The sequence below is a fragment of the Spirillospora albida genome (assembly GCF_000718255.1).
Lineage (GTDB): Bacteria > Actinomycetota > Actinomycetes > Streptosporangiales > Streptosporangiaceae > Spirillospora > Spirillospora albida.
Genome location: NZ_JOFJ01000011.1, coordinates 56,241 through 112,003, shown reverse-complemented (window position 1 = coordinate 112,003; position 55,763 = coordinate 56,241). Strand labels below are relative to the sequence as shown.

Annotated in this window: 54 protein-coding genes and 1 tRNA gene (2 of these 55 cut by a window edge); 31 read left to right on the top strand and 24 right to left on the bottom strand. The window is 72.5% G+C overall.

Annotation, left to right across the window (positions count from 1 at the left end; all coding sequences use genetic code 11):
• The 4 genes in view from IE99_RS0116025 to IE99_RS0116010 are tightly spaced (at most 58 nt apart) and all read right to left on the bottom strand, a layout consistent with a single transcriptional unit that may run on beyond the window.
• A protein-coding gene (locus tag IE99_RS0116025; RefSeq protein ID WP_245623226.1) for a hypothetical protein crosses the window boundary here: on the bottom strand, positions 1-265 show its 5' end (the start). 1,253 nt of this gene lie to the left of the window's left edge; 265 of the gene's 1,518 nt are visible here — the first part of the coding sequence; the start codon lies at positions 263-265; its stop codon lies beyond the left edge, outside the window.
• 58 nt (positions 266-323) lie between these two features.
• Positions 324-1,664: a VWA domain-containing protein gene (locus IE99_RS0116020; RefSeq protein WP_051712568.1), complete on the bottom strand. Its 1,341-nt coding sequence runs from the start codon at positions 1,662-1,664 to the stop codon at positions 324-326.
• Positions 1,665-1,700: 36 nt separating this feature from the next.
• The gene (locus tag IE99_RS0116015) at positions 1,701-3,977 is read right to left on the bottom strand and encodes a serine/threonine-protein kinase (RefSeq protein WP_030170611.1); all 2,277 of its coding nucleotides are present in this window, start codon (positions 3,975-3,977) and stop codon (positions 1,701-1,703) included.
• Positions 3,974-5,188, bottom strand: a complete 1,215-nt coding sequence (locus IE99_RS0116010; protein ID WP_030170602.1) for a hypothetical protein — start codon at positions 5,186-5,188, stop codon at positions 3,974-3,976. Before IE99_RS0116010 ends, IE99_RS0116015 begins: the two co-directional genes overlap by 4 nt.
• Positions 5,189-5,529: 341 nt before the next feature.
• Here IE99_RS0116010 and IE99_RS0116005 point away from each other — a divergent pair, with 341 nt between their 5' ends.
• The 3 genes from IE99_RS0116005 (at position 5,530) to IE99_RS29265 (ending at position 10,616) form a co-directional block, all read left to right on the top strand.
• A complete protein-coding gene (locus IE99_RS0116005; protein ID WP_157610341.1) occupies positions 5,530-6,852 on the top strand; it encodes a hemolysin family protein in 1,323 nt (440 codons plus the stop codon).
• Positions 6,849-7,856: a hemolysin family protein gene (locus IE99_RS0116000; RefSeq protein ID WP_030170596.1), complete on the top strand. Its 1,008-nt coding sequence runs from the start codon at positions 6,849-6,851 to the stop codon at positions 7,854-7,856. The genes IE99_RS0116005 and IE99_RS0116000 overlap by 4 nt, the downstream gene beginning before the upstream one ends.
• 90 nt (positions 7,857-7,946) lie before the next feature.
• Positions 7,947-10,616, top strand: coding sequence for a hypothetical protein (locus IE99_RS29265; RefSeq protein ID WP_157610340.1), 2,670 nt, complete (start codon positions 7,947-7,949; stop codon positions 10,614-10,616).
• Between the two features lie 4 nt (positions 10,617-10,620).
• On the opposite strand, the gene IE99_RS0115985 is transcribed toward IE99_RS29265, so the two are convergent.
• Positions 10,621-12,999, bottom strand: coding sequence for an ATP-binding cassette domain-containing protein (locus IE99_RS0115985; RefSeq protein ID WP_030170590.1), 2,379 nt, complete (start codon positions 12,997-12,999; stop codon positions 10,621-10,623).
• A 151-nt stretch (positions 13,000-13,150) separates the two neighbouring features.
• Entirely contained in the window at positions 13,151-13,594 is a 444-nt protein-coding gene (locus IE99_RS0115980) for a hypothetical protein (RefSeq protein WP_051712567.1), read from the bottom strand.
• Between the two features lie 169 nt (positions 13,595-13,763).
• On the opposite strand from IE99_RS0115980, the gene IE99_RS0115975 reads away from it, so the two are divergent.
• From IE99_RS0115975 to IE99_RS0115950, 6 genes are all read left to right on the top strand, one after another.
• Entirely contained in the window at positions 13,764-14,438 is a 675-nt protein-coding gene (locus tag IE99_RS0115975) for an HAD family hydrolase (protein ID WP_030170585.1), read from the top strand.
• A gap of 9 nt (positions 14,439-14,447) precedes the next feature.
• Positions 14,448-16,256, top strand: a complete 1,809-nt coding sequence (gene recQ / locus IE99_RS0115970) for a DNA helicase RecQ (protein WP_030170582.1) — start codon at positions 14,448-14,450, stop codon at positions 16,254-16,256.
• Between the two features lie 72 nt (positions 16,257-16,328).
• A complete protein-coding gene (locus IE99_RS30370) occupies positions 16,329-16,811 on the top strand; it encodes a hypothetical protein (protein ID WP_157610339.1) in 483 nt (160 codons plus the stop codon).
• A gap of 264 nt (positions 16,812-17,075) precedes the next feature.
• Positions 17,076-18,599, top strand: a complete 1,524-nt coding sequence (locus IE99_RS0115960; RefSeq protein ID WP_030170576.1) for a DEAD/DEAH box helicase — start codon at positions 17,076-17,078, stop codon at positions 18,597-18,599.
• Between the two features lie 152 nt (positions 18,600-18,751).
• Positions 18,752-20,443 carry a PP2C family protein-serine/threonine phosphatase gene (locus IE99_RS33425; protein ID WP_051712565.1) on the top strand — a complete coding sequence of 564 codons (1,692 nt, stop codon included), beginning with the start codon at positions 18,752-18,754 and terminating at the stop codon, positions 20,441-20,443.
• Positions 20,440-21,549: a cobalamin B12-binding domain-containing protein gene (locus tag IE99_RS0115950; RefSeq protein WP_084219533.1), complete on the top strand. Its 1,110-nt coding sequence runs from the start codon at positions 20,440-20,442 to the stop codon at positions 21,547-21,549. The genes IE99_RS33425 and IE99_RS0115950 overlap by 4 nt, the downstream gene beginning before the upstream one ends.
• 3 nt (positions 21,550-21,552) lie before the next feature.
• Here the strand turns inward: IE99_RS0115950 and IE99_RS0115945 are convergent, their stop codons facing one another.
• Both IE99_RS0115945 and IE99_RS29255 read right to left on the bottom strand, forming a co-directional pair.
• Positions 21,553-22,335: an acyltransferase gene (locus IE99_RS0115945; RefSeq protein ID WP_037559491.1), complete on the bottom strand. Its 783-nt coding sequence runs from the start codon at positions 22,333-22,335 to the stop codon at positions 21,553-21,555.
• A 132-nt stretch (positions 22,336-22,467) separates the two neighbouring features.
• Entirely contained in the window at positions 22,468-22,926 is a 459-nt protein-coding gene (locus IE99_RS29255; protein WP_037559490.1) for a hypothetical protein, read from the bottom strand.
• A 163-nt stretch (positions 22,927-23,089) separates the two neighbouring features.
• Here IE99_RS29255 and IE99_RS0115935 point away from each other — a divergent pair, with 163 nt between their 5' ends.
• Entirely contained in the window at positions 23,090-23,614 is a 525-nt protein-coding gene (locus IE99_RS0115935; RefSeq protein ID WP_030170562.1) for a peptidylprolyl isomerase, read from the top strand.
• Positions 23,615-23,661: 47 nt separating this feature from the next.
• Complete coding sequence (locus IE99_RS0115930; protein WP_030170559.1) at positions 23,662-24,537, top strand: rhomboid family intramembrane serine protease; 876 nt, start codon at positions 23,662-23,664, stop codon at positions 24,535-24,537.
• Between the two features lie 83 nt (positions 24,538-24,620).
• Here IE99_RS0115930 and IE99_RS0115925 read toward each other — a convergent pair whose 3' ends face one another.
• Entirely contained in the window at positions 24,621-24,929 is a 309-nt protein-coding gene (locus IE99_RS0115925; protein WP_084219532.1) for a cell division protein CrgA, read from the bottom strand.
• Between the two features lie 121 nt (positions 24,930-25,050).
• On the opposite strand from IE99_RS0115925, the gene IE99_RS0115920 reads away from it, so the two are divergent.
• Positions 25,051-25,683, top strand: coding sequence for a class E sortase (locus IE99_RS0115920; protein WP_037559488.1), 633 nt, complete (start codon positions 25,051-25,053; stop codon positions 25,681-25,683).
• Positions 25,684-25,691: 8 nt separating this feature from the next.
• A complete protein-coding gene (locus IE99_RS0115915; protein ID WP_030170549.1) occupies positions 25,692-25,877 on the top strand; it encodes a hypothetical protein in 186 nt (61 codons plus the stop codon).
• 210 nt (positions 25,878-26,087) lie between these two features.
• On the opposite strand, the gene pknB is transcribed toward IE99_RS0115915, so the two are convergent.
• The 7 genes from pknB to IE99_RS0115880 all read right to left on the bottom strand — a co-directional run bounded on the left by pknB (position 26,088) and on the right by IE99_RS0115880 (position 35,246).
• Positions 26,088-27,890, bottom strand: a complete 1,803-nt coding sequence (pknB, locus tag IE99_RS0115910; protein WP_030170546.1) for a Stk1 family PASTA domain-containing Ser/Thr kinase — start codon at positions 27,888-27,890, stop codon at positions 26,088-26,090.
• Positions 27,887-29,302 carry a serine/threonine-protein kinase gene (locus IE99_RS29250; RefSeq protein WP_051712564.1) on the bottom strand — a complete coding sequence of 472 codons (1,416 nt, stop codon included), beginning with the start codon at positions 29,300-29,302 and terminating at the stop codon, positions 27,887-27,889. Before IE99_RS29250 ends, pknB begins: the two co-directional genes overlap by 4 nt.
• Entirely contained in the window at positions 29,299-30,780 is a 1,482-nt protein-coding gene (locus IE99_RS0115900) for a peptidoglycan D,D-transpeptidase FtsI family protein (RefSeq protein ID WP_030170541.1), read from the bottom strand. The genes IE99_RS29250 and IE99_RS0115900 overlap by 4 nt, the downstream gene beginning before the upstream one ends.
• 67 nt (positions 30,781-30,847) lie before the next feature.
• The gene (locus IE99_RS0115895; RefSeq protein ID WP_030170538.1) at positions 30,848-32,437 is read right to left on the bottom strand and encodes an FtsW/RodA/SpoVE family cell cycle protein; all 1,590 of its coding nucleotides are present in this window, start codon (positions 32,435-32,437) and stop codon (positions 30,848-30,850) included.
• Entirely contained in the window at positions 32,438-33,991 is a 1,554-nt protein-coding gene (locus IE99_RS0115890) for a PP2C family protein-serine/threonine phosphatase (RefSeq protein ID WP_051712563.1), read from the bottom strand.
• Positions 33,988-34,479: an FHA domain-containing protein FhaB/FipA gene (locus tag IE99_RS0115885; RefSeq protein ID WP_030170532.1), complete on the bottom strand. Its 492-nt coding sequence runs from the start codon at positions 34,477-34,479 to the stop codon at positions 33,988-33,990. Before IE99_RS0115885 ends, IE99_RS0115890 begins: the two co-directional genes overlap by 4 nt.
• 11 nt (positions 34,480-34,490) lie before the next feature.
• Positions 34,491-35,246, bottom strand: a complete 756-nt coding sequence (locus IE99_RS0115880; RefSeq protein ID WP_030170529.1) for an FHA domain-containing protein — start codon at positions 35,244-35,246, stop codon at positions 34,491-34,493.
• A 128-nt stretch (positions 35,247-35,374) separates the two neighbouring features.
• Between IE99_RS0115880 and IE99_RS0115875 the strand changes: the two genes are divergently transcribed.
• From IE99_RS0115875 to IE99_RS0115855, 5 genes are all read left to right on the top strand, one after another.
• Positions 35,375-35,457 (top strand) — tRNA-Leu (locus tag IE99_RS0115875).
• 115 nt (positions 35,458-35,572) lie between these two features.
• Positions 35,573-36,307, top strand: coding sequence for a class I SAM-dependent methyltransferase (locus IE99_RS0115870; RefSeq protein WP_051712562.1), 735 nt, complete (start codon positions 35,573-35,575; stop codon positions 36,305-36,307).
• A 125-nt stretch (positions 36,308-36,432) separates the two neighbouring features.
• Positions 36,433-36,906 carry a hypothetical protein gene (locus IE99_RS31910; RefSeq protein WP_169744439.1) on the top strand — a complete coding sequence of 158 codons (474 nt, stop codon included), beginning with the start codon at positions 36,433-36,435 and terminating at the stop codon, positions 36,904-36,906.
• Positions 36,907-37,096: 190 nt separating this feature from the next.
• On the top strand, positions 37,097-38,329 hold the full coding sequence (locus IE99_RS0115860) for a PLP-dependent cysteine synthase family protein (protein ID WP_084219530.1): 1,233 nt from the start codon (positions 37,097-37,099) through the stop codon (positions 38,327-38,329).
• The gene (locus tag IE99_RS0115855; RefSeq protein ID WP_030170519.1) at positions 38,326-39,594 is read left to right on the top strand and encodes an MFS transporter; all 1,269 of its coding nucleotides are present in this window, start codon (positions 38,326-38,328) and stop codon (positions 39,592-39,594) included. The genes IE99_RS0115860 and IE99_RS0115855 overlap by 4 nt, the downstream gene beginning before the upstream one ends.
• A 174-nt stretch (positions 39,595-39,768) precedes the next feature.
• Here the strand turns inward: IE99_RS0115855 and IE99_RS0115850 are convergent, their stop codons facing one another.
• Positions 39,769-40,128, bottom strand: coding sequence for an ArsR/SmtB family transcription factor (locus IE99_RS0115850; protein ID WP_051712561.1), 360 nt, complete (start codon positions 40,126-40,128; stop codon positions 39,769-39,771).
• A gap of 46 nt (positions 40,129-40,174) precedes the next feature.
• On the opposite strand from IE99_RS0115850, the gene IE99_RS0115845 reads away from it, so the two are divergent.
• Entirely contained in the window at positions 40,175-41,242 is a 1,068-nt protein-coding gene (locus IE99_RS0115845; RefSeq protein ID WP_030170515.1) for a cation diffusion facilitator family transporter, read from the top strand.
• A gap of 199 nt (positions 41,243-41,441) precedes the next feature.
• Positions 41,442-42,359 (top strand): oxygenase MpaB family protein, encoded by a 918-nt coding sequence (locus IE99_RS0115840; protein ID WP_245623225.1) that lies wholly within the window; start codon positions 41,442-41,444, stop codon positions 42,357-42,359.
• A 14-nt stretch (positions 42,360-42,373) separates the two neighbouring features.
• On the opposite strand, the gene IE99_RS0115835 is transcribed toward IE99_RS0115840, so the two are convergent.
• The 3 genes from IE99_RS0115835 to IE99_RS0115825 all read right to left on the bottom strand — a co-directional run bounded on the left by IE99_RS0115835 (position 42,374) and on the right by IE99_RS0115825 (position 43,892).
• Positions 42,374-42,880 (bottom strand): DM13 domain-containing protein, encoded by a 507-nt coding sequence (locus IE99_RS0115835; RefSeq protein ID WP_030170511.1) that lies wholly within the window; start codon positions 42,878-42,880, stop codon positions 42,374-42,376.
• A 169-nt stretch (positions 42,881-43,049) separates the two neighbouring features.
• Complete coding sequence (locus IE99_RS32670; RefSeq protein WP_211258825.1) at positions 43,050-43,202, bottom strand: hypothetical protein; 153 nt, start codon at positions 43,200-43,202, stop codon at positions 43,050-43,052.
• A gap of 57 nt (positions 43,203-43,259) precedes the next feature.
• Complete coding sequence (locus IE99_RS0115825; protein WP_051712560.1) at positions 43,260-43,892, bottom strand: type 1 glutamine amidotransferase domain-containing protein; 633 nt, start codon at positions 43,890-43,892, stop codon at positions 43,260-43,262.
• A gap of 208 nt (positions 43,893-44,100) precedes the next feature.
• Between IE99_RS0115825 and IE99_RS30365 the strand changes: the two genes are divergently transcribed.
• Positions 44,101-45,069 (top strand): hypothetical protein, encoded by a 969-nt coding sequence (locus tag IE99_RS30365; RefSeq protein ID WP_051712559.1) that lies wholly within the window; start codon positions 44,101-44,103, stop codon positions 45,067-45,069.
• A 115-nt stretch (positions 45,070-45,184) separates the two neighbouring features.
• Entirely contained in the window at positions 45,185-46,498 is a 1,314-nt protein-coding gene (locus IE99_RS0115815; RefSeq protein WP_030170505.1) for an FAD-binding oxidoreductase, read from the top strand.
• Between the two features lie 83 nt (positions 46,499-46,581).
• Here the strand turns inward: IE99_RS0115815 and IE99_RS0115810 are convergent, their stop codons facing one another.
• A complete protein-coding gene (locus IE99_RS0115810) occupies positions 46,582-47,097 on the bottom strand; it encodes an NADPH-dependent FMN reductase (RefSeq protein WP_030170502.1) in 516 nt (171 codons plus the stop codon).
• A 208-nt stretch (positions 47,098-47,305) separates the two neighbouring features.
• Here IE99_RS0115810 and IE99_RS0115805 point away from each other — a divergent pair, with 208 nt between their 5' ends.
• The 3 genes from IE99_RS0115805 to IE99_RS0115795 all read left to right on the top strand — a co-directional run bounded on the left by IE99_RS0115805 (position 47,306) and on the right by IE99_RS0115795 (position 48,625).
• Positions 47,306-47,521: a helix-turn-helix domain-containing protein gene (locus IE99_RS0115805; protein WP_051712558.1), complete on the top strand. Its 216-nt coding sequence runs from the start codon at positions 47,306-47,308 to the stop codon at positions 47,519-47,521.
• Positions 47,522-47,534: 13 nt separating this feature from the next.
• A complete protein-coding gene (locus tag IE99_RS0115800) occupies positions 47,535-48,044 on the top strand; it encodes a Clp protease N-terminal domain-containing protein (protein ID WP_030170497.1) in 510 nt (169 codons plus the stop codon).
• Positions 48,045-48,166: 122 nt separating this feature from the next.
• The gene (locus tag IE99_RS0115795) at positions 48,167-48,625 is read left to right on the top strand and encodes a GNAT family N-acetyltransferase (protein ID WP_030170496.1); all 459 of its coding nucleotides are present in this window, start codon (positions 48,167-48,169) and stop codon (positions 48,623-48,625) included.
• A 222-nt stretch (positions 48,626-48,847) separates the two neighbouring features.
• On the opposite strand, the gene IE99_RS0115790 is transcribed toward IE99_RS0115795, so the two are convergent.
• Positions 48,848-49,231, bottom strand: a complete 384-nt coding sequence (locus IE99_RS0115790; RefSeq protein WP_030170494.1) for an ATP-binding protein — start codon at positions 49,229-49,231, stop codon at positions 48,848-48,850.
• A 184-nt stretch (positions 49,232-49,415) separates the two neighbouring features.
• On the opposite strand from IE99_RS0115790, the gene IE99_RS0115785 reads away from it, so the two are divergent.
• Genes IE99_RS0115785 through IE99_RS0115775 form a run of 3 tightly spaced genes read left to right on the top strand, consistent with a single transcriptional unit; the run spans position 49,416 to position 50,974 of the window.
• On the top strand, positions 49,416-50,351 hold the full coding sequence (locus tag IE99_RS0115785; RefSeq protein ID WP_084219527.1) for a Scr1 family TA system antitoxin-like transcriptional regulator: 936 nt from the start codon (positions 49,416-49,418) through the stop codon (positions 50,349-50,351).
• Positions 50,314-50,553 carry a DUF397 domain-containing protein gene (locus IE99_RS0115780; RefSeq protein ID WP_245623223.1) on the top strand — a complete coding sequence of 80 codons (240 nt, stop codon included), beginning with the start codon at positions 50,314-50,316 and terminating at the stop codon, positions 50,551-50,553. The genes IE99_RS0115785 and IE99_RS0115780 overlap by 38 nt, the downstream gene beginning before the upstream one ends.
• Positions 50,543-50,974: a hypothetical protein gene (locus IE99_RS0115775; protein ID WP_030170482.1), complete on the top strand. Its 432-nt coding sequence runs from the start codon at positions 50,543-50,545 to the stop codon at positions 50,972-50,974. The genes IE99_RS0115780 and IE99_RS0115775 overlap by 11 nt, the downstream gene beginning before the upstream one ends.
• A 141-nt stretch (positions 50,975-51,115) precedes the next feature.
• Here the strand turns inward: IE99_RS0115775 and IE99_RS30360 are convergent, their stop codons facing one another.
• A complete protein-coding gene (locus IE99_RS30360; RefSeq protein WP_051712557.1) occupies positions 51,116-51,730 on the bottom strand; it encodes a hypothetical protein in 615 nt (204 codons plus the stop codon).
• A gap of 96 nt (positions 51,731-51,826) precedes the next feature.
• Positions 51,827-52,459, bottom strand: a complete 633-nt coding sequence (locus IE99_RS29245) for an RNA polymerase sigma factor (protein WP_037559486.1) — start codon at positions 52,457-52,459, stop codon at positions 51,827-51,829.
• A 203-nt stretch (positions 52,460-52,662) separates the two neighbouring features.
• On the opposite strand from IE99_RS29245, the gene IE99_RS31900 reads away from it, so the two are divergent.
• The 3 genes from IE99_RS31900 to IE99_RS0115750 all read left to right on the top strand — a co-directional run.
• Positions 52,663-53,172, top strand: coding sequence for a hypothetical protein (locus IE99_RS31900; RefSeq protein WP_051712556.1), 510 nt, complete (start codon positions 52,663-52,665; stop codon positions 53,170-53,172).
• Positions 53,173-53,222: 50 nt separating this feature from the next.
• Positions 53,223-55,310 (top strand): bifunctional polysaccharide deacetylase/glycosyltransferase family 2 protein, encoded by a 2,088-nt coding sequence (locus tag IE99_RS0115755; protein WP_245623221.1) that lies wholly within the window; start codon positions 53,223-53,225, stop codon positions 55,308-55,310.
• A gap of 229 nt (positions 55,311-55,539) precedes the next feature.
• A protein-coding gene (locus IE99_RS0115750; RefSeq protein WP_030170469.1) for a TenA family protein crosses the window boundary here: on the top strand, positions 55,540-55,763 show its 5' portion. Its footprint extends 382 nt past the window's final position; the window shows 224 of its 606 coding nt (coding positions 1-224); it begins with the start codon at positions 55,540-55,542; its stop codon lies beyond the right edge, outside the window.

Here is a 55,763-nt window from a genome sequence, read left to right as displayed (position 1 = left end):
CCTGCGGCCCCGCGTCGTGCCCGATCGTCTGGACGGAATCGCGCGCGTTCCCGATCGCCACGGTCAGCACGGCCAGCAGGGCGAGCAGCGCGGCCAGCGTCAGCGCGACATGCGTCCGGATTCGCCCGGGAATGGTCAGGAGCCACCGCCCCCGGACGAACACCGAGAACCGCCCGGCCTTCCGGACTGGGGCGGCGTCCCCTCCGGAATCCGGAACCGCGGACGACGCGGCCACGGCCGCGTCGGGCGAACGCGTCGGCGTCATGCCGCCCCCTCCCGCGCCGGTACGGCGGGTGGGCGTGGTGCGGCGGGTGGGTGTGGGGTCATCGCGCACCGTCCTGGGTCCGGCCCGGTTCGAGGTCGTCGCGGGAACGGATCCGCACCGTCCGCTGGGAGCGGGTGTCGAGGGCCATCTCATCGGCCTTCGACACCGTGTGCTTCAGGCGCACCGTGCCGTGCTCCGCGTCGATGACCTCCACGACGTTGCCGAGGAGGTCCTTGATCTGGGCGTTCCCGACCCGGTCGGCGAGAACCACGGCGCGTCCCAGGCGAGCCGTCGCGGTGTCCTCGTCACCCGCGCGGCGCGCCTCCAGCCCCTCCCGGATGGCGTCGGCGAGCTCCGACTGCCCGGTGTGGTGGGCGACACGGCGGTCGATGCGGGTCGACCTCCCCTCGTCGTCCGTCCATTCGGCGACGACGTTGCCGGACGCGAGGACCCGCTCGCCCCGCTCGCCCCGCTCGCCCCGCTCGACGAGCTTCACCCCGGCGGCGCGCATCCGCCGCCCGATGCCGCTGTACTCGACCTCGACGCACAGGTGGTACTCGCGCTCCTCGGCACCCCACGCGCCGAGCGGGTAGTCGGCCGTCTGGCGGCCGGAGTCGACGCGCCTGCCGGTCAGGTCGGTGAGGTGCGGCGTCATCTGCTTGAGGAAGCGGACGCTCGACCGCTGCGGCGTCCAGAGCCGGAGCGCGACGTCCGCGACCTCCTTGCCCATCGAGGCGCGGGCCATCGCGACGAAGTCGTCCTTCAGGTCGGCCGGGTCGGGGATGTCGAGGAACCCGCCGAGCAGCGCCTCGGTGATCGTGCGGAGTTCGGCGACCTCCCAGTCGGTGCCGACGCCGCGCGCGTCACAGACGAAGTGTCCGGCGCAGCGGCGGAGCGCGCGGTCCAGCTCCGCCGGGGTCTCGTGCTGGTTCTTGCCGTCGGTCAGCAGGATGACGTGCCGGACGGCGTCAGTCCGCGCGCTGAGCAGCTGGTCCGCCAGCATCAGCCATGACCCGATCGCGGTGCCGCCCGCCGCCTCGAGGTGGCCGATGGCGCGCGCGGCGGCCCGCCGCGTTCGATCGTCCGCCACCGCCAGGCCGGACCGCGGGTACACCGGCGCCGGACGGTTCGCGCCCGCGATGATCGCGAAATGGACCCCGTCGCGCAGCTGCGCGACCGCCGCGCGGGCCGCGCGCTTCGCCGCGGCGAGCTTGCCGCCGTACGACATCGACCCGGACGTGTCGATGACGATCACCTCGGCGGCCGGCGTGCGGTCCGGCCGCTCCGGGGCGGCCGAACCGGACGCCCGGACCGTCACGATCGCGTGCATCTCCCGCCCGCCCGCCGGAAGGAACGGGTTCTGGTCGACCCGGAGCGAGAACTCGGGCAGGCCGCTCATCGGGGACTCCTCCTCGTCGGGACAGGGTCTGCGTCGTCAGAACAGGGTCCTTGGCCGGATCTCGTTGGCCCGCCTGACCATCGCGTGGCGCTGCGCGGGATCGTCCGCCAGCTTCGCGAGGACCCGGTAGGTCTCCTCCAGCCGCGCGCGCAGCGCCGGTTCGCGCATCGGGACGCCGAACAGCCGCGCGTCCGTCCCGGGGCCGCCGTGGGCGAGCGCCGCCTCCAGGACCTCGGCGGTGAACGCCGCCCGCCGCTGCGTGTCGATGCGCAGCGACTCCAGCCGGACGGCCGCGGCGACGAGCGTCCCGGCGTCGAGGTCGCGGGGGCTCCGGCCGCGGACGGACGCGGCCAGCGCCGCGAGCTGCGCGGCGACGTAGTGGCTCGAGATGCGCGGGACGGAGTCGAGGACGCGCTCGGCGGCCGGCCGGTCGGCGGCGGCGATCCGGGCGCGGGCCAGGCCGAACGCCGCGTTCACGTACGTGTGGTCGGTGCGCCACACCACCTCGTGGAAGCGGTCGGCGGCGCCCGGGTCGCCGCGCAGCTCGTGCGCGAAGGCGAGCGCGAGTTTCGGCGCGAGCTCCCCCGGCATGAGGTCGTACAGGTCGTCGAAGACGGCGGACGCGTCACCGGCCCGCCCCTCCGCGAGGGCGCGGACGCCCCGGTACCAGTCGACGCGCCAGTCGCCCGGGTCGGCGGCGGCGAGCCCGTCCAGCAGGCGGGCGGCCTCGCCGTACTCCCCCAGCTCGATCCGCACGCGGACGAGCGCGAGCCGCACCTCGCGCGACTTCAGCGGCGCCGCCTCCAGCGCGGACGCGTGGTCGCCCGGATCCTGGACGCGCAGCCCGGTGAGGAACGCGGCGGCCGGGTCGGAGCCCCGCACCAGCGGGACCGGCAGCGCCGCCGCGGCCGCCTGAGCGTCCAGCGGGGCCAGGACGGGCCGGACGCCGCACTCGATCTCCGTGCCGGCGGCGGACCGCTCCGGCCCGAACAGCGGCGACGGCGCCGGGCGCGGCCGGCCGTCCTCCGCGGACAGGACCTCGCGCAGCACCCCGGTGAGCTGCTCCGCCATCTCGGCGGCGGACTGGAACCGGCAGGCCGGGTCGGGGTGCGTCGCCCGGCGCAGCAGCCGGTGGTACGACTCGTGCCGCTGGAACAGCGGCACCTCCTCGGCGGGCGGCAGGCTCCGCAGGTGGCGGCGCGTGTAGCCGCGGAACGGGAAGCTGAGCACGGCGAGCGTCCGGCCCACCGTGTAGAGGTCGGACGTGACCGACGGGCCCTTCGAGCCGATCTCCGGGGCCTGGTAGCCGGGCGTCCCGAAGATGGGGGAGTGGACGTCGAACGCCCGCCGCACCCCGCCGAGGTCGATCAGCTTCAGCTGCTCCTCGGACTGGATCGCGTTGTCGGGCTTGAAGTCGCAGTACAGCAGCCCGACGCCGTGCAGGTAGCCGAGCGCGCTGAGCACCTCCAGCCCGTACGCGATCACCTGGCCGAGGGGGAGCGCGGCGTCCTCGCCGGCCTCCCGGCGGCGGCTGAGCAGGATGTCCTTGAGCGACCGGCCGCCGACGTACTCCATGACGATGTAGCCGTCACCGCCGTGCCGGACGAAGTTGTAGATCTTGACGATGTTGGGGTGCTCGACCTCGGCGAGGAACGCCCGCTCGGCCGCCGCGGCGGCCAGCGAGTCGCTGTCGCCGGTGTCGAGAAGGCCCTTCAGGACGACCCAGCGCTCGCTGACGTTGTGGTCGCGCGCCAGGTACACCCAGCCGAGCCCGCCGTGCGCGAGGCAGCCGAGCACCTCGTACTGCCCGCCGATCAGCTCGCCCTCGCGGAGCTTCGGCGTGAACGAGAACGGATGCCCGCAGTTCTTGCAGAACCCCTCGGTGCGTCCGGGCCGCCCGTCGCGGCTGCGGCCGACCTCCGCGTCGCACCGGCTGCAGAACCGCCGGTTCTCCGGCACCCGCGCGTCCGCCATGATCGCCGTGGCGGGGTCGCGGGCCGGGACGGGCGGCACCTCCACCAGCCCCGCGCCGAGCATCCCGCGCCGCGCCGACCCGCTGGACGACGTCCCCGCGGACCCGCTGTACCCGCTCACGGGCGACGTCCCGCCGGACGCCGTCCCCGTGGAGCCCGAGACGGTGACGTCCCCGGAGGTCGGGGGGCCGGTCTCCACGGACGCCTCGGGCGGTTCCGGCCGCCACGCCCTCGTCGGGTCGGCGGGGGGCGGGGCGGCGGGCGGGGCGAGGCCGCAGGTGTCGCAGAACCCGTCGTCCTCCAGGGTGCCGTTGCAGCCGGGCTGGACGCATCGGATCATGGCCGGCTCCCCGCCTCGCTCTCGGACATCCGGATCGCGCGCTGGTACTCCGCCACCGCCGCGGTCGCCGCGCGCAGCTCGCACGGGGCCGTCCACAGCAGCTCGCGGGCCTCGCGGTACCGGGCGGTGAGTCCGTCGTCCTCGGCGAGGCCGAGCCGCGCCGCCTTGGCGCGGTAGGCCTCGAGGCGGCCGCGCAGCTCGCCGCGCCGGTCGAGCAGCCCGCGGCTCAGGCGCAGGTCGCCGCGCGCGCGTTCCAGCGCGTCGTCCGCGGCGCGTTCGAGTTCGGCGGCGCGGCCCGCCAGTTCGACCCAGCGGCCCGCCTCGCGGAGCCGCTCCAGTGCGGCGAGCCGGTCGTGCAGCCCGGCGGCGAGCCCGGACGCGGGCTCCGGCAGCCGGGGGGAGTCGATCTTCTGGAGGGCGTCGGTGTACGCGGCGTGCGCGCGCCGCTCGGTGTCCCGGACCTCGGCCGCGACCGCCGCGAGCCGCTCGACCAGCTCCGGGTAGCCGTCCCGGACGCGGGCGACCCCGGCCAGCTCGTCCCGGCGCGCCGCCAGCGCCGCCCGGACCCGGTCGAGCCGGGGCGTGCCCGGCCTCCCGTCCCGGACGAGCGACAGCGGGTCGGTGCGGACGACCCGGCCGAGCGCGGTCAGCTCCCGGCCCAGCCGGTCCAGCTCGGGATGGCGGGCGCCGTCCAGCTCATGGGCGAGCCGTGCCACCTCGCGCCAGTTCCGCTCGGCCTCCTCCAGGGGGACGAGAAGCGCGGTCCAGGCCGCGTCGGCCGCCGCGATCTCGGCCGCGACGAACGCGTAGGCGTCGGACATCATGCCGGCCGCCTCGTCCGGCCTGATGCGCCGCTCCCGCGGGCCGAGCAGCGTCCGCGCCTCCAGCGGGACGCCGCCGTCCGGCAGTTCCACCGACAGGCCCGCCAGCAGGCCGGTCAGCTCCGCGAGATCGGCCGGGCCCGGACGCGCCGACCGCTCGCGCAGCTCCGTCGCCTCGTCCAGAACCCGCTGGTACGCGTCGAACACCCGCCACAGGAGGGTCAGCCGGGCCTGCGCCTCGTCCCAGCGCCGCCACGTCTCGCCGGTGAGCCGCGCGCCGCGCAGCAGCCGGCTCCCGTGATGGTCCTCCAGTTCGAGCAGGGACTCGGAGATGCGGTCGCGTTCGGCGCGCAGCGCGCGCAGGGCGTGGTCGACGCCCTCCCTGCTCATGGGCGCGGCGGCCCCTGCCCCGCTGTGTTCCACGTCAGTCCCGCGTTCGGTTCGCTCGGCCCCGTGCGCTTCCGTCCCGGCCACCGGGGGCCGGCCGCATGCTCACCGCCAAGTGTGATCCGTGGCACTCGGCGAGACAAGGTCTGTCCCCCCGGCCCGGACGACATGTTGGACATCACGCGCAACATCGGATATTCACCTCGTCCACGGAGCCTTACCCTGGTCTTTTCGGGAACCTCCGCGACGGAGGTGACGTTGCGCAGGATGAGCACGAGGTGCTCACGACACGAGAGGAGTGGTGAGTCCGCGGTGTCGGACCCCAGTCATAGACCCGGTGCCCGATGGTGACCGCCCTGCTGGGCGTGCTCGCCGTGTTCGTGCTCACAGCGGCCACCGGCTACTTCGTCGCCCAGGAATTCGCCTACGTCGCCGCCGACCGCGCGGCCCTGGAGCAGGCCGCCGCCCGCGGCGACGCCTCCGCCCGCCGCGCCGTCAAGGTCATCGGCCGGGTCTCGTTCATGCTGTCGGGCGCCCAGCTCGGCATCACGATGACCACCCTCGTCGTCGGCTTCATCGCCAAGCCCGCCCTCGCCGAACTGATCCGTCCGCTGCTGGACGTCGCGGGCGTCCCGGCCGGGGCGACCGGCGCGATCGCCCTCGGCACCGGGTTCGTCCTCGCGACGCTCATCCAGATGCTGCTCGGCGAGCTGTTCCCCAAGAACCTCGCCCTCGCCCGCGCCGAGTCCCTCGCCCGCGCGCTCGCCACGTCCACGCTCCTCTACATGGCGATCGCCGGTCCGCTGATCCGCCTGTTCGACCGCGCCGCCGAACGGCTGCTGCGCGCCGTCGGCGTCGACCCCGTCGAGGAGCTGCACAGCGGCGCCACCCTCGAGGAGCTCGGCGACATCATCGGCAAGTCGCACAGCGCCGGGCACCTGCCCGCCGATCTGTCCCGCCTGCTCGACCGCGCGCTGTCCTTCGGCGACCGGACCGCGGACGAGGTCATGGTGCCGCGCCCCCAGGTGCGGACCCTGCCCGCCACCGCGACCGTCGCCGAACTCTGCGAGCTGATCCGCGACACCGGCCACAGCGCCTACCCGGTCTACGGCCAGGAGGTCGACGACGTGGTCGGCGTCGCCGGCGTCCGCGAGGTCGCCGACGACTCCCTCGCCCCGGACGTCCCGCTCGGGGACATCGCCCGGCCCGCCCTGCTCGTCCCCGGCAGCCAGCCGCTGTACGGCGTCATCGAGCGGATGCGCGACTCCGGCGAGGAGTTCGCCTGCGTCGTCGACGAGTACGGCGGGCTCGCCGGCATCCTCACCTTCGAGGACGTCGCGGAGGAACTCGTCGGCGAGATCGCGGACGAGACCGACGCCCGCCCCGACGCGCCCACGTCCGCGCCGGACGGCTCCTGGCTCGTCGACGCCCACATGCGCATCGACGAGGTGGGCCGCCTCACCGGCCTCGCCCTCCCCGAGGGCGACGCCTACGACACCCTCGGCGGTCTCGTCATGGCGGAACTGCGCCGCCTGCCCGTCGTCGGCGACCGCCTCACCGTCGGCCTCGAACCGGACGGCCGCGCCGAGCTCGAGGTCGTCAGCCTCGCCCGCCGCGTCGCCGAGAAGATCGTCATCCGGGACGCGCGCGTGGAGGCGGCCCGATGACGACGCTGCTCATCACCGTCCTGCTCCTCGTCGGCAACGGCTTCTTCGTCGCGGCCGAGTTCGCCCTGGTCGCGGCCAACCGCTCCCACCTGGAACGCGCCGCCGCGCAGGGCAGCCGCCGCGCCGCGGCCGCCGTCGCGGGCGTCCGCGAACTGTCGCTGATGCTCGCCGGCGCCCAGTTCGGCATCACGATGTGCTCGCTCGGCCTCGCCATCGTCACCGAGCCCGCCTTCGAGCACCTCCTCGAACCGCCCCTGCACGCCCTCGGCGTCCCGGAGGCCGGCGCGAAGGCCATCGCCCTGATCTGCGCCCTCGCCGTCATCACGTTCCTGCACATGGTCGTCGGCGAGATGGCCCCCAAGTCGTGGGCGATCACGCACCCGGAGCGCTCGGCGCTGCTGCTCGCGCTGCCGTTCCGGGCGTTCGCGAAGGTGTCGCGCCCCGTCCTGTCGGCGCTGAACGCCACGACGAACGGACTGCTGCGCCTCATCCGCGTCACGCCCAAGGACGAGCTGGACAGCCACACCGACCCGGCGCGGCTCAGCCACCTGGTCGGCGAGTCCCGCCGCGTCGGCCTCATCGGCAGGCACGACCACGAACTGCTGCGGCGCGCCATCAACGCCCGCGAGGCGACGGTCGCCCGCCTGGTCGTCCCCGCCACGTCCGTCACGACCATCGACGCGGACGCGACGCCCGCGCGGATCCGCCGGACCGCGAACGCCAGCGGCCACAGCCGCCTCCTGGTCCGCGCGGACGACGGCACGATGCCCGGCATCGTCCACGTCCGCGCGGCCATCACGGAACCGGACGGCGAGCGCCGCGCCGGCGACCTGGCCCACCCGGCGCCGTCACTGACCGCGGAGACGACCGTCCTGGACGCCGTGAGCCGACTCCGCCGCGCCCGCGCCCCGCTCGCCGTCGTCCATGACGCCGAGGGCGGCTTCGCGGGCATCGTCACGCTCGACGACCTCCTGGCGGAGCTGCTCGCGACCAACCCGCACTGATCCAGCGGTAGATACCGTGTAAGGCGTTAGTCCTCCACAAAAGGGGAGAAGTACGACCTCGGGGTCGTTTTCGGGACAGGGAAGGCGTCGGTGCAGCACTCAGCAGGGACCAGCGGACCGGATGAGGAACGCCCGTCCCCCACCCCCTACATCCCCGAGTCCGACATCCCCACGGTGACCGTCCCGCTCCCGCCCGCGGGCAGCGCAGCCCCCACCCCGGAGCCGCCCGCGACGCTCGCGCCCGCCCCTGCCGCCACAGGCGAGCCGAGCACCATCCCCGCCCGCGAAGCGAACTCCGAGGAGGAGGACCACAGCGTCCCCTTCACCCCGGAGAACGCGGACGCCGAGGCGACGGACGAAAGCACCGCCTCCCCACCCCCGGACCCGCAAGCAGGCGAGGACAACCTCGCCCTCACATCGGAGAACGCCTCGAAGAGCGCGGACGCCCGGGGGGAGGGCGACGGCGCCTTCATGTTGGAGGGGGCGGCCGGCGGCCCTGGTCCTTCTGCGGCGCCCGATGCCGGTCAGGTCGACGGTGACGCCGCTCCTGCGGGAGAGGACGCGGACGGTGAGGGGGCGTCGGAGGTCACCCGGCTTGATCTGACTCCCCTGGCCGACTCCCCGGGGGCGGATCCGGGCATCGCCGGGCTGGTCGAGAGCGTCGTCGGGGCGCTGACCGAGCAGTACGAGGCGCTTGAGGAGCGGTTGCGGGAGAGTCCCGAGGGCGGGGCTCCGGTGGGGTGGGCGCCGCAGCTCGCCGCCCTGCGCGCGTTCCGGGAGGGGCGCGTCGCGGGCGACTGGGACGTGCTCGCGCGGCTGCTCGTGTCGCCGGGGTCGCTCGGCGCGGACGACGGGGTCCGGCTCGTCCGGAACGCGAAGGCCGTGCGGCGGGTCGTCAAGGAGCTGCTCGCGGCGGGTGAGCGGGCGCTGCTGCTCGCGCCGGCCCAGGAGAGGGCCGCCGAGCTGCTGCGGGGGTTCGAGGACGATCCCGAGGTGTTCGGGGTGCTCGTCGAGACGCGGCCGGAAGGCGAGCCGGGGCGCCCCGCGCCGATGCAGGAGATGGGGTCCAACGGGACGATCGAGTTCAAACCGGTCGGCGGCGACCCTGCGCCGGTGGCGGAACCGGCGGCGGCCGAGACGTGGGTGCGGGACGCGGTCGTCCGGCCGGTCGGGGACGCGTGGCGGCAGGCGTGGCAGACCGAGGTGCGGCTGCTGCGGCGCGGGCTGATGTGGCTGGAGCAGTGGCCCCGGGACGCGGCGGCGCTGGAGGGCGCGCGCGCCGAGTGCGCGCGGCGGCGCGACGAGCTGGAGCGTGCGCTCGCCGAGCTGGACGCGGGCATCGAGGAGGCGCGGCGCGCGGCGGAGGCGGCCGAGGCGGCGGCCGGGGACGGCGAGGCGGAGGCCGAGCGGCTCGAAGGCGTCCTGGCTGAGGCGGAGGCCGAGCTGGCGGGGCCGCGCGCGGAGGCGGATCGGCTGCAGGGCCTCGCGGACGCGGCGGCGGCCGAGGCCGGGGAGCTGACCCGCGTGGCGGACGCGGCCTTCGCGCGGTGCGCCGAGCTCGACCAGCGGGGACGGCAGGCGCAGGCGGAGGTGCAGGCGGCGCGCCGGCTGGAGGAGTCGCTGACCGGGGAGCTGACGCGGGCCCGGGAGGCGCTGCCCGCCGCGGCGGCGGAGACGGAGCGGCTGCGCCAGGCGGACGCGGACGCGGCGGCCGAGGGGCACACGAGCTACTACCGGCTGGTGTCGGCGGAGTCGGCGCTCGCCGCGCGGAAGCGGACGATGACGCTGGGCCAGCGGCTGCACGTGGCGGCGGCGCCGTCGGAGTTCAAGGCGCTGCGGGAGGAGGTCCGCACCCGAACGCGGGAGGCGGACGAGGCGGCCAAGCGCGCGCAGGCGGCCAAGGACGCGGCGGAGCAGGCGGCGGCGCGGCATCAGGGCATCGCGGCGTTCGTGTCGGAGGGCGGTGCCCGGCTGGAGCAGGCGCGGGAGGCGCAGGCGCGGCTCGGGACGGAGCTCGTCTGGCTGGCGGCGGAGCTGGAGAAGGCGAAGGCGGCGCATCAGGAGCAGGCGCGGCTCGCGGCGGAGTCCGTCGACCGGGCCACGCAGGCGGGCATGGCGGCGCGGGCCGCGCAGCAGGCCGCGACCGAGATCCAGGCGCGCGTGGACGCGGCGCGCACCGCCCGGGACGAGGCGCTCGCGGCGGCGGGGCGGGCCCGCGCCGAGGCGGAGGCCGCGACGGCGCGGGGTGCGGAGCTCGAGGCGGCGGCCGGGCGGCGGAAGGCGGACGCGGCGGCCGAGCTGGCGGCGCGGGAGGCCGAGCTGCGGACGGCGGTCGAGGCGGAGGAGCGGTCGCGGGAGAACGTGCGGGAGATCTGCGGCGGCGACCCGTCCGTGGACCCGGCGCTGATCGCCACCCACGAGCGGCGGGCGATGGCCCGGATCGAGCAGCTCACCGGCTATCTGGAGGGCGGCGCGGCGACGGAGACCGACGTCCTGCTCCGCGCGGCCGACGTGGTCGCGGCGACGCCGCTGGGCGCGGGGGTGACGGTGCCGGACGAGGAGTTCGACGCCCTGATCGTGGCGGACGCCGAAGCCGTCCCGGACGCCGCGTTCCTCATCGGCGCGGTCCGGGCCCGCCGCTGGATCCTGGTCGGCGGCGCGCCGGGAGCGGCGGATCCCGGCCCGTTCACCCGAGCCGGGGCCGCCGCACCGCACCTGCTGGAGGGCGATGCGGCGGATCCGCCCGGCCGGTCGGTGTGAGCGGTCAGGCGCCGACGTAGTCCGCGAGGTGCTCGCCGGTGAGGGTGGAGCGGGCGGCGACGAGGTCGGCGGGGGTGCCCTCGAAGACGATCCGTCCGCCGTCGTGGCCGGCGCCCGGACCGATGTCGATGATCCAGTCGGCGTGCGCCATGACCGCCTGGTGATGCTCGATGACGATCACCGACTTGCCGGCCGCGACGAGCCGGTCGAGCAGGCCGAGCAGCTGCTGGACGTCGGCGAGGTGGAGGCCGGTGGTGGGCTCGTCCAGGACGTAGACGCCGCCCTTCTCCGCCATGTTGACGGCCAGCTTGAGCCGCTGCCGCTCGCCGCCGGACAGCGTGGTGAGCGGCTGGCCGAGGGTGAGGTAGCCGAGCCCGACGTCGGCGAGCCGGTCGAGGATCTTGTGCGCGGCGGGGGTGCGGGCGTCGCCGGCGCCGAAGAACGCCTCGGCCTCGGTGACCGGCATCGCGAGGACCTCGGCGATGTTCCGGCCGCCGAGCGTGTACTCCAGGACGGCCTGCTGGAACCGCTTGCCCTCGCAGTCCTCGCAGGTGGACTCGACGGTGGCCATCACGCCGAGTTCGGTGTAGATGACTCCGGCGCCGTTGCAGGTGGGGCAGGCGCCCTCGGAGTTGGAGCTGAACAGCGCCGGCTTCACGCCGTTGGCCTTGGCGAACGCCTTGCGGATCGGGTCGAGCAGGCCGGTGTAGGTCGCGGGGTTGCTGCGCCGCGAGCCGCGGATGGCGCCCTGGTCGATCACCACGACGCCGTCGCGGCCGGCGACCGATCCGTGGATCAGGGAGCTCTTTCCGGATCCGGCGACGCCCGTGACCACGCAGAGCACCCCGAGCGGGATGTCGACGTCCACGTCCTGGAGGTTGTGCGTGGACGCGCCGCGCACCTCCAGCGTTCCGGTGCGCTCGCGGACCGCGTCCTTGAGGGCGGCGCGGTCGTCGAGGTGGCGGCCGGTGACGGTGTCGCTCCCCCGCAGCCCCTCCACGGTGCCCTCGAAGCAGACGGTGCCGCCCGCCGTGCCGGCGCGGGGGCCGAGGTCGACGACGTGGTCGGCGATCGCGATCGCCTCGGGCTTGTGTTCCACGACGAGGACGGTGTTGCCCTTGTCGCGCAGCCGCAGCAGCAGGGCGTTCATCCGCTGGATGTCGTGCGGGTGCAGGCCGATCGTGGGCTCGTCGAAGACGTAGGTGACGTCGGTGAGGGACGAGCCGAGGTGGCGGATCATCTTGGTGCGCTGCGCCTCGCCGCCCGACAGGGTGCCGGACGGGCGGTCGAGCGAGAGGTAGCCCAGCCCGATCTCCGCGAACGAGTCCAGGAGGTGCTGGAGGCCGGTGAGCAGCGGGGCCACGGACGGCTCGTCCAGTGCCCGGACCCAGTCGGCCAGGTCGCTGATCTGCATCGAGCAGACGTCCGCGATGCTCCTGCCCGCGATCTTCGACGACCGGGCCTCCGGGGCGAGCCGGGTGCCCTCGCAGTCCGGGCAGGTCGTGAACGTGATGGCCCGTTCCACGAACGCGCGGATGTGCGGCTGCATCGCGTCGACGTCCTTGGACAGGATCGACTTCTGGATCTTCGGGATCAGGCCCTCGAAGGTGACGTTGATGCCCTCGGCCTTGATCTTGGTCGGCTCCTTGTAGAGCAGGTCGTGCAGCTCCTTCTTGCTGTACTTGCCGATCGGCTTGTCCATGTCGAAGAAGCCGCTGCCGGCGTAGATGCGGCCGTACCAGCCGTCCATGCTGTAGCCGGGGACCGTGAGCGCCCCCTCGCTGAGCGACTTGGTGTCGTCGTACAGGGCGGTCAGGTCGAAGTCGTTGACCGAGCCCATGCCCTCGCAGCGCGGGCACATGCCGCCGAGGCGGTTGAACGTCGCCTTCTCGGCCTTCGTCTTGCCGCCGCGCTCGACGGTGATCGCGCCGCTGGCCTTGACCGACGGGACGTTGAACGAGAACGCGTTGGGCGGGCCGATGTGCGGCTCGCCGAGCCGGCTGAACAGAATGCGCAGCATCGCGTTCGCGTCGGTGACGGTGCCGACGGTGGAGCGGGGGTTGGCGCCCATCCGCTCCTGGTCGACGATGATCGCGGTGGTCAGCCCGTCGAGGAAGTCGACCTCGGGCCGCGCGAGCGACGGCATGAAGCCCTGCAGGAACGCGCTGTACGTCTCGTTGATCAGCCGCTGCGACTCGGCCGCGATCGTCGCGAAGACCAGCGAGCTCTTGCCCGAGCCGGACACGCCGGTGAAGACCGTCAGCCGCCGCTTCGGGATCTCGACGCTGACGTCCTTGAGGTTGTTCACGCGCGCCCCGTGCACGCGGATGAGGTCGTGGCTGTCGGCGACGTGCTGCGGGGCCGTCCCCGTGGGCGTGCTCATCATGTCTCCCTGGTGATGTCCGTTGCGGTCAGGCTAGGCGGGGCTCGGTAAGCGGCGCTTCTCGATTCCTGATCGTTGCGGTCACCCGTGCGCGGCCGCGGTCCCGGTGCCGCGCGCCGGGCGGTCGGGCGCGGCGCGCGGCGTCCGGGGCTCAGTCCCGCCGGTCGAAGAACGGCGAGGCCGCGGGGTTCTGGTAGCGGCCCGCGACACGCCGGCCGAGCCCGGCGGGGGCCGGGTCGGGGGCGGGGGCCGGAGCGGGCCGCGACCCGCCGCCCTGCCGGACGCGGTCGAGCTCGCGCTGCAGGCGCCGCTTCTCCATCTCCAGGGTGGTGAGCGACTCCTCGTGCTCCTCGCGCAGGTAGCGGAGGTCACGGCGGGCGCGCAGCATCCGGGCGGTCCCGGTGAAGGTGAGCATCATCCCGACGACGAAGACGACGGCGACGGCGGCACCGGCCAGGAACACCTGCCACTGGTCGCCGATGCCGGGCACGGCCTGGCCGAAGACGTCGAGCCGGGCGGCGCCGGTATTGCCGAGGACGACACCGGCGCCGACGCCGATGGCGGCCGCCACCAGCAGGAATCCGAGGAACACCATGAGCAGATCTCCTCTGCGAGAACTCCGGAGGGGGTACGGAGATCACCCACCTTGCCAGAATCGCGGTGGATTCGTCCCACGTACACGTGCTCGCCGGACGGGGGTTCCGGAAGGCCGCGACGGGAAAGGATCATGGCCGGAGGCGGCGACCACATCCGGAGGACGGATCATGCCCTTGCAGGCCATCGTGTTCGATCTGGACGGCGTGCTGATCGACTCCGAGCCCGTCTGGGAGGAGGTCCGGCGCGCCTACGTCGACGAGCGCGGCGGGCGCTGGCTGCCCGACACCCAGGAGCGGCTCATGGGGATGAGCACCGCCGAGTGGGCCGGCCACCTCGCGTCCGACCTGATCGGCGGGGTCACCGCGGAGGAGGTCGCCTACGAGGTGATCGACCGCATGTCGCAGCGGTACGCCCGCGACCTGCCGCTGCTGCCGGGCGCGCGGGAGGCGGTCCGGCGGATGGCCGACCACCGTCCGCTGGGGTTGTCGAGCTCGTCGCCGCGCGCGCTCATCGACCTCGTCCTGGCGCGGCTGGGCCTGGATGCCCTGTTCCGCGTCACCGTCTCCACCGAAGAGGTCGAGAGCGGGAAACCGGCCCCGGACGGCTACCTGGCCGTGGCCGCCCAGATGGAGGTCGCGCCGGAGCAGTGCCTCGCGATCGAGGACTCCGCCAACGGGCTCCGGTCGGCGCACGCGGCCGGGATGGCGGTGATCGCCGTCCCGCGCCCGGCGCATCCGCCGGCGGAGGACGCCCTCGCCCTGGCCGACCACATGGCGGACAACCTGGACGAGCTCACCGCGGAGCTCGTCGAGCGCGTCTGGAGTGTCGCCGCCCGCTCGTAGTATGGGCCGATGGCTTCCCCCGAGGCGCTGGAGACGCTGCGCCGCGTCTTCGGCTACGACGCGTTCCGTCCGGGCCAGGCAGAGATCATCGAGCATGTGGCCGGCGGCGGGGACGCGCTCGTCCTGATGCCGACCGGCGGCGGGAAGTCGCTGTGCTACCAGATCCCGGCGCTCGTCCGGAAGGGCACGGGCGTCGTCATCTCGCCGCTCATCGCCCTCATGCAGGACCAGGTGGACGCGCTGCGCGCCCTCGGCGTCCAGGCCGGGTTCCTCAACTCCACGCAGGACCTCGACGAGCGCCGCGTCGTCGAGGCGCAGTTCCTGGCGGGCGAGCTCGACCTGCTCTACCTGGCGCCGGAGCGCCTGCGCGTCCCCGCCACGATCGACCTGCTGGACCGCGGCGCCGTCTCCCTCTTCGCCATCGACGAGGCGCACTGCGTCTCGCAGTGGGGGCACGACTTCCGCCCCGACTACCTGATGCTGTCCGGCCTGCACGAGCGCTGGCCCGACGTCCCCCGCATCGCCCTCACCGCGACGGCCACCGAGGAGACCCGCGCCGAGATCGCGTCCCGGCTGAACCTCGACGGGGCGCGGCACTTCGTCGCGAGCTTCGACCGGCCCAACATCCAGTACCGGATCGAGCCGAAGACCGACGCCAAGCGCCAGCTCCTGCGGCTCCTGCAGAACGAGCACCTGGGCGACGCGGGCATCGTCTACTGCCTGTCCCGCAACTCGGTCGAGAAGCACGCCGCGTTCCTCACCGAGAACGGCATCGAGGCGCTGCCGTACCACGCGGGCCTGGACGCGCGGACCCGCGCCGCCAACCAGTCCCGCTTCCTCCGCGAGGACGGCCTGGTCATCGTCGCCACCATCGCGTTCGGCATGGGCATCGACAAGCCCGACGTCCGGTTCGTCGCGCACCTCGACCTGCCCAAGTCCGTCGAGGGCTACTACCAGGAGACGGGACGCGCCGGACGCGACGGCCTCCCGTCCACCGCCTGGCTCGCCTACGGCCTCCAGGACGTCGTCAACCTCCGCAAGATGATCGACGCGGGCGAGGGCGACGCCGCGCACCGCCGCCGCCAGTCCCTGCACCTCGACGCCATGCTGGCGCTCTGCGAGACGGTCGACTGCCGCCGCGTCCGGCTCCTCGACTACTTCGGCCAGGCGGGCGAGCCCTGCGGCAACTGCGACACCTGCCTGACGCCGCCGGAAACCTGGGACGGGACGGTCCCCGCGCAGAAGGTGCTGTCCACCGTGGTCCGGCTCGACCGGGAGCGCCGCCAGAAGTTCGGCGCGGGCCACATCATCGACATCCTGCTCGGCAAGAAGAACGCCAAGGTCATCCAGTTCGACCACGACGAGCTGAAGGTCTTCGGCATCGGCACCGAGCTCCGCGACACCGAATGGCGCGCGGTCGTCCGGCAGCTCCTCGCGCAGGGCCTCCTCACCGTCGAGCCGAACTACGGCGCGCTCGTGCTGACCGAGACCAGCACGGACGTCCTGCGCGGCGAGCGCGAGGTCCTGATGCGCCGCGAGCCGGAGCGGGTCGCCGCGAAGACCGCGAAGGACCGCAAGGCCCCCGTCGACCTGCCCGCCGAGGCCGAGCCCGTCTTCGAGCGCCTGCGCGCCTGGCGCGGCGCCACCGCGAAGGCGCAGGGCGTTCCCGCCTACGTGATCTTCCACGACGCGACCCTCCGCGAGATCGCGACCGCGCTCCCCTCGTCCCTCGCGGAGCTGGCGAAGGTCGGCGGCGTCGGCGAGAACAAGCTCGCCAAGTACGGCGATCAGGTCCTGGAGACGCTCGCGGACGGCTGAGGCGCGGACTCTCAGCTTTCTCACAGGTTCCTCTGAGGCGGCCCCCAGCCCGCCGGTGCTTTCATGGGCGGCATGCGACTCAACCGGAAGACCTTCGCCGCCGGCGCCGGCGCCGCGGGACTGCTCGGCCTCGGCCTCGGCATCGCCGTTCCGGCCGCCGCGAACCCGTCCCCGTCACCGTCACCGTCCAGCAGCGCCCACCCGCACAAGGACCACCCGAACAGGGCGCACCCGCACAAGTGGCGTCCCCGCGCGCACGCGCTCCGCGGCACCCGGGGCGTCCACGGCGAGGCGACCGTCAAGCGCGACGACGGCTTCCGCGTCGTCACCTGGCAGCGCGGCGAGCTGACCGCCCGCACCGGGACGACCCTCACCGTCCGCAGCGACGACGGCACCACCTGGACGTGGACGACCACGAAGGACACGCGCGTCCGCGCCGACGGCGCCAAGAGCGATGCCGCGTCCCTGAAGACCGGAACGGAGATCACCGTTTTCGGCGACCGCTCCGGCGACACCCGCACCGCGACGTTCGTCCGCACCCCGAGAAAGCGCTAGTCCGGCCGCTGGAAACGGCGGGTGAGCGTGGGGGGCGCACGTCGGTGACGATGTGACGCGGCGCTCACCCGAGCCCCTCGCGGCACGCTTTTCGGGTGCCGTCCGGGCCTGTTGGGGACCCCGGGGGCATAAGGCGGTGCTCGGACAACGTTAGACTGGACGAATCACTCTTCGGCGTGCAATGCGCCAGGCTCGTCCTTGCAGCCCACCGATTCTCTCATCGTGGTGCCTCCCGAGACGTGCCCCCCTCTCGGAAGGTACTGCGTGACAACAGCTGCTGCTGCTCAAGACCCGTTCACCTCGAACGAGGAGCGGGTTCCCACCTTCGCCGAGCTCGGCCTCCCGGCCGCGCTGGTGTCGGCCCTCGCCCGCCAGGGCATCGAGGCGCCGTTCCCGATCCAGGCCGCCGCGATTCCCGACATCATGGCCGGACGGGACGTCCTCGGCCGCGGCAAGACCGGATCCGGCAAGACCCTCGCCTTCGGTCTGCCGCTGCTCGCCCGCCTCGCCGGCCGCAAGGCCGCGCCCAAGCGCCCGCTGGCGCTGATCCTCGTCCCGACCCGCGAGCTGGCCCAGCAGGTCCAGACGAACCTGGAGCCGCTCGGCCGCGGGCTCGGCCTGCACTTCAAGACCGTCATCGGCCAGACGTCGATGTTCAAGCAGATCGACGCGCTGCGCCGCGGCGTCGAGGTGCTCGTCGCCACGCCCGGCCGGCTCAAGGACCTGATGCGGCAGGGCGCCTGCGACCTGTCCGACATCGAGATCGCCGTGCTGGACGAGGCCGACCACATGGCCGACATGGGCTTCCTGCCCGACGTCACCGACATCCTCGACCAGGCCCGCCCGGACGGGCAGCGGCTCCTGTTCTCCGCGACCCTGGACAACGACGTCGACGTCCTCGTGAAGCGGTACCTGAACGACCCGGTGACGCACGCGATCGGCCCGGTCGACGAGTCCGTGTCGACGATGGAGCACCACCTGCTCCTGGTCGCGCCGAAGGAGAAGGCGGCCATCACCGCGGAGATCGCCAACCGCGAGGGCCGGACGATCCTGTTCGCCCGCACCAAGCACGGCGTCGACCGGCTCGCGAAGCAGCTCACCCAGGCGGGTGTCCGCGCGGCGGGCCTGCACGGCGGCAAGAGCCAGGGCCTGCGCACCCGCACCCTCGCCGAGTTCCGCGAGGGCGGCATCAGCGTCCTCGTCGCGACGGACGTCGCCGCGCGCGGCATCCACGTCGACGATGTGAGCCTGGTCATGCACGTCGACCCGCCGGCCGACCACAAGGACTACATGCACCGGGCGGGCCGCACGGCGCGCGCGGGCGAGCGCGGCACCGTCGTGACCCTCGTCCTGCCGCACCAGGTCCGCGCGACGCAGGCGATGACGCGCCGCGCCGGCATCAACGCGCCGCGCGTGAAGGTGGTGTCCGGTGACACGGAGCTCGAGAAGCTGACCGGCGCCCGTCAGCCGTCCGGCATCCCGATCCCCGAGCCGGTGATCCCGGAGCGTGCGCGCCGCGAGGGCCGTCCCGGCGGCGGCGGCCGCCGCGGCGGCGGTGGCGGACGCGGCTTCGGCGGCGGCCGTCCGCGCCGCGAGGGCTCCTTCGAGAGCCGCGAGGGCGGACGTGAGCGGCGGGAGGGCGGCTCGGGCGAGCACCGCGCCCCCTACTCGGGCGAGCGCCGCGGTGGCGGCCCCCGCACCGGCGCCGCGTCGCACGCCGGCCGGCGGGGCGCCCCGTACGGGGGCAAGCGCCGCGAGGGCGGCCCCCGCCCGGCCCGCTCCAACTAGCGCGATACGGGTCGTCCCGGTCCCCGTTCGGGGCCGGGACGGCTCACGGCCGCCGTCGGGCTTCCGTTTCGTGAAGCGCTGGGTAGTGTGGCCGACGTGTCGGCGCGGTCCGCTGAAGGAAGGGGCGCAGTCCCGCCGCAGACTTCACAGCGATGGACCTTACCCAGGAGACCGGCTCCTCCCGGCGGGACCTGAGCCATGGCGTCCCCCCGGCGCCGTATCCGGTGCTGGCGGTTCGCCCGGACGGCGTGGTCGCCGAGCTGAACGAGGCGGCCCGCGCGATCCTCGGCGAGATCACCGGTGACCCGCCGCGCGACGCGGTACCCCCGTGGCTGGCCGCGGCGATCCGCACCCCCGAACGCACCCCGCCCACCGGCACCGCGCCCATCGACGGCGCGCCGGCCGCGCACGGCCTGATCGGTGAGCGCGCCTACGAGGCGCACCTCGCGGCCGGAGCGGGCACGGGCGACTCCGCCGCACCGGACGTCACGCTGTGCTGGCTGCTCGACGTCACCGAACGGGACATGCTCGTCCGGGAGCTGGCGGCCGAGCGGGAACGCACCGCCCTCCTCTCCGAGGCGTCCGGCCTGCTGTCCGCGTCGCTGAACCTCGAACGCTGCATGGAGGTCACCGCGCGGCTCGCCACCCGCTACCTCGCCGACGCGGCGGTGGTGATCGTCCCGCCGCTCGGGCGCTCCCACCCCGTCGCCTACTGCGGCCCGGACGGCATCGTCGACCATCAGGACCTGGTGATCGACCCCGCCGACGTCCCGGGGCTGACCGAGGCGATGCAGGGCTTCCCGCCCGTCCCGTCGCGGTGGATCGACCCGGCGTCCGCCCCGGACTGGGTCCGCCGGGACGGGCTGCGCGATCCCGCGGCGATGGTCGTGACCGCGCTTCCCGGGCACGGCTTCCCGGCCGGGGCGCTGGTCCTGCTGCGCCGTTCCGGCAGGGCGGCCTTCACCGAGCGTGAAGAGGCGTTCGCCCGCCTGTTCGCGGCCAGGGCGGGCGCCGCGATGTCGGCCGCCCGCCTGTACGCGGAGCAGACCTCCATCACCGAGACCCTCATGCGGGACCTGCTGCCGCCGCGCACCCGGGAGCTGGACGGCGTGGAACTGGCCGCCCGCTACCGTCCCGCGGGCGACGGTGAACGCGTGGGCGGCGACTTCTACGACGTGCATCCGGCGGACGGGACCGACCCGGACGGCGAGTCCCTGGTGGTGCTGGGCGACGTGTGCGGCAAGGGCCTGGAGGCGGCGGTGCTGACCGGCAAGATCCGCACCGCGCTGCGGGCGCTGCTGCCGATGGCCGGTGACCACGGCCGCGTGCTGCGCCTGCTGAACGCGACGCTGCTGAACGTCGCGACCGCCCGGTTCGTCACGCTCGTCCTGGCCTCGATCCGCCGGGAGGGTTCCCGGGTCGTGCTCCGGTTGACCAGTGCCGGGCACGCGCCCCCGCTGATCGTCCGATCGGACGGCACGGTGGAGGAGGCCGCCACCGGGGGCTCCCTGATCGGGGTGCTGGAGGACATCACCTCCACCTCGGCGACCGTCGTGCTGGACCCCGGGGACACGTGCCTGCTCTACACCGACGGGATCACCGAGGCGCACGGCGGGCCGCTGGGGGACGAGATGTTCGGGGACCTGCGGCTGCGCGCCGAACTCGGCCGGTGCGGCGGGATGCCGCCCGAGGCGCTGGTCGAGCGGGTGCACATGCTCGCCGCGCAGTGGGCGGGCGCGGGCCCGCACGACGACATCGCCCTGGTCGCGATCACCGCGCCGCGCCGGCTCGGCTCCGGCGGGACCGCGCCCCGCATGACCGGCTCCGAAGGAGACCCCGCATGACCGGCACCGCGCGCGACCCCGCGCGGGCGGCGCAGCAGCCCCCGCCCGCCGAGTCGGCGGGGCATGACCTGCCGGAACGGCTGTGGGAGGCGGTGATCGCCGGCGACGAGTTCGTCGCGGTCGACACCGTGCTGGCCGCGGTCGACGGCGGCACGGGCATCGAGGAGCTCCTTCTGGACGTCATCGCGCCGTTGCAGGCGCGGGTCGGGCTCGAGTGGGCGGCCGACCGGATGACCGTCGCGCAGGAGCACACCGCCACCGCCGTCAGCGAGCGGCTGATCGCCGCCCTGGCGCACCATCCCGCCGCCCGGCGGCGCACGGCGCGGCCCGCCGGGCGCGTCACCGCGGCCTGCATCGACGGGGAATGGCACGCGCTGCCCGCCCGGATCGTCGCGGAGGTGCTCCGGCTGCGCGGCTGGCAGGTCGACTACCTCGGCGCCCAGGTGCCGACCCCGCATCTGATCGCGCATGTGCACCGGACGGGTCCCGCGGTGGTGGCGCTGTCCTCCTCGATTCCCACCCGGCTGCCGGACGCGCACGCCGCGATCACCGCGTGCCGGGCCACCGGTACACCGGTGCTGGTCGGCGGCGCGGCCTACGGGACGGACGGCCGCTACGCGGCGCTGCTCGGGGCCGATGCCTGGGCCCCCGACGCCCGCAGCGCGGCGGACCGCCTGGCGGCCGGACCGCTGCCGGCGCCCCCGCCTCCGTACCAGGCCCTCGACGATCTGCCGCATCTGGCGGATCAGGAGTACGCCCACGTGCGCCGCGAGGCGCCCCGGCTCGTCCGGCACGTGATGGAGCGGCTGCGGGACCGGTTCCCCGCGATGGCGGACTACACCGACCGGCAGCTTCGGCACACCGCCGAGGACATCGCCCACATCGTGGACTTCCTCGCCGCCGCCCTGTACGTCGACGACCCCGCGCTGCTCACCGACTTCCTCACCTGGACCGGAGAGATCCTCAGCGCGCGCGGGGTTCCGGCGCGGAGCCTGCCGCCGGCGCTGGAACTGCTCGCCGACCGCCTCACCGACTATCCCCGCGCCGCCGGGATGCTCCTCGGCGCGCACACCGCGATGCTGCGGGAGCCGTCCCCGGCGGGGTGACGATCAGCCGGCCTCTTCCCGCAGCTCGCGCTGCTCGCGGAGCCTGTCCTGGAGGATCTGGAGGCCCGCCAGCCCGTCCACCGAGAGGGCGGCCAGCTCGTCCAGGGAGACGAGGGGGTTGCCGCGCAGGGGCGGCTGCCAGCCGGTGTCCTTGTCGTGGTGGCGCAGGACCTTGGCGGGGACGCCGCCGATCACCGAGTGGTCGGGGAACTCGCCGCGGACGACGGCGCCCCCCGCGACGGCCACGTTCCGGCCGAGCCGCGTGCCGGGCAGGATGATCGCGCCGGTGCCGATCCAGCAGCCGTCGCCGATGACGACCGGGTTGTTCTCCGGCCACTGCCGGCCGATCGGCGTGTCGAGGTCGGCGTAGGTGTGGTTCTGGTCGGTGATGTAGACGTTCGGGCCGGTGAAGACGTCGTTGCCGATCTCGATGGACTGGTGCCCGACGATATGGGTGCCGCGTCCGATGGAGCAGCTCCCGCCGATCTTCACGATGACGTCCGGGCCGAGGTCGAGGCCGGGGACGAAGCCCGCCGAGATCGTGACGTGCGTTCCGACGAGCGTGTGGTCGCCGATGGAGATCCACGGCTCGCCGTAGAGGGAACCGGTCGGGAAGCCGATGCACGCGCCTTCGCCCAGGTAGGCGAAGCGGCGGCGGCCGTGGGTGTGGGGGGTGATCTCACCGTGCCGCTGCACGGCGGCCCAGGCCCGGTGCAGGGCGGTGTGCGCGCCCCGGCGGACCCGGCCGGCGAGCAACCGCCTGATCGGGTGGGATTTCGGCGACATGGCGTTCACCGTACCGGGTGGTAGGAACGCCACGACATGAGGAACCGCGCTAAGCCATGGGGAACCGCGCGACGCCATGCGGCCCGCGCGAAGGGCCCGGCGTGTTCGCGCCGGGCCCTTCACGCCGGACGATCAGTGCGGCGAGCGCACCTCGTCGGTACCGGAGACGGTCATCGCGTCGTCCGTCCCGTCACCGTCGTTCTCGTTCATGACGCGCTGCCGCGTCATGACGACGCCTGCGGCGCCGAGCGCGGCGATCGCGCCCGTCATCGCCATCAGGGTGTTGCGCCGACGCCGTTGCGGCTGCGGCGGTTCCACCCGGTGCGCCATGTCCGTCAGGAACAGGCTCACCCGCGGGGACAGCTCGGTCTCCACATACCGGGCCGCCTGCATGAGCCTGGGCGCGCTCCACTCCCGCAGGACCAGGACGCGCTCGGCGGCCATCTCGCGGGACTGCTGCGCCGCCGGCGCGAGCCGGTCGGCCGCGACGGACGCGCCCTGCCGGGCACGGTCGGCACCGGTGCGCGCGACCTGCTGGACCTGGTCCAGCCGGCCGAGTGCCACCTCCTGCGGCTTCCGGCGGATACTCATCGTTAGGGACACGCTAACCTCCCTGTTTGCGAGGTCCTGACAAGCACCCTTCCCATAGTCGGGACGCCGAATCCTGGAAATGCGAGGGCAACATCACACAGGGTGAGGTGTGCGGGCGCGTCCGGACCGGGGACAAACGATCCACACAGGAGAGGCGGCCAGGATGGCCAACCAGATCTTCGCGACCATGAACACGACGCTCGGCAAGATCGTCATCCAGCTCTACCCGGAGCAGGCGCCGGAGACCGTCGCGAACTTCGTCGACCTGGCGGAGGGCAACCGGACGTGGCACGACCCGCGCACCGGGCAGAAGACCGACGCCCCCCTCTACAACGGGACGATCTTCCACCGGGTCATCGAGGGGTTCATGATCCAGGGCGGGGACCCGCTCGGCACCGGCACCGGCGGCCCCGGCTACCAGTTCAAGGACGAGTTCCACCCCGACCTGAAGTTCAACGCGCCGTACCTGCTGGCGATGGCGAACGCCGGGCCCGGCACGAACGGCTCGCAGTTCTTCATCACGACGAACGTCGCCGCGACCCAGCACCTGACCGGCCGGCACACCATCTTCGGCAAGGTCATCGAGGGCACCGACGTCGTCGACCGCATCGTGCAGGCCCCGACGGGCCGCATGGACCGGCCGAAGGACGACATCGTCATCGAGTCGGTGACGATCGAGCGCCGTTAGTCGTCTGACAGGGTGAGAGCCCGCACCGGCCGCGACGGAGCCCGCACATGAGCACAGACCCGCAGTCACCGCCCGAGACCTCGGTGCCGTCCTGCTACCGGCATCCGGGCCGGGAGACCTATGTCCGCTGCACGCGGTGCGACCGCTACATCTGCCCCGACTGCATGCGGGACGCGGCGGTCGGCCACCAGTGCCCGGAGTGCGTCGCGGAGGGCAACCGCGGGGTGCGGCAGCCCCGGACGGCGTTCGGCGCGCGCGCCGCGGCGTCGGCGACGCCGGTCGTCACGTACTCGCTCATCGCGGCGTGCGTGCTGGTGTACGTCGCCGAACTGGCGTCCTGGCGGGTCATCGCGGAACTCCAGATGATCGGCCGGTGGGGGTCCATCGGCGTCGCGGAGGGCGAGTGGTACCGCCTGTTCACCGCGATGTTCCTGCACGAGCGCGGGGGGAACTACGGCTTCCTCCACATCCTGCTGAACATGCTGGTGCTGTGGATGCTCGGCCCGGCGCTGGAACAGGTCCTCGGCCGGTGGCGGTTCCTCACGCTGTTCGTGCTGTCAGGGCTCGGCGGCTGGGTGCTGCTCTACCTGGTCGATCCGGGAGTCGGCGGACTGGGCGCGTCAGGCGCTGTGTTCGGCCTTTTCGGCGCGTACTTCATGGTCGTGCGGAGGATGGGCGGGCAGCTCGGGCCGATCGTGATGGTGCTGGGCATCAACCTCGTGCTGACGTTCACGATGGCGGCCATCTCGTGGCAGGCCCACATCGGGGGCCTGGTCGTCGGGGGGCTGCTCGGGCTCGCGTTCGCCTACGCTCCGGCGGCGCGCAGGACGCTCGTCCATGTCGGGGCGCCGGTGGCGACGCTGGTGCTGCTCCTGGCACTGGTCGCGCTGAAGACCGCCGAGCTGAACTCGGGCGTGGCCTAGCCGGACGCGCGGGAGCCGCCGAGCGTGCGGGCTCCCGCGCCTCCGGCTCCTCCGCCTGTGGACGACCCGTCCGGACGGCGCGGTCAGCGCCAGCGGGTCGAGAGCACCACGCCCAGGATGATGGCGGTGAAGCCGATCCCGAGGTTCCAGTTGTGCAGGTCCGTCATGTACGGCACCTCGGTGCCGGTGCTCGCCGTCACGTAGAAGACCGCGATCCAGATCAGGCCGATCAGCCACAGCGTGACCATCGTCGGCACCAGCCAGCGCGGGCTGACCTCGGGCGCCTTCGACTTCTGCGGGGGCGTGTAAACGGCCTTCTTGCGCACTTTGGACTTGGCCACGGTGGATCGATCTCCTCGGGCGTCCGGCGGCCGGAGCGCCGGTCCGCGCATGGGTGTTTTGTCGGTTAGCGTAGTCGCTGGTGAGCAGCGTACGGCGTCGGGCTCAGGGAAGCATCATCCCAGGTTCCCCGCCGCACGCGACAGTCACGGCGGCGAGGAGGAGGGCGCGCGGGTGCGGACGCTGATCCGTGGACTGGGCGAGCTGTGCGTCACCGCCGGTCTCGTCACCATGCTGTTCCTGACCTACGAACTGTGGGGAACCGGCCAGTACACCCGCGACCAGCAGGACCGCCTCGGCGACGAGATGCTGGACGGCTGGCGCAGCGGCACGGTCACCACGGAACGGGTCCGGCTCGGAAAGGGGCTCGCGCTCATCCGCATCCCCCGCTTCGGCGAGGACTACCGGTTCGTGATCGTCGAGGGCGTCGAGCGCGCCGATCTGCGCAAGGGCCCCGGCCACTACCCGGGCAGCGCGCTGCCGGGCGAGGTCGGCAACTTCGTCGTCTCCGGGCACCGGACGACCTACTCCGCGCCGTTCAACCGGCTCGGCGAGCTCCGCAGGGGCGACCGGATCCTCATCGACACCAGCACCGAGCAGTACGTCTACAAGGTCACCGACCGCCGGATCGTGAAGCCGTCGGCGGTGGAGGTGACCGCGCCGGTGCCGTTCCGCGCGGGAAGGAAGCCCACCGAGCGGCTGATCACGCTCACCACCTGCCATCCGAAGTACTCCGCCGCCCAGCGCATGATCGTCTTCGGTGAGCTGGCGGAGGCGCGGCCCCGGGCCGTGCGGACGGGAACGTAGGAGAACGGATGTACGCCTGGATCTGGCGGAACCTGCCCGGCGCGTGGCCGGCGAAGGCGGCGCTCGCGGCCTCGCTCGCGCTCATCGCGGCACTCGTCCTCTGGTATGTCGTGTTCCCCTGGCTGGAGCCGAAGTTCCAGTTCGATCAAGGCGTCGTGCGGAGCACCCCGTCCGGCCAGGCCACGCGCGGCTGACCCGTTCAGAGATTTGCTCATATTTTTCCGGTTGGATCCGTAACGGCGACTCGTCCCCATACGAAGTCCCTGTGAGGGCTTCCGCCATTGCCCCCGAGTGGCGGAAGCCCTCTCACATGCCCGCTCCCCCTTCCGGGCCATTGGCCACGGTGTGCACAGCGAAGGACCCCGGTCTCCGCGAGACCGGGGTCCTTCGTGTCGAGCTCCGGATCAGCCGGGCAGGCCCGGAATGGTCGGCGACGTGGGGACGGTCGGCGTCGACGGCGTCGGCGACGGCTTCGCCGCCACGAAGATCGTCACGGTGTCGCCCGGCGCGACCGTCGCGTCCGGCCCCGGGGACTGGTCGTAGACGAAGCCCGGCGCGACCTGCTTGTCCGGCGGCGGCGTGCCCAGCTGCACGTTGCAGCGCAGCCCGACCGACTTCAGCTGCGCGCACGCGGCCCGCTGGCTGTTGTTGAACAGCGTCGGCACCTTCAGGCTGGACGGGCCGTTGGAGACCGTCAGCGTGACGGTCTCGCCCTTCTGCCGCTTCTCCCCGGCGGGCGGGTCACTGCGGATCACGTTGAAGCGCGGGACCTCGTCGCTGCTCTCGACCCGCTTCTCGACCTTGAACCCGCGGTCCTCCAGGAGGTTCTTCGCGTCGGTGTACGGCTTCCCCACCACGTCCGGGATCTCGTACACCGTCGGCGGCTTCTTGCCCTTGGAGATCGTCAGCGCCACCGCCGTGCCCTTGGCCACGCTCGTGCCGGGCTTGGGGTCGGTCGCCATGACCTTGCCCTTGTCGATGTCGTCGCTGTACTCCTGCGTGATCTCGCCGACCTTCAGACCGATCTTGGTCAGCTCCGCCGTCGCCTCGCTCTGCGACGTGTCGAGGAGCGTCGACGGGACCGCGACCTTGGCCGCGTCCGGATCCTTGCCGTTGCTCATCAGCAGCCCGATGACGGCGGCACCGCCGATGAACACCGCGGCCAGCGCGACCCACAGCGCGATCTTCTTGCCGTTGCCGCCGCGCGGCTCGTCGTCGTACCGCACCGGCGGGAGGTCGTAGCCGTTGCCCACCGGACGCTGCATCTGCGTGTGCGGGGGGCCGCCCGCCGGGTAGGCGCCCATCATCTGGGTTCCCTGCGGCTGCCCGCCCATCAGCATCGTGGACGCGGCCGTCGACGCGACCGGCTGCCCGTGCAGGACCCGCTGGATCTCCTGCCGGAACTCGTTCGCGTTCTGGTACCGGTGGTTCGCGTCCTTCGCCATCGCCTTCAGGACGATCGCGTCCGCCCACTGCGGGATCTCCGGGTCGACGTGGGACGGCGGGACCGGCTCCTCCCGGACGTGCTGGTAGGCGATCGCGACCGGGGAGTCTCCGGTGAACGGCGGTCGCCCCGTCAGCAGCTCGTACAGGACGCAGCCGGTCGAGTAGATGTCGCTGCGGGCGTCGACCCGCTCGCCGCGCGCCTGCTCCGGCGACAGGTACTGGGCGGTGCCGATCACCTGGGCGGTCTGCGTCATCGTCGCGGCGGAGTCGGCCATGGCGCGGGCGATGCCGAAGTCCATGACCTTGACCTCGTGATTGCGGGTGAGCATCACGTTGGCCGGCTTGATGTCGCGGTGCACGATGCCGCCGCGGTGGCTGTAGTCGAGGGCCAGCAGGATCCCGTCGGTGATCTCCAGGGCCTTCTCGGGGAGCAGCGCCCGGTTCTCCCGCAGCAGGTCGCGCAGCGTGCTGCCGTCCACGTACTCCATCACGATGTACGGGATGGAAGTGTCGCCGATCATGTCCTCGCCGGTGTCGTACACCGCGATGACGGACGGGTGGTTCAGCGACGCGGCGGACTGCGCCTCACGGCGGAAACGGGCCTGGAACGTGGGGTCGCGGGCCAGGTCGGAGCGCAGCGTCTTGACCGCGACCACACGGTCCAGCCGCAGGTCCCGGGCGCGGTAGACCTCGGCCATGCCGCCGCGCCCGATCACCGTGTCGAGCTCGTAGCGGCCGCCGAGCAGCCGAGGTTGACTCATATGTGCACTTTCCCTCGCACGTCTCCACCCATGTCCTCCGAACCTATCTCCCCGTTCTGATCGGGGGATGGATCCGGGCTCGGAGTTGACGGAGTCGTTGTGGTCTCCACCGGTGTGGGGGTCGGTTGGGGGGCGCTGGGCGTCACCCGGGTCGGTTTGCCGGTCGGTTTCCGCGAAGGGGACACGCCAGGACTCGCCGGCGTCGACGGACTGGACGCCGCCGGAGCGGGCGTGTCCGTCGGCCGCCGGCGCGGTACGGCCGCCGGCCCGGAGCGTCCGGTCACCGGTGCGATGGGTGTGCCGGACGTCTCGGCCGGTGGATCGTCGGCGCCGTCGCCGACCGGGCTCGTGGCCGGGGCCCCGGACGGATCCGGCCGGACCGGGCCGGACTCGGCCGGCGCCGAACCCGCCAGCAGGGCTCCCGCGAGCACCGCCGCCAGTACCCCGACGGCCGCTGAAGCGGACACCAGTGCCGCGCGCCGTTGCCCGGTCACTGTCTTGTTCGTGAGGCTATCGGGCGATTCGTCCCCGTCAAATCGCGGGGAGACCACGGTCGTCCCCACATCCGGTGCGGCCGGCTCCGGGACGGGCCGCGCCGCCAGGTCGGCGCGGATCCGCAGGGCGAGGTCCGCGACCTCCGACGCGTCCTGCGGACGGTCCGCCGGACTCTTCGCCAGCAGCGCCGCGACCAGCTCCCGCACCGCCGCCGGCACGTGCGCGGGCAGCTCCGGCGCCGCGTCCCGGACGTGCTTCATCGCGATCTGCACCGGGCCCCGGCCCTCGAACGGCGGCCGCCCCGTCAGGCACTCGTACGCCACCACGCCCAGCGAGTACAGGTCGGCCGAGGGCGACACCTCCTTGCCGGACGCCTGCTCCGGCGAGATGTAGTGCGCCGTCCCCATGACCATGCCGGTCTGGGTCTGCGCCGCCGCCGCCAGCCGCCGCGCGATCCCGAAATCCGTGATCTTCACGGCGCCGTCCGGGGAGACCATCAGGTTCGCGGGCTTCACGTCCCGGTGGACGATCCCCGCCGCGTGCGGCACCGCGAGCGCCCGCGCCGCCTGCACCAGCAGGTCGAGGACGGCCTCCACCGGCAGCCCGCCGTCCCGCCCGATGATCTCGTCGAGGGGCTCGCCCGGCACCAGCTCCATGACCAGGAACGTCCGGCCGTCCTGCGCGCCGAAGTCGTAGACCTGCGCGATCCCGCCGTGGTGCAGCCCCGCCGCGAGCCGCGCCTCCGACTCGAACCGGGCCTGCGCCGACGCGTCGTCGTCGAACTCCAGCCGCAGCAGCTTCACCGCCACGTCCCGGCCCAGCGACTCGTCGACGGCCCGCCAGACCTCGCCCATCCCGCCGGTCGCCAGCCGCTCGAGCAGCCGGTACCGGCCGGACAGGACGAGGTCCGCGCTCACTTCTTCAACACCTGGGCCATGATCGCCGCGGCCACCGGACCGGCGTTGGTGGCGCCGTCGTTCGGGCCCTCGGTCATCACGGCGAAGGCGTAGCGCGGGTTCTCGACCGGGGCGAACCCGACGAACCACCGCGCGTTCGGGTTGCCGCCGCCCTGCTCCGCCGTGCCCGTCTTACCGGCGATGTTGCGGCCCTGCAGGTTCTTCGCCGTGCCCACCTCGATGACCGCGCGCATCATCCCGCGCAGCTGCTCGGCGGTGTCGGCCTTCATCGCCTGGCCGTACTCCTTCGGGTCCGCGTTGTAGAGGACGCTCTGGTCCTTCGCGCGCGCCCGCTGCACCAGATACGGGTTCATGATCTTGCCGTCGTTGACGATCGCCGCCGCGACCATCGCCATCTGCAGCGGCGTGGACCGCACGTTCTCCTGGCCGATGCCGGACCTGGCCGTGCCGTCCCGCCCGGTCTGGACGGTCTTGCCGTCCGCGCCCGTGAACGACACCGGGATATCGCTCACCGCGGCCGGGAAGTCCGGCTCGACGAACACCCGCTTGCCGAACCCGTACGGCTCCGAACCCTCGCTGAGCTGCTGGATCCCGAGATCGAGCGCGAGCCGCCCGAACGAGGTGTTGCAGGACTCCGCGAACGCGCCCTTCAGCGGCGCCGTGCCCGCGCACTGCCCGCTGTCGTGCGAGTTCGGCAGCGGCCGGTTCGACTCCGGCAGCAGCAGCGGGCCCGTGTTCACGCTGCTCGACTCGTCCAGCCCGAGCTTCTCCATGCCGAGCGCCGCGACGAGCGCCTTGAACGACGAACCCGGCGGGAACGTCTGGCTGAGCGCGTTGTCGATGAGCGGCTTGATGACGCCCTTGCCCTGGTCGAGCTCCTCCAGGCGCTTCACGCCCTTCGTGCCCGTCTGCGGCGCCACCTCGTTCGGGTCGAACGACGGCCACGACGCCGCCACCTTCAGCGCGCCGGTCTTGGCGTCCAGCACCACGGCTCCGCCGCGCCGCCCCGCCGACGTCTGGTTCTTCAGCGCCTCGTACGCCGTCCGCTGCGCCCGCGGGTCGATCGTCAGCTCCAGGTTCGCCCCGTCCGGCTTCTTGCCGATGAACGCGTCGAACCAGTGCTGCCGCGTGACCCGCTTGTCCTTGCCGCTGAGCAGCGAGTTGTAGGCCCGCTCCAGCTGCGAGGCGTTCCCGTTGAAGTAGCCCGTGACCGGCGCGAACACCGGCCCCTCCTTGTAGGTGCGGCCGTACTTCGGGTTGTCCTTGTTCGTCGGGGTCGACGACACCAGCACCACGCCGCCCGTGGAGATCTGGCCGCGCGGGTTGTTGAACACGTCCGAGTACTGCCGGCTGTTGCGGGCGTCGGTCCGCAAATCCTCCGCCTGGCTGCCCTGGACGTAGTTGACCTGCGCCATCAGCCCGAAGAACAGCAGCAACGCGAAGATCGCCACCCGCCGGATCGGCTTGTCCATGTTCATCGGATCACGTCCATGTTCATTGGGCCCCGGTCCCCCCGGATACGACGGCCGCGATCGGACACGACGGTCACCTCGTGCTCACGATCTGGGTCATTCCCTCGTCCTGGATCGCCTGCGGCGCCGGCTTGCGGGCGTCGTGGCTCATCCGGACCAGGATCGCGATCAGGATCCAGTTCGCCATCAGCGACGAACCGCCCTGCGACAGGAACGGCGTCGTCAGACCCGTCAGCGGGATGAGCTTCGTCACCCCGCCGACGATGACGAACACCTGCAGCGCCAGGACGAACGAGACACCGCCCGCGAACAGTTTCAGGAACGGGTCCCGCGCCGCCACCGCCGTCTTCATGCCGCGCTGCACGATCAGCGCGTACATCAGCAGCAGCGCCATCAGCCCCGTCAGGCCGAGTTCCTCGCCCATCGAGTCGAAGATGAAGTCGCTGAACGACAGCGGCGTCCGCCACGGCTCCCCCTGGCCGAGGCCGGTGCCGAGCACCCCGCCCTGGCCGAGCGAGAACAGGCCCTTCATCAGCTGCGCGCTGTCGGAGTACTCACCGCCCAGCTCGCTCACGCACGCGGAGAACCCCGGCGACGGGTCGCCCTTCGCGTCCCACTTCTTGTAGATCTCGGTGTCCGGGTTGACCGGGACGACCTTCCCGCTCTCCATCAGGCAGCCGCCGTCGAAGTACGGCTTCGGGTTCTGCCAGATGTCGATGCGCTGGTTCACATGGCCCATGAACGGCAGCAGCGTCGCGATGAACACGCCCGCCGCCAGCAGCCCGACGCCGATCATCACCCACGACACCCGCTGCGTCGCGATGTAGAGCATCGAGATGAACAGCCCGAAGTACAGCAGCGCCGTCCCGAGGTCCTTCTGCATGAACAGCACGCCCAGGCAGAAGAACCAGATCACCAGGATCGGGCCGAGATCGCGGCCGCGCGGCAGGCTGACCGGGCCGATCTTCTTGCCGATCAGCGACATCGCCTGCCGCTTGTTCACCAGGTATCCGGCGAAGAACACGACCAGCAGCAGCTTCGCGAACTCGCCCGGCTGCACCGAGAACGGGCCGATGAAGATCCAGACCCGGGCGCCGTTCACCTCGCGTCCGATGCCGGGAACGATCGGCAGCATCAGCAGGATGATCGCGGTGAGGCCGATCAGGTACGTGTAGCGCTGCGCCGTCTTCGGGGTGAACGACAGCGGCGCGTCCGTCTTGTCGGTGTCGCGCATGATGGCGACCGCCGCGACGAAGAGCACGATGCCGACGAACGTCCACATCAGCTGGCTCGGCGCGTCCGCCGCGTCCGGCAGGAGCTTCTTGCCCGCCGCCGCCGCGACCCTGCGGTCATGGCTGGTGTCGAGGTCCAGCCGGTAGATCATCGCGAGGCCGAGGCCGTTCAGCGCCACCGCCAGCGGCAGCAGCAGCGGATCGGCGTACGGCGTGAACTTCGCCTGGACGAAGTACGCCGCCATCGCCAGCACCACCAGGGCGCCGCCGTACCCGAACAGCGCTGTCGGGATCTTGCCGTCACGCGCGAGGCCGACCTCCGCGAACGCCGACAGCGTCAGCACCATCGCGAAGACCAGCAGCGCCAGTGAGGCGGCGTTGCGGCGCTGGTACGGCAGATGCGCCCTGATCTGCTCCCCGAGTGAAGGCATCTACGGCTTCCCCCCGCCCGTGGGGCAGCCCTGCGGCGTCGCGTCGCCCGCCTTGGCGCACGCGTCCCGCCGCTCGCGCAGCTTCACCAGCTCCGCGTCGGCCGCCGGACGCCCGACGAACGCGAGCGTTCCCTCCGACAGCGCCTGGACGTCCTCCGTCGGAAGCTGGTTCACCTGGATGTCGGTGACCTGCTTCGTCTGCTGGCAGTCCTGCCGGCCCTTGCCCTTGACGACGACGACCTTGCCGCCCTCGTCCGCGAGGACGTACTTGCACACGCGGCTCACCAGTTCGGCGACGGCCGCCTTGCCCTGCACCGTGTAGCTCTTCTTCACCTGGGCCTGGAGGTCCTGCGGGAGGTCCGCGACCGGGATCGGCGGGTTCGGCTGGTCCTTCGCGTCGGCCCTGCGGGACAGGCTGAGCAGCGGAACGTCCTCGTTCGTCCCCCGGTACAGGACGACGTGGCCCTTCTCCTCGCCGATGTAGTAGCCGTTCCGGACGTCCTGGAGCACCAGGAACGCGCCCGCCGCGACCGTGACCACGACGACCCCGGCCACCACGACCAGCCACGTCCACCGGCGCATCCCGCCGCCCCCCGGCGCGGCCGGCGGCGGCGCCCCGGGCGGGCCCGCCATCGGCATCGGCGCCGGCGGCGGCATCTCGTCCACCGCGACCGGCGGCTGCGGCCGCGTGTCCCGCAGCTGCGCCGCCCGGCTCGCCGGGGTGTCGACCGCCGTCGTCTGCGCGCCCGGCCCGCCGCCCGGCGGCTCCGGCACCGACGCGTTCGCCGCCGCCCCCACCGCCGTCCCCGGCCCGCCGGTCGGCGCCTGCCGGCCGAGCTCCACGACGTCCGCGACGACGCACGTGATGTTGTCGGGGCCGCCGCCGCGATTCGCCAGATCGATGAGCTGCCGGACGGCCTGCTCCGGGTCCGGGACGTCCGTCAGCACCTGGAAGATCGTCTCCGCGGTGACGACGCCGGACAGCCCGTCCGAGCACAGCAGGTACCGGTCGCCGACCTGCGCCTCGCGCAGCGACAGATCCGGGTCGACCTCGCCGCGGCCGTCGAGCGCGCGCAGCAGCAGCGACCGCTGCGGATGCGACGCCGCCTCGTCCGGGCTGATCCGGCCCTCGTCGACCAGCGACTGCACCAGCGTGTGGTCGTGCGTGATCTGGAACAGGCTGCCGTCCCGCAGCAGGTACGCGCGGGAGTCGCCGATGTGGACCAGCGCGATCTGGTTCCCCGCCCACAGCATCGCGGTCAGCGTCGTGCCCATGCCCTGGAGGGCCGGGTCGGACTCCACGATGCGGTGCAGGTTGTCGTTCGCCGTCTTGACCGTGTGCTCCAGCGCCGCCAGCAGCTCCGACGCGGGCAGGTCCTTGTCGAGCCCGCGCAGCGCCTCGATCGCCGCCGCGCTCGCGATCTCGCCGCCGACATGGCCGCCCATGCCGTCCGCGACCGCGAGCAGGTGCGCGCCCGCGTACGCCGAGTCCTCGTTGCCCTCGCGCAGCATCCCGACGTCGGAGCGCGCCGCGTAGCGGATTCCCAGAGTCATTTGCGGAGCTCGATCACGGTCTTGCCGATACGGACCGGGACGCCCGGCGGGATCGGCATCGGCCGGCTCACCTTCGTCCGTCCGAGATAGGTCCCATTGGTCGAGCCGAGATCTTCCACGATCCACTGACCGTCCTGCGCGTAAATGCGGGCATGCCGGCTCGAAGCGTAGTCGTCGGTCACGACCAGTGTCGCGTCATTCGCCCGACCGATGGTGATCGGCACCCCTGAGAGGTCGATGACGGTTCCGGCCCGTTCGCCCTGAACGACGACGAGTTTTGTCGGCTGGCCGCCCTGCGCGCTGCGCTGCGGCGTCCGGGACGCCTTGGCCGGCTTCGGGGGTTTGGCGGCGCGCGGCGCGGCCGCCCGCGCGGCCGCCTTCGAGGATCCGAACAGGTCGGCCCGGATCACGCCGACGGCCGCGATGACGAAAAGCCAGAGCACCAGCAGGAACGCCAGCTTGATCACGGTGAGCATCAAATCGGTCATCGGAGTGGGGGCTACTCCCTGTCGCGGCGGAACACGAGTGTTGTCCGGCCCATCGTGACGCGCGACCCGTCCACCAGCGTGACCCGCCGGATGGGCTGCCCGTTCACGAAGGAGCCGTTGGTCGACCCTAGATCCACGAGAACGATTTCGGGACCTTCTACACGGATCTCGGCATGATGCCGGGATACCCCCGGGTCGACAAGGCGCAGATCGCAGTCGGTGCCGCGGCCCAGCAGCGTGACCGGCGTCGTGATCTCGTACGTGCGCTGGGTGGCGTCAGCCCCCTCGACCGCCGTCGTGACCAGCAGCCGCGGCTGCCCTCCGAACGCGCCGCCCCGTCCCCGCTGCGGCACATCGCTCACCGGCTGGCGGATCTCCCCGCCCTCGACGGTGGACCCCCTGATCACACCCGACCGGATGCGGAACATGCCCGTGGCGAGGTCGCCGGCGTTCTCGAACCTGACCCGCACCGGGCCCACGAACGAATACCCCTGCTCCTTCGCGTACTCCCGCGCGAGGTTGGCGAGCTCCTGGCTCAGGCTGTCGGCGTACACCTGCAGCCGCTGGCCGTCCTGCTGCGAGATCTCCACGACGAAGTCGTTCGGAACGAGCGTCCGGCCCTGCGCGACGATCGCCGCCCGGTCGTCCATCTCGCGCTGAACGGCGCTGGCCACCTCGACCGGCTGCAGCTCGGACTTGAAGGCCCTGGCGAAGGCACCTTCGACCATGCCCTCGAGCCGTCGCTCGAAGCGCTGAATGACGCCCACGGGCACCTCCCTTCCCCACTGGTAGACGATCGTATCGGTGCGAAGGTTCGCGCGACGTATCTGGATACCTAACCACTCCAGCACCCGTGCTAGCCTTTTCGAGCGCCCGGAAACGGGACGGCACCCAAGGGCGGGTGGCGGAACGGCAGACGCGCACGGTTCAGGTCCGTGTGTCCGAAAGGATGTGAGGGTTCAAATCCCTCCTCGCCCACTCGGGGTATTGGCGCAGGTCCTCCCCCACAGACTGACGGAATGAGCCCTCCAGCGACAAGCTGGGGGGCTCTTCTGCTTCCCCTCGGGCGGCCGGTTCGTGGCAGAGTGGCGGGATGCCTGGCGCGCGGTACGGGATGGATGCGCCCTACGGGTTCGGCTTCGTGGGCTTGGTGGTGCTGGGGTTCTGGGTGACGGGGCTCGTGATGGCGGTCACCGCCGATCCGGCCGCCGCGCTTCCCGCCGTGGTCTCCGGCACCCTGCTGGCGGGGTGTCTGGCCCTGAGCCTGCACGCCACGCTGCGCGGCAAGTTCCTGGTCTGGCGGGACGTGCTGGACGAGCTGGACCTGCGGGGCGACGAACGGCTGCTCGACCTCGGCTGCGGACGCGGCGCGGTCCTGCTGGCCGCCGCCCGGCGCCTCCCGCGGGGCCGGGCGGTCGGTGTGGACCTGTGGCGCGGACGGGACCAGTCCGGCAACACCCCGGCGGCGACCCTGCGCAACGCCCGCGCCGAAGGCGTCGCCGACCGCGTCCACGTGCACGGGGGTGACCTGCGCCGACTGCCGTACGCGGAGGCGAGCTTCGACCTGGTCGTCTCCAGCCTGACGGTGCACACCATCTTCGGCGCGGACGCCCGCGCCCAAGCGATCACCGAGGCGTACCGGGTACTGCGGCCGGGCGGCCGCCTCCTGATCGCCGACCTGGCCCGGACCCCCCGCCAGTACGCCGCGGTCCTGGCCCGGCTGAACGCCCAGGACATCCAGGTGCGCGGCCTGGGCTGGCGCGCGTGGTGGGGCAGCCCGTGGGTCCCGACCCGCCTGCTCACCGCCCGCAAACCGGCCACCCCCTGAACCCACCTACCGGCACGATCCCGGCCTCGGTCGCGGCGCGGCCCGGACTTCCGGACCGTCCGCCGAGTCGCGATGGGCGCGGAGAGGCGGCCTGCTAGTGTCGCGATGTGACTGTCAGTAGTCATTTGATTGCGAAGAGCGTGCGGCTGGTTCGGCCGCCCGGTCTTCTCCTGCTGGCGGTCACCATCGTCGTGCACGTGATCCTCTGCCTGCCCGGGTTGCACGAACCCACCGTCGGGCACAGCGCCGGCGATAACGCCGAGCACAATCTGCACGAGCCGGCTCAGCCGCGGCTCCACATGTGCGACCTCGGACACGAGAGGGCGGCGCCCGGGGTCCCCGTCGACCACGACCACGACCACCACGCCGGCTGCGCCGACGCGGCGGCCCTGGACTGGTCCGCCGCGTCGGACGACACCAAGACGGTTTGCGGCGCACTCCTGGCCCCGGATATCGCTTCGTCGATGTCGTCGGCGGACGGAGCGGCCGGCTCCGCCAGGGGTTCTCCTGAGACGGAGCCCCTTCCCTCTTGCTGGTGGCTGCGTCGCTCCCTGGGCGGCGCACTGCTCGCCGGCGCATGGGGCATCTCCCGAACGTGATCGGTCGGCGGGCACGCGCCCGTTCCGGCGGCCTGCTCCTGGAACGCGTCTGACCGCGCGGTGGCTCGTCACCGCCCGGTGGTGCATGCCCGCGTACCCGCACCGACCGTTCTGTTCCGCACGTGGGCCACTGAGCCGGCGCATCACCGTGCGCCGGTCCTCGGCCGCGCCCGCATCTCGGGGGATTTCCATGACGAACACGCACGCCGGCGCTCTGCGCATGATCGACCCATCGCCGTCCGACATCACATCGGTCGGCCGGCTCACCTGCTCACCGTCTCACCGGCATCCGGAATTGTCCGGCCTCGTCGGCCGCACGCCGGTGCTGCGCATTCCGGACCTGCGTCCGGGCGCCGGCCCCGAGCCCGACACCGGAACCGGCGCCGCCCGCGGCCGGGGTTTCTGGGCCAAGCTCGAAGGCACCAACCCCGGCGGGATCAAGGACCGGCCCGCGCTGCACATGATCGCCCGCGCGCGTGACCGCGGGGACCTGCGGCCCGGCGCGCCCATCGTCGAGTCGACCAGCGGAACCCTCGGCCTCGGCCTGGCCCTGGCGGGCCAGGTCTACGGGCACCCGGTCGTGCTCGTCGGCGACCCGGGGCTGGAGCCGCTGCTGCGCCGGCTGCTGCGCGCCTACGGGGCCCGGCTGGAGCTGGTGACCGAGCCGCACCCGACCGGCGGCTGGCAGGAGGCGCGGCGGGTCCGCGTCGCCGAGCTGATGGACGAGCTGCCCGGCGCCTACTGCCCCGACCAGTACAACAATCCCGACAACGCCGGGGCCTACGCCGCGCTGGCCGCGGAACTGCTGGAGGACTTCCCCAGGATCGACGCGCTGGTGTGCGCCGTGGGCACCGGCGGCCACAGCGCCGGGGTCGGCCGCGTGATCCGCGGCCGGTTTCCCGGTGTCCGGATCGTGGGCGTGGACTCGGTCGGCTCCACGGTGTTCGGCCAGCCCGCCCGCCCGCGCCTGATGCGCGGGCTGGGCTCCAGCATCCATCCCCGCAACGTCGCCTACGACCTGTTCAGCGAGGTGCACTGGGTCGCCCCCGCCGAAGCGGTGTGGGCCTGCCGGCGGCTGGCGTCCCGGCATCTGATGAGCGGCGGGTGGAGTGTGGGCGCCGTCGCGCTCGTGGCCTCCTGGACCGCCGCGGTCCTGCCACCGGAGGCGCGCGTGGTCGCGATCTTCCCCGACGGGCCGTGGCGGTACTGGGACACCGTCTACGACGACGATTACTGCCGCGCCCACCGCCTGCTGGAGGCCGCTCCGCCCGCCCGTCCCGCACAGATCGGCCACCCGACCGAGCGGGAGGTGACGTCCTGGACCCGGTGCCGCACCGTGGCCGACCCGCTGAGCCGGGTCACCGGCCTGGACGCCCGCCTGGCCGGCGATGTGGCCGCCCGCCCCGCCGGAGGCCACCGGTGAGGAGGACAACCGTCGCCGGGCTCTCGTCGTTCGGCCGCCCGGCCCAGGTCCTGTTCGTCAACCAGGCCGGGATCAATCTCGGCTTCTACATGCTCATGCCGTACCTGGCCGACCACCTGGCGAACGGGGTCGGGCTCGCCGTCTGGCTCGTCGGGCTGGTCCTGGGTGTGCGCAACTTCGCCCAGCAGGGCCTGTTCCTCATCGGCGGGACGCTCGCCGACCGGATCGGCTACAAGCCCATGATCATGCTCGGGTGCGCGCTGCGCGTGGTCGGCTTCGGCGTGTTCGCGGTCTCCACCGCGGTACCGGCGCTGATCGCCGCGTCCGCCCTGACCGGGTTCGCCGGAGCCCTGTTCAATCCGGCCGCCCGCGCCTACCTCGCCCACGCCGAAGCCGGCCGCCGGGTCGAGGCGTTCGCGGCGTTCAACGTCTTCTACCAGGCGGGCATCCTGATCGGTCCCCTGATCGGACTGGTGCTGCTGCGCGCCGACTTCCGCGCCGTGTGCCTGGTCGCGGCGGCGGTCTTCGCGGTGCTGACCCTGCTCCAGTGGCGCTGCCTCCCGACGTGCGCCGGCCCGGAGAGGGCACCCGACCGGCCGGTGCTGACCGACTGGCGGGAGGCGTTCACCAACCGGCCCTTCCTCGGGTTCGCGGCCGTGATGGTCGCCTCCTACGCGCTGTCGTTCCAGGTGTACCTGGGACTGCCGCTGGAGGTTCGCCGCGTCACGGGGAGCCAGTCCTGGACGGTCGCCCTGTTCGCCGTCACCGCCCTGGCCGGCGTCGCCGGCCAGGTCAAGATGACCGCCTGGTGCAGGCGGCGGTTCAGCGACGGCCAGGCCATGGCCAACGGCGTGGCCCTCATGGGCGTGGCCTTCGTCCCGCTGTGCCTGGCCGACGTGCTGAGCGCCGGCGTCGCCGGCCACGTCAGCGCGCTGCTGGCATGCGCGCTGCTGCTGGGCACCGGGACGACGATGGTCTTCCCGTTCGAGATGGCCACCATCGCCGCACTTGCCCGAGGCCGCCTCATCGGCACCTACTACGGCGTCCACAACCTGCTGGCCGGCGTCGGGATCCTCGCGGGCAACCTGCTCACCGGCACCGCGCTGGACGCGGCACGCCGTCTGCAGATGCCCTACCTGCCCTGGCTGCTCCTGCTGGCCGCGGGACTGCTGTCGGCAGCGGCGCTTCACCGCCTCGACCGGCGGGGCCGGCTCGCTCCCGAGCAGGCCGGCGCATCCCCACGCGCAACGGTGGTCGTGACCTGACACCAGCCGGCACGGCGCTTCCCGGTGATCCCTCCCTCGGCGAGGGCGGACAGGACGTCACCCGGTCACCGGGGAGCGCCGATCGCGGCACCCCAACATCAGCCCACCCTGCGCCCTGGTCGAGATCTTCCCTCTGGCCTCGGACGTCCGGCCGACGGCGGCGCGGAACCGCGCTCAGTCCTGGTGGCGGGGCTTGCCGGTGACCTCGTGGCCCGCGTGGAAGAGCGCCTCGGTGATCAGGGCGCGCACGTGGGTGTCCCTGGCCCGGTACAGCACGCGGCGTCCCTCTCTCCGGGTGTGCACCAAGCCGGTCATCCGGAGCTTGGCCAGATGCTGGGAGACCAGCGGACGCGCCACGTCCAGACGCTCGGCCAGGGTGGTGACGTCGTACTCCTCTGAGGTCAGCAACCACATCAGGCGCAACCGCGTGGCGTCGGACAGCATGCGGAACGCCGCGGTCGCGGCCTCGATCTGAGCGCTCGAAGGATGCTCCTGCAACGAGATCGCACCTGCTTTGTAGTCGCGTGCGTACATGACTACATATACTGGGCGCGTCCGCCTCCCGCAAGCGAGGAGAGCCATGTCAGAGCACCGGCACGCAGGGCCCGAACACCAGCACACGACCGGCCACGGACATGGGCACGGACATCACCGGCGCTCCGGCCGCCTCCGGCCGCTCACGAGCCGGATCCGGCACCTCCTCACGCCGCACGGCCACGACAGCGCGGACAAGACCGATGAGGCGCTGGAGTTCAGCGGCCGCGGATTGCGCGTGATCGGGATGTCCTTCGGCGTGCTCATGCTCACCGCCGCCCTCCAGGCGGTGATCGTGATCCGGTCGGGATCGGTGGCCCTGCTCGGCGACACACTGCACAACGTCGCGGACGCGCTCACCGCGGTACCGCTCGCCATCGCCTTCCTGATCGGCCGCCGCGCCGCCACCCGCCGCTTCACCTACGGCTTCGGCCGGGCCGAGGACCTGGCCGGCCTGGTGATCGTGACGATCATCGCCGCGTCGGCGGCGCTGGCCGGGTACGAGGCGTCCCGCCGGCTCATGGACCCGCAGGACGTCCGGGCCCTCTGGTGGGTCGCGGCGGCGGCCGTCATCGGCTTCCTGGGCAACGAATGGGTGGCCCGCTACCGGATCAGAGCCGGGCGGGAGATCGGCTCGGCGGCACTGGTCGCCGACGGGCTGCACGCCCGGACCGACGGCTACACCTCACTGGCCGTCCTCGGCGGCGCCGCCGGTTCGGCCCTCGGCCACCCCATCGCGGACCCGGTCGTCGGCCTGCTGATCACCATCGCGATCTGCTTCGTGCTGCGCGACGCGCTCCGGGAGATCTACCACCGGCTGATGGACGCGGTCGACCCCGCCCTCGTGAGCGAGGCCGAACGGATCCTCGCAGGCGTGGACGGCGTCAGAGGCGTCGGTAACGTCCGGATGCGCTGGATCGGGCACCGCCTGCGCGCCGAGACCGACATCGTCCTCTCGCCCGACCTGACCCTGATCCAGGCGCACGCCGTGGCCGTGGAAGCCGAACACCGGCTCATCCATGAACTGCCCCGGCTCGCCGCCGCCACCGTCCACACCGACCCCGACACCACCGACGGCAGCGACCACCACGCCGTCCTGCAAGGTCATCGCTGATCGCCCCGATTGGGCCAGGGCGACCGAGGCGACGGGTCAACGCGGACGGCGGTGGCCGCCTGGCCGACGTCTTGACTCCGCTCCATCGATGGGCCCACGCTACCGACAGCGATGTCGGTTATCGGCCGGCGGCGACCGGACGGTCAAGGAGCGGCCGGTCGTCGCGCGGCGGGTCGCATCGCGGACGAAGGGAGTCGTGATGATGGTGCCGGAACACCTCGAAAGGGAACCGGACGGCTGGGTGGGCGACGGCCCGCAGACCGGGGGCGACCTCATCGGGCCGGACTCGCTGCTGTGGCGGATCGCCGGAGACACGCGCGCCGCGCTGCCGGGCGGCTCCACGGGGCTGCTGCAGCTGATGTATCCACCGCTGGGAACGGCCGTGGCCGAGCAGTCCGGGTTCTTCGACGACCCGTTCGGGCGGATCTGGCGGTCGGTCCCGCAGATCTGGGCCACGATCTTCGAACCCGACGGTGCTGAGCGCGCCCGCCACATCCGTGACCTGCACCTCGACATCAGGGGGGTGGACTCCGCGGGCCGGAGATTCCATGCCCTGGACCCCGAGACGTTCTGGTGGGCCCACGCCACGTTCACCTGGCACATGTTCCGCACCGCCGAGCTGTTCTTCCCCGCGAACGCGCTCACCGCGGCCGACCGTGACCGCCTCTACGCCGAGACGGTCGCCTGGTACGCCCGCTACGGCGTGAGCATGCGCCCCGTCCCGTCCGACTACGCGGCCTTCCAGGACGCCTTCGCCGCCTTCTGCGCCGAACGCCTGGAGATGACCGCCCCCGCGGCCCGGTCGATCCAGATCGCCCGGACCGACGGCATCGGCGCGGTCCCCTTCGTGCCGTCCTCCGCCATCCGGGCGGGCCGGCCGCTCCTGCGACGGCTGGGCACCCTGGTCGCGATCGGCTGCCTGCCCGCACCGGTCCGGGAACGCTTCGACATCGAGTGGACCGCCTCCGAACAGCGGCGCTTCAACCGGATGGCCAGGACGGTCCGCGTCTCGGCCCGGCTGGTGCCGCGCCGCCTCGACCGGCGCGTCCTGCTCACGCAGCTGCGCCTCATCGGCGCCAAGACCCGCAGCGAACGCTACCGGCCCGCGCCGCGCTGACGCAGGCCCATGGATCAGCCCTTCGGGGAGAGGTCGGCGGCCCCGAAGGAGACGGAGAACCGCTTGCACCAGATCACGGCGCTCCGGAACCTGGAGACATCGGCACCGGCCGGGACGGCGTAGTTCTGGTTGCCCAGGTTGCCCTTGAGCCGGCCGAGTTCGACCGCTCCGTCCCCCAGCCCCTTCCGGACCTCCCGAGCGGAGCGCGTGGACAGGTAGACCCGCACGTCCGGGCCTTCTGAGGTGCGCAGGTCCTCCAGCCGCAGTATCCGGCCGCCGCTCGCGAGCCGCACCGTGCGGGCCGTTCCGCTGGTGTCGTGGTCGTGGCTGACGAAGGCGCCCTCCGCCAGGGTCGCCGGCCCGGCGCCCTTGCTCGGTGAGGGTGCTGGTTCGGAGGCGATCGGCAATGACTCGTTCACCGTGGTGTCGGTGAACGCCTTCCACGGCTGGAAGAGATAGAGCCCCGCACCGGCGGCGACCATGAGGGCCGCCAGGGCGGCGACGACGGCACGACGAGGCATCGGAACTCCAGTGGTGATGAGCGGGGCGGACCCGGACGGCCGCCCCCGGCCACGTCCCAGCCAACCCTTCCTCCCACCGGCGCGGAACCGCTGAGGGCGTCCCGTAAGACACCGGTAAGCGGCACCGCCTCGGACCGCTCCTATCCGATCAAGGCGCCGCGGCGGCCGGTCAGGCCCGTGCGTAGTCGGCCAGGGCCGGTTCCAGCAGGTCGAAGGCGCGGGCGGCCTCCGATGCCACCGCTTCGGCGATCTCGTCGTTAAGCCTCTTCCAGGTGACCGACCCCAACGGCGTGATCGTCCAGTTCGTCGAGTGGGCCCCCACCGCCTGAGGGCGGCGTGCTGCGCCGACTCGATCGGGCGGCTGCTCGGCTCCTCGAGGTCAGGGGGTGAGGGCCTTGACCACCTGCCGGGCGGTCTCGACGGTGGACTGCGGGTTCTGGCCGGTGATGAGGGCGCCGTCCACGACGACCTTGCTCGTCCACGCGGGCCCCGGCTCGACGATGGCGCCCAGGTCGCGGAGCCTGCTCTCCACGAAGTAGGGGACCGCGAGCCCTCCCTGCCGCTCCTCGTCGTCGGTGAAGACCGTCAGGCGCCGTCCGGCGAAGGGGAAGGCATCGCCGCCGGCCGTGCTGAGCAGGGCGGCGGGGCCGTGGCACAGGGCGGCGACGATCCTTCCGTCCCGGACGGCGCCGGCGAGCAGGCGGCCGAGGTCGGCGTCCCGGGCCAGGTCCTCCATGGGGCCGTGACCACCGGGGAGGTAGATCGCGTCGTAGTCGGCCCCCTCGACCTCGGCGAGGTCGAGGGGCCGCGCCAGGCGGTCGGCGATGGTGTCGAGGTGGTCCCGGAACCTCTCGGCCGCGGACGCCTCGACGCCGCCGCGCTCGTCCAGGCTGACCGGGTCCGCGGGCGGGCGGACGCCGCCGGGGGTGGCGATGTCCACCTGGATGCCCGCCTCGGTCAGCACTCGGTGCGACTCCGCGACCTCCTCCGCCCAGAAGCCGCCCCACCTCATTGCGGGGCGGTGATCCTTATTGCGGACGTCTCCTCCATAATCGCCATTCGGAGGTGGCGACGTGGCTGAGTGGGAAACGCTTTTGCGGCCGGTAGGCGATCCGGGTGTTCTCGTTGCGGCGTGGGACGAAGGGCACCACGTGACGCGGTCGGCTCACGGAGAGAGTTCGCGGTCGCGCTCACCGCGATGGGCTGTTCTCGCCAGTGCCGTGCTGCTCGTACCGGCGGTGTCCGGCTGCTCCTCCGGCGGCGAGGCGTACTCCGCGGACGACGGCAGGGTCGAGGTCACGTACATCGCTACCGGAAATGTGCCGACCGCGGCGGTCCGGCACCGGACACCGGACGGCAAGGAGAGCGCCGGCGGCCTGCCGCTGCCGTTCCGTACGACGTTCCGCCTCGAGAAGGACGACTCCACGGAATTCTCGGTCAAGACGGGGTACGAGCGCGCCGGAAAGGTGACGTGCACGGTCGTCGTAGACGGCCGGATCGTGCGGCAGACCACGGTGTCCGGCGCATACCGGACGGCGTCGTGCGGCGGCCCGGTCCGCGCGATGCAGCCGGTCGCGGGCGCGCGGCTTCCGTCGTTGAGCCGGGCGGCCGGCAGGGTGCTCCCCATCACGACGCGGCTGACGAAAGTCGTCCCGGTGCCGCGCTACCCGGGCGCCGGATCACCCGTGAAGGCGAGGATCGCGAAAGGCGCCACACGGCTGTCCTACGCCGAACTCGGCGGCGGCTGGGAACCGAGTGTCCGTGACGACATGACGAACTCCGCATTCGAACGTTCGCAGCAGCTCACCACCGAATCCCGTTGGCGCGCGGTCGTCGCGTCCGGAATCGTGCCCGACGAGGTTCTCGACGAGGCCACGGGGCGGCCCCGGCTCCCGGCTCTCGCGTCGGCGCTGCAGGACGAAAGGCAGCAAGGCGCCTTTCCCAGCACGACGCGCGGACGCGACATCGCGTCGCAGCCTTTCAAAGTGAGCGGCCGGCCCGCCTGGGTGAGGGTACGGGAAATGCACGTTCACAAGCCGGGCCTGCTGGCGACGATGGACCTTTCCGTGGTCGTCGTGGTGGACACCGGCGCTCCCGCCCCCTCCTTTCTCTGGATCGACCTTCCGGACACGCACCGGCATCTCTGGCCTGACGTCAACACCCTCATCGGTTCATTGCGCGTGACATAGCGGAGGCGGCCAACGCCATAACGAATGCTTCTCGCAGACAGAAGAACCATCTCTTGGACTTCTGTATCCGCTCCCACCAGCATGGTTCGTGAACGACGAAGCGTCTGGGGGAGCGATGAAAGAGCTTGCGAGCAAGGTGCAGGGGCCGGTGTTCGTGCCCGGCGCGGACGGTTACGACGACGAGCGGACGGGCTTCCAGCTCGCCGCACCCCATCGTCCGGCCGTCATCGTCGGGGCGACCTGCGCGGAGGACGTCCGCGCCGCCCTCGAGTACGCGGCGGCGCACGACCTCCCGGTCGCCGTGCAGAGCACCGGGCACGGGCTGCCGGTCGGCTCCGACGAGGGCCTGCTGATCAGCACCCGCCGCATGACGGGATCGCGGGTCGCCGACGGTGCCGCCCGGGTCGAGGCAGGGGTGCGCTGGGGGCAGGTCGTCGAGGAGGCGGCGTCCCATGGACTCGCTCCGCTGAGCGGATCCCATCCCGGAGTAGGGGCGGTCTCCTTCACCTTGGGAGGCGGCGTAGGGCTGCTGTCACGCAAGTACGGCTACGCAGCCGATCACGTCCGGTCGATGGAGGTCGTGACAGCGGATGCGGAGCTCCGCAGGGTGACACCGGACACCGACCCCGACCTCTACTGGGCGCTCCTGGGCGGGCGGGCGAACTTCGGCGTCGTGACGAGCATGGAGTTCGGGCTCGTCCCGGTCACGCGCCTGTACGGAGGCGGCCTGTACTTCGACGCCGATCCGGACGTCCTGGAGACCTGGCGGACCTGGACACCGACCGTTCCGGACGAGATGACGTCGTCGATCGCCATCAAGCACGTCCCGAACGCTCCGATGTTCCCCGAACCCCTGCGCGGGCGGCATGTCGCGCACGTCCGCATCGCCCACGCCGGCGACCCCGCCGAGGGCGAGCGGCTCATCGCCCCCTTCCGCGCCCTCGGCCCCCGCCTGATCGACACCGTGACCGACATGCCGTACACATCCGGCGCGAGCATCTACAGCGAGCCGCCCGGCCCGCTGTCGTCCCTGACGACGAGCGTCGCTCTGGACGGCCTCTCCGCCGACACCGCACGGGCCGTCGTCGACGTGGCCGGCGCGGCCATCATCGAGTTCCGGCACCTGGACGGGGCGCTCGCGCGGCCTCCGGCCGTCCCGAACGCCGTCGGCAACCGCGACGCGAAGTACCTGGCCGGCGTGCTCTCCCCGCTGGACATGCCCGGCGACCACGGGGCGCTCCACGACCGCTTCCGCCGCATGCTGGGCGGGCGACGACTGCTGAACTTCCTGTTCGGCCCCAACGCGAACCCCGACATGGTGCGCGCCGCCTACGAGCCCGCGACCTACCGGCGGCTGGCGCGGCTCAAGGCCGCCTACGACCCGTCCAACCTGTTCCGTCTGAACCACAACATCCCGCCGGCTCCCTAGACGCGGGCCCCCGCAGCGGCGCCGCCGCCCCGGGCACCCACGCCCGAAGCCCCTTGCCGGATCCGGTCAGGGGTTTTCGGCCGTCACGCCTCGAAAGGCCGGACGGCCCGCGCGTCCCGCAGCGCCAGGGCCCACCATGTGAGCTGGTCGAACATCTTCTTCAGCGCGATCTCGGCCTGGGCGCTCTCCGGCCGGCCGTCCGATCCGAACCAGTTCCACGGCCGGTGGAAGCTCACCGAGTCCCGTATGCCGACCGCGTGCAGCTCCGCGAAGACGCCCCGCAGATGCTCGACCGCCCGCAGGCCGCCGGACACGCCCCCGTGCGAGACGAAGGCGACCGGCTTCGCCTGCCATTCGGTGAAGTGCGCGTCGATGAGCTTCTTCAGGTCACCCGGAAAGCTGTGGTTGTACTCGGGCGTGACCACGACGAACGCGTCCGCCGCGGCCAGGACCTCACCGCTCCTGGACGCGGCGTCCACCGTGTCCACGACCATGTCGGCACGCTGCCGGGCGGCCCCGGCGACCCAGTCGACGATCATGGGGCCGAACCGCCCCGTCCGGGTACTGCCGTTGATGATCGCGATGCGCAGCGGTGTCATGCCCGTCTCCCCTTCGCCGGTTCCGGGGACCACTGTGGATCCTCAACCAAACTTGAGGTCAAGTCGCACCGCGAAGGCCGCTTCTCCCATCGTCTCACTCCTTTGACAACGACACCGATTCACGGCTGACAGGCCTGCGTGTTCCAGGAGACCCTTCAACGCGTCAAACCGATTTGACACTCATCAGGATGTCAAATACGTTTGACATGTGGCTGATCGAATCGATGTTCCGGGGCCGGACGATCCGGCGGAAGCACTCGCCGCGGTCGTCGCCCTGCGGCGGCTCGCGGACCGGCTGGAACGCGCGGCCGTGACGCGGGCGATCGAGCAGGGCTGGTCCTGGGCGCAGGTCGCCCAGGCCCTCGGCATCACCCGTCAGGCCGCACACCACCGTCATGGCCCCAAGCGGGCCGGCGACCAGTGAAGGAGCAAGGCCGATGAGACTCCCTCGCCCCATGCAAGACGTCAAGACGATGAACGCCCTGCTGAACGGCGCGGAGAAGCACGCGCTGGAGGCGGGTGAGACCGTGCCCGGTCCCGAGCACCTGCTGCTGTCGGCACTGGCGCTGCCGGACGGGTCGGCGCGGCGCGCGTTCGAGCGCCTGGGAGCCGCCCCGGACGCGCTTCGCGCGGCGATCGACCGGGTCCACGCCGAGGCGCTGTCGATGATCGGCGTCCGGTCGGCCCACGAGGAGCGGGTGGACGAGGCGATCCGCGCCAATCCTCCTCGGGCGCGTGGGGTCATGAAGACGACCGCCACCGCCCAGGAGGCGTTCCAGGCGGCGACCAAGCAGGCCAAGGCCGACAAGTCGGCGCTCATGGGCGCGCACATCGTGGCCGCCGTGGCCGGTCTCAAGGAAGGAACCGCACCCCGAGCCCTGCGGGCCATGGGCATCGACCCGGCGGCACTCGCCCTGGCCGCCCGCCAGGAGATCCGCAACGCCTGATCCGCGGAGTATCGTGGCGGCCATGCCCGGTTGACGCTAGAGGACACGCAACGCTCGCTGGCCCAGAGCTCCGCCCTTCCTTCCGTTCCAGTACGGCTCATCCGCTGAACGGAAGGAAGACGATGGAGATCAGACGGATTCACGAGAGCGAGGGCGACGCGGTCGGCGCCCTGTGGGACCGCATGTGCCGCGAGATCGAGGACGGCGGCCCGCTCACCGAACAGGGGCGCCGGAGCCTGTCGCGCATGCTCGCCATGTCCGCATGGCACCGCGACGCGTTCTGCCTCGTGGCCGTGGACGGTGCCCGGATCACGGGCTTCGTCAACGGCCGCCTCGACAACGAGGACGGACTCCTGCCCTGCCTGAACGGCGAGATCGACTCGCTGTACGTCCTGCCGGAGAGTCGCGGCACGGGCGTCTCCAGGGCACTCGCCGAAGCCGCGATCACGTGGCTGCGGGAGCGCGGCGCGCACACGATCCGGTACCTGTCCTGCGCCGACGCCGGCGACGACCACCGGTTCTGGCAGGACTTCGGCTTCGAGCCGGACATGGTGTGCCTGTCGCTCTACCGGGATGAGTGACCGCTCGTGACAGTCCCGGGGGCCGGAAGCGACCCGCTTCCGGCCCCCGGCCCGCATCTACGCCTCGAAGTGGTCGGGATGCTCGGCGCCCAGAGGGACGAGCGCCTGCCGTAGCGCGTCCCATCAAGACAGGTATGGGCGGGTTGGACCCGCGCGGTCCTCGATATGTCGGCGGGACCCGCGTACCGGTAGGCGCGCATGGCGCATTGTCGCTTCTGCGCTTCAAATCGCGAATTCGGCCCAGACCGCGGTGCCCTTGAGGGCCGCATGGGAATTCCAGGTGGTGGACAGCGCGTCGACCAGGAGAAGGCCCCGACCGTCTTCCGCGGAAAGGTCTGTCCGGACGCGCGGCTTGCCATCGGTGCCGCCTTCGTCCAGAACGGTGACGCGCAGGACGTCACGGGACGCGCTGACGATGACGACCACCTGGCCGCCGACGCCGGACGCGGTGTGCTCGCAGGCGTTGGCCACCAGCTCGTCCACGCAGAGCGCGATATCGGCCATGGTGTCTTCGTGGACGTGCGCCGCCACGTCCCGCACGAACGCGCGCGCCCGCCCCGCCGACCTCGCCTCTCCAGGCAACGTGAGGGTCCCGAGGAGGTTCACCGGCCGACCTCGGCAATCCGGATGATAACCCACGAAACACCGGCAAGTTTCCTGATTCGCCAATTGTGCGGCATTGTTCCTCTGCTCCTTCCGCGAGGTTGCGTCCGCCAGCATGAATCGCCGAGCTGACCAGCACAATCAGGTCGCTTAAAGGAGGGAGCGGACAACACCGGGATCTTGGAATATGGGATATCCCGTTTTTCGAGAAGGCCATGACAACCGCTTGTGGAGTGCCAACACTGGTGATATGTCGAAACGACCCCCGACTGTGCGCATGCGACGCCTTGGCGTCCTGCTGCGGAAGCTCCGCGAGGATCACGGCATGACCCTCGAGGAGGCCGCCCGTTTCCTCAGGCTCTCCAAATCCGCGCTCAACCGAATGGAGAACGCGCAGGTCATCACCCGTGAGCATGAGGTCAGTTACATCCTCATGAAGTACGGAATCGCAGACACCGATGACCGGGCCATCAGCATGCTCGGACTGGCCTCCGCCGGCCGCTCACGCGACTGGATGAAGCGCTACGCCCTACTCGGATCCGCGTCGAAGGTCACAAACTTCCTGCGGTTGGAGCAGGACTCCCGACTCATCCGCGCATACGAACCGCTCCTCATCCCCGGTCTCCTCCAAGAGCCCGCTTACAGCCGCGCCGTGATGGAGTCGGTCACCCCCTTCCCCGGCACCGATGTCGAGTGGGCCCTGAACCTCCGCAAGGCCCGCAAGGATGTCCTCACGCGACCGGAGCCGGCTCACCTTCAGGTCGTCATCGGGGATGCCGTGCTTCGGCAGGGGCTCGGCGGGCCAGACGTCATGCGCAGGCAACTGCTGCACGTGGCGGACGCGATGACCCAGCCCAACGTCCAGGTGCAAGTGCTGCCGTCCAGGCTTCTCAGGAACCCGGGCGTGGACGGTGCGTTCACCATGCTGGACGTCGAATTGGGCGATTTCACCGTGGTCATGATCGATAGCCTCGTGCGTAGTATCTGCATAGAGGATGAGGAGGAAGTCCAGGCTTATGAAGGAGTATTCCGAGATCTTCAAGGGATGGCCTACTCGCCGGACGAATCCAGGGAGCTCATCCTGCGTGGCGCAGACGAGCCATGGGCTCCATCTCAACACTGAGATCATGTGGCGTAAGAGCAGCCACAGCGGCACCCAGGACGAAAGCCAGTGCGTGGAGTTGACTGCCCTACGTAACTCACCGGGTGTCGTCGCGGTGCGGGACTCGCTAGATCCGGACGGGCCGTGGCTGCGTTTGGGTGCCGGTGCGTGGGACGCGCTGCTCGTCCGGCTCAAGGCGGACGGGCACGGCGTTGCGGGCTGACGAGGCGGAGAACGTCCTGCTCGGCCTTCTCAGCGAGCGCGGGCAGAAGCCCGACGCCCTCGATGCCCGCCCGGCCTGGGAGGTCTTCCGCGACTTCATGCGCCGCCCGGTGGCGGACGCCCGGGACGGGCTGATGTACGAGTACCTCACGACGCGGGTCGCGGAACGCCGCGTCTTCGTCCTGTCGTTCTGCCGCCAGTTCCAGGGTGATGGCGACTCGCTCCTCCAAGTGGGCTGCGAGCTGACCTACGAGGCCGCCCCGGACCTGGCCGCCCTCGGCACCGGCCTGGTCGAGTGGTGGCAGGAAGAGGGAACGGAGCTGGAGACGGTGCTGTCGTCCATTGACGACGGCGACGAGTGGCCGGTCCTCGCTTCCCGACGGCCCGTGACCACGGAAGTGTGCGCCGCCGACCCGTGCTGAGGCGTGGCGTTCACGACAGCTCGACCACCGGGGACATGGTTCCGTCTCCATGGCTCGTCCGGATCCCTCTCGGCCCCTTTCACCCCTGGGTCGAACGGGGACATCACCGATCGACAGGGCGCCGAAGATTTTCCGGACGGGTCAGTCGCGGTTCGCCGCGTGGGAGTTCTTGGGGATCACCCGGGGCTTCGCGCTCGGGACGGCGGTGGGCGCGTTGCCGTTGTCGCCGCCGTTGCCCTGGCCCGGGTTCGGCTTCCTGGTCGTCGGCCTGCCCCGCGGTGTCGGCGTCTTCTTCGGCTTCTGCCGTCCCGGCGGCTGCTGCACGGTCGGCTTCGCGGACGGCGACGGGACCGCCGGGGCGGTGCGCGACGGGACGGCGGGTGCCCGGACGACGCCGTCCCGCTCGGTCTCCGGTTCGGGGACGGACGTGCTCGGCGCCGGGTCCGGGCTCTGGCCGGGCAGGTTGCCGGTGCCCGCGGCGATCGCCACGCCGCCCGACCCGGTGAGGGCGGCGGCGATGATCAGTGCCTTGATCGTCGTCACGCGGGACAGGACCCTGCGTGCCGGGCGGGGTGCGGGCGGCCGGGCGGCGAGGAAGGCGGCGACCGCCGCGTCCTCCCCGGCCGTCTCCTCGGGACGCGCCGGAGCGGACGCCGCCGCGAGCAGCGCCGCGAGCCCCTCCGGGGCGTCGGGCGCGGGACCGCCGGCGAGCAGGCGCTCGGCGGTCCGCGGATCCAGCCCGGTGCGGTCGCTCATCTCACCGCTGCCCGGGGAGGGCGCGCGTGCGCGTTCGCACCGGGGGCCACCGACATCATCGGCACGCTCACAGGTCCGGACGATCGACAGCGACGTTCATGCACGCATCCCTTTCTGGTGGAACACCTCTTCAGCGCCCGGTTCCCCGGTTGTGTCACCGGACGGCGCGAGCCGGTCGGCGAGGCGCCGCAGGCCGCGGTAGGCGGCGGTGCGGACGGCGCCGGCCCGCTTGCCGAGGACCTTTCCCGCCGCCTTCGCGTCCAGGCCCATGACGACCCGCAGCAGGACGGCGTCGGCCTGGTCGCGGGGCAGTTCGGCGATCAGGCGGAGCGCGGCCTCGGTGGAGATGCCGTCGAGCGCCAGCGCCGCGGTGTCGTCCAGGGCGGCCACCCCGGCGAGTTCCTCGACGGGCAGGTCGGCGGTGGGGCGGCGCGCCCGGCGGCGGACGTGGTCGAGCGCCCGGTGGCGGGTGATCGTCGCGGTCCAGCCGCGGAACCCGTCGATGTCGCCGCGGAAGGTGGGCAGGTCACGGGCGATCTGCAGCCACGCCTCGGACGTGACGTCCTCGGCGTCCGGGCCCGCGATCGCGGCCGCGAAGCGGATCAGCCGGGGCTGGACGTCGCGGTAGAGCACGCGGAAGGACGCCTCGTCGCCGTCCCGCGCGGCGCGGAGGGCACGGTTGAGATCGTCCTCCTTGCCCGCCTGCTCCGCTCTCGTCACGCGCGCCATTGTGCAGGGAATCCCGTTCCGGTGTGACACGTACGGCGAGCCCGGCGCTGGACAGGATGAACCTCCGCGGCGCCGTCCCCCCGCCGCACCCGCGCGAATCCTGGAACACGATGATCAGCACTCCCCCCGAACATCGCTCGCTACCGGGCAAATCCCCCCACGATGGATCCGCGCCTTTCCGGGATGAACTACTCATCTCGGATGTGCGGCCCGCCGCCGGTGTCCGGATCGCACCCGACGCCGAACGGCCGGATCCGGCCGACGACCCGGCGCCCGTCTTCGTCGACCCCAGCGGCCGGCGGCGCCGGTTCGGGAGCCGGCTCGGGCTGGCGATCGGCACATCGCTCGTCCTGTTCCTCGGCGCCCTCGGCATCGGCGCCGCGACGGGCGCGGACGTGCCGCTGACCCGGTGGGACGAGCCGTCCGGCGGGAAGCGCGTGGACGGCGGGAAGGCGCGGATCCCCGGCGCGGACGGCGTGCGGCGCCCCCACCGGACGGCCGGCGGGGGCCCCGGCGAGGCCGGACCGGGCACGCCCGCACCGGCGGCCGGGCGGCCGACCGGCGGGGAGACGGGCGCGACGCCGCCCGCGCGCACACCGCCGGGCGCGGCGCCCACCGTGACGGCCGTGCCGTCACCGGTGCCCACGACGACCCGTCCGGGACGGTCGGACGCCACGCCGCCCGCGTGGGGCAAGAAGAAGAAGCCCGCGTGACGGCGCGTCGCAGAGCACCCGTGCGTCCGAAGGAACCGCGGGGACACTGGGTGCTGCTCCTGCTCGGCGGCCTGGCGCTGGGCGTCCTGCTCCTTCTGGACGGGTTCGCCCACGGCACCCTGGGCGAATCCCCACGCGAGGTGACGGGGAATCCGGCGCCGGCTCCATCTGCGGTCACCTCCGGTGGTCCCGTCATCAACATGGTGGACGGCAAGCCCCGCAGCCTCCGCATGCCGTCCAAGACGATCGCGCTGACCTTCGATGACGGTCCCGACCCGGAGTGGACCCCGAAGCTCCTCGACGTGCTGCGCGCCCGGGGCGCCAAGGCCACGTTCTTCACGGTCGGCGCGCGCGTCGCCGAGAACCCGGGGCTGACCGAACGCCTCCTGGGGGAAGGCCACGAGATCGGGTCGCACACCTACACGCACGTGGACATGGCGTCCGCACCGTCCTGGCGCAACCGCCTGGAGCTGGACCTGACCCAGCGCGCGCTGGCGGGCGCCGCGGGCGTCCACACGCGCCTGATGCGGATGCCGTACTCGTCCCGTCCGGACGGGCTGACCGCGCCGGAGTGGCGCGCCGCGCGCGAGGCGAGCGAGGACGGCTACGTCGTCGTGCTCACCGACCGCGACACCGAGGACTGGGCGCGGCCCGGCACCGACGCGATCGTCCGGCGCGCGCTCGCGGCGGACCGGCACGGCGAGGGCGCCATCGTCATGCTGCACGACTCCGGCGGCGACCGGACGCAGACCCTCGCCGCCGTCGCGGAGGTCGCCGACCGGCTGCGGCCGCAGGGCTACCGCTTCACGACGCTGACCGACGCGCTGCGCCTGCCCGCCGCCGAGGTCGCGGCCCCCACCCGCGACAGGGCCGTCGGCTGGACGCTCGTCACCGCGCAGCGCGCCGCCGCCGCCCTCACCGGGACGCTCGGCGTGCTGTTCGGCGTGGCGGGCGCCCTGTACGCCGTGCGTCTCATCGCGCTGCTGCTGTTCGCGCACGTCCACATGCGCCGGGTGCGGAGGCCGGCACCGCCGCCGGGGCCGCTCCCGCCGGTCACGGTGATCGTCCCGGCGTACAACGAGGAGGCGGGGATCGCGGCGACCGTCCGGTCGCTGGTCGACACCGACCACCCCGGGTTCGTCGAGGTCATCGTCGTGGACGACGGGTCCGGCGACCGGACCGCCGAGATCGTGGCGGCGCTCGGGGAGCCGGGCGTCCGGCTGATCCGCAAGCCGAACGGCGGCAAGCCGAGCGCGCTGAACGCCGGCATCGCCGCGGCCCGGACCGAGGTCCTCGTGCTCGTCGACGGCGACACCGTCTTCCAGCGCGACACGCTCCGCCACCTGGTCGTGCCGCTGGCCGATCCGGAGGTCGGCGCGGTCAGCGGCAACACGAAGGTCGCGAACCGGGGCGGGATCCTCGGCCGCTGGCAGCACATCGAGTACGTGATCGGCTTCAATCTCGACCGGCGGATGTTCGACGTGCTGCGCTGCATGCCGACCGTCCCCGGCGCGATCGGCGCGTTCCGCCGGTCGGTGCTCGCGCGGGTCGGGGGCGTCCCCGGCGACACCCTCGCGGAGGACACCGACCTCACGATGGCCATCTGCCGCACCGGCCTGCGGGTCGTGTACGAGGAGAAGGCCATCGCCTGGACGGAGGCGCCCTCGTCGCTGCGGCAGCTGTGGCGGCAGCGGTACCGCTGGTGCTACGGGACGATGCAGGCGATGTGGAAGCACCGCCGCTCGGTCGTCGAGCGCGGCGGCTCGGGACGCTTCGGCCGCCGGGCCCTCGGCTATCTGACGGTGTTCCAGGTGGTCATGCCGCTGTTCGCGCCCGCCGTGGACCTGTTCGCCCTGTTCGGCGTCCTCTTCCTGGACCCCGCGGGGCCCGTCCTCATGTGGTCGGTGTTCGTCGCCGCGCAGGCCGCCGCCGGGGCGTACGCGCTGTGGCTGGACGGCGAGACCGTCCGTCCGCTGTGGGTGCTGCCGCTGCAGCAGGTCGTGTACCGGCAGCTCATGTATTTGGTGGTCGTCCAGTCGGTCGTGACGGCGCTGCTGGGCGCGGGCCTGCGCTGGCACACGATCCGCCGGACGGGCACGTTCTCGGACGTCCCGGACCTCCAGCCCGCCTCCCGCTGAGGGGCCGGGAACAATACGGCGGCGGAGCCGGTTGGAGAGGGGGAAGCCGGTGTGCTCGGTGTCCCCGGGCCTCATCTACCGCCTTCACGGAATACCGTCCGGCTGGAGCCGTGTTGAGCCTTTCGCCGAGAGGCGACCCCGCGCACCGGTGGACTCTTCGGGACCCCGCCCTCGGGCGGGGTCCCGTTTGGTTTCCCGTGAAACCTCGGGGGCTGCCAGACTTGCGCGCATGGGTCTCGCCGCGCGTCTGGAACACCTCGGGCTCCCTCTCGTCGAGGAGCAGCTGAAGCATCCGACCGTGGTCGGCATCGCCCGCGGCGACCTGGACGAGGGCGTGTTCCGCTCGTGGCTGGAGCAGGACTACCTCTACCTCCTCGACTACGTCCGCGTCTTCGCCCGCCTCGCCTGGCAGGCCCCCGACGGGCACGTCGGCGATCTCGTCGACCTCGCCCA

Coding starts and splice junctions, on each gene's coding strand:
- IE99_RS0115915 (WP_030170549.1), top strand. CDS start 25,692: ATGTACGCCTGGATCTGGCGGAACCTGCCCGGCGCGTGGCCGGCGAAG.
- IE99_RS0115885 (WP_030170532.1), bottom strand. CDS start 34,479: ATGACCGATTTGATGCTCACCGTGATCAAGCTGGCGTTCCTGCTGGTG.
- IE99_RS0115835 (WP_030170511.1), bottom strand. CDS start 42,880: ATGCCTCGTCGTGCCGTCGTCGCCGCCCTGGCGGCCCTCATGGTCGCC.
- IE99_RS0115870 (WP_051712562.1), top strand. CDS start 35,573: ATGCCTGGCGCGCGGTACGGGATGGATGCGCCCTACGGGTTCGGCTTC.
- IE99_RS0115810 (WP_030170502.1), bottom strand. CDS start 47,097: ATGACACCGCTGCGCATCGCGATCATCAACGGCAGTACCCGGACGGGG.
- IE99_RS0115890 (WP_051712563.1), bottom strand. CDS start 33,991: ATGACTCTGGGAATCCGCTACGCGGCGCGCTCCGACGTCGGGATGCTG.
- IE99_RS30370 (WP_157610339.1), top strand. CDS start 16,329: ATGCGACTCAACCGGAAGACCTTCGCCGCCGGCGCCGGCGCCGCGGGA.
- IE99_RS0115825 (WP_051712560.1), bottom strand. CDS start 43,892: ATGAGGTGGGGCGGCTTCTGGGCGGAGGAGGTCGCGGAGTCGCACCGA.
- IE99_RS0115985 (WP_030170590.1), bottom strand. CDS start 12,999: ATGAGCACGCCCACGGGGACGGCCCCGCAGCACGTCGCCGACAGCCAC.
- IE99_RS29255 (WP_037559490.1), bottom strand. CDS start 22,926: ATGAGTATCCGCCGGAAGCCGCAGGAGGTGGCACTCGGCCGGCTGGAC.
- IE99_RS0115925 (WP_084219532.1), bottom strand. CDS start 24,929: ATGCGCGGACCGGCGCTCCGGCCGCCGGACGCCCGAGGAGATCGATCC.
- IE99_RS0115895 (WP_030170538.1), bottom strand. CDS start 32,437: ATGCCTTCACTCGGGGAGCAGATCAGGGCGCATCTGCCGTACCAGCGC.
- IE99_RS0116010 (WP_030170602.1), bottom strand. CDS start 5,188: ATGAGCAGGGAGGGCGTCGACCACGCCCTGCGCGCGCTGCGCGCCGAA.
- IE99_RS0115815 (WP_030170505.1), top strand. CDS start 45,185: ATGAAAGAGCTTGCGAGCAAGGTGCAGGGGCCGGTGTTCGTGCCCGGC.
- recQ (WP_030170582.1), top strand. CDS start 14,448: ATGGCTTCCCCCGAGGCGCTGGAGACGCTGCGCCGCGTCTTCGGCTAC.
- pknB (WP_030170546.1), bottom strand. CDS start 27,890: ATGAGTCAACCTCGGCTGCTCGGCGGCCGCTACGAGCTCGACACGGTG.
- IE99_RS29245 (WP_037559486.1), bottom strand. CDS start 52,459: ATGGCGCGCGTGACGAGAGCGGAGCAGGCGGGCAAGGAGGACGATCTC.
- IE99_RS0115945 (WP_037559491.1), bottom strand. CDS start 22,335: ATGTCGCCGAAATCCCACCCGATCAGGCGGTTGCTCGCCGGCCGGGTC.
- IE99_RS0115935 (WP_030170562.1), top strand. CDS start 23,090: ATGGCCAACCAGATCTTCGCGACCATGAACACGACGCTCGGCAAGATC.
- IE99_RS0115950 (WP_084219533.1), top strand. CDS start 20,440: ATGACCGGCACCGCGCGCGACCCCGCGCGGGCGGCGCAGCAGCCCCCG.
- IE99_RS0116015 (WP_030170611.1), bottom strand. CDS start 3,977: ATGATCCGATGCGTCCAGCCCGGCTGCAACGGCACCCTGGAGGACGAC.
- IE99_RS0115785 (WP_084219527.1), top strand. CDS start 49,416: ATGGGATATCCCGTTTTTCGAGAAGGCCATGACAACCGCTTGTGGAGT.
- IE99_RS0115900 (WP_030170541.1), bottom strand. CDS start 30,780: ATGAACATGGACAAGCCGATCCGGCGGGTGGCGATCTTCGCGTTGCTG.
- IE99_RS0115840 (WP_245623225.1), top strand. CDS start 41,442: ATGATGGTGCCGGAACACCTCGAAAGGGAACCGGACGGCTGGGTGGGC.
- IE99_RS0115800 (WP_030170497.1), top strand. CDS start 47,535: ATGAGACTCCCTCGCCCCATGCAAGACGTCAAGACGATGAACGCCCTG.
- IE99_RS0115850 (WP_051712561.1), bottom strand. CDS start 40,128: ATGTACGCACGCGACTACAAAGCAGGTGCGATCTCGTTGCAGGAGCAT.
- IE99_RS30360 (WP_051712557.1), bottom strand. CDS start 51,730: ATGAGCGACCGCACCGGGCTGGATCCGCGGACCGCCGAGCGCCTGCTC.
- IE99_RS0115845 (WP_030170515.1), top strand. CDS start 40,175: ATGTCAGAGCACCGGCACGCAGGGCCCGAACACCAGCACACGACCGGC.
- IE99_RS0116020 (WP_051712568.1), bottom strand. CDS start 1,664: ATGAGCGGCCTGCCCGAGTTCTCGCTCCGGGTCGACCAGAACCCGTTC.
- IE99_RS0115795 (WP_030170496.1), top strand. CDS start 48,167: ATGGAGATCAGACGGATTCACGAGAGCGAGGGCGACGCGGTCGGCGCC.
- IE99_RS0116005 (WP_157610341.1), top strand. CDS start 5,530: ATGGTGACCGCCCTGCTGGGCGTGCTCGCCGTGTTCGTGCTCACAGCG.
- IE99_RS0115860 (WP_084219530.1), top strand. CDS start 37,097: ATGACGAACACGCACGCCGGCGCTCTGCGCATGATCGACCCATCGCCG.
- IE99_RS0115930 (WP_030170559.1), top strand. CDS start 23,662: ATGAGCACAGACCCGCAGTCACCGCCCGAGACCTCGGTGCCGTCCTGC.
- IE99_RS0115980 (WP_051712567.1), bottom strand. CDS start 13,594: ATGGTGTTCCTCGGATTCCTGCTGGTGGCGGCCGCCATCGGCGTCGGC.
- IE99_RS0116000 (WP_030170596.1), top strand. CDS start 6,849: ATGACGACGCTGCTCATCACCGTCCTGCTCCTCGTCGGCAACGGCTTC.
- IE99_RS0115975 (WP_030170585.1), top strand. CDS start 13,764: ATGCCCTTGCAGGCCATCGTGTTCGATCTGGACGGCGTGCTGATCGAC.
- IE99_RS33425 (WP_051712565.1), top strand. CDS start 18,752: ATGGACCTTACCCAGGAGACCGGCTCCTCCCGGCGGGACCTGAGCCAT.